The organism is Acinetobacter sp. P1(2023) (assembly GCF_028367635.1).
GTDB classification, from domain to species: domain Bacteria; phylum Pseudomonadota; class Gammaproteobacteria; order Pseudomonadales; family Moraxellaceae; genus Acinetobacter; species Acinetobacter pittii_E.
Genome location: NZ_JAQNDD010000006.1, coordinates 1 through 55,777, shown reverse-complemented (window position 1 = coordinate 55,777; position 55,777 = coordinate 1). Strand labels below are relative to the sequence as shown.

The 55,777-nt window shown below is 39.1% G+C and carries 61 protein-coding genes, 3 tRNA genes and 3 pseudogenes (1 of these 67 cut by a window edge); 38 read left to right on the top strand and 29 right to left on the bottom strand.

Features of this window, described 5'->3' with window-relative positions:
• On the bottom strand, positions 1-138 hold the 5' portion of the coding sequence (gene tenA, locus POD11_RS10740; RefSeq protein WP_057086125.1) for a thiaminase II. The gene continues 537 nt to the left of window position 1, outside the view; only the first 138 of its 675 coding nucleotides appear in the window; the start codon lies at positions 136-138; its stop codon lies beyond the left edge, outside the window.
• Positions 139-399: 261 nt separating this feature from the next.
• Between tenA and POD11_RS10735 the strand changes: the two genes are divergently transcribed.
• The 3 genes from POD11_RS10735 (at position 400) to ssb (ending at position 3,636) form a co-directional block, all read left to right on the top strand.
• On the top strand, positions 400-1,482 hold the full coding sequence (locus POD11_RS10735) for a DUF475 domain-containing protein (RefSeq protein WP_016142798.1): 1,083 nt from the start codon (positions 400-402) through the stop codon (positions 1,480-1,482).
• Between the two features lie 147 nt (positions 1,483-1,629).
• Positions 1,630-2,994, top strand: a complete 1,365-nt coding sequence (locus tag POD11_RS10730; RefSeq protein WP_262457166.1) for an MFS transporter — start codon at positions 1,630-1,632, stop codon at positions 2,992-2,994.
• Positions 2,995-3,045: 51 nt separating this feature from the next.
• Positions 3,046-3,636: a single-stranded DNA-binding protein gene (gene ssb / locus POD11_RS10725; RefSeq protein WP_239967000.1), complete on the top strand. Its 591-nt coding sequence runs from the start codon at positions 3,046-3,048 to the stop codon at positions 3,634-3,636.
• A 40-nt stretch (positions 3,637-3,676) separates the two neighbouring features.
• Here ssb and POD11_RS10720 read toward each other — a convergent pair whose 3' ends face one another.
• Both POD11_RS10720 and POD11_RS10715 read right to left on the bottom strand, forming a co-directional pair.
• Positions 3,677-4,000, bottom strand: coding sequence for an AzlD domain-containing protein (locus POD11_RS10720; protein ID WP_262457165.1), 324 nt, complete (start codon positions 3,998-4,000; stop codon positions 3,677-3,679).
• Positions 3,997-4,692 (bottom strand): AzlC family ABC transporter permease, encoded by a 696-nt coding sequence (locus POD11_RS10715; protein ID WP_239967002.1) that lies wholly within the window; start codon positions 4,690-4,692, stop codon positions 3,997-3,999. Before POD11_RS10715 ends, POD11_RS10720 begins: the two co-directional genes overlap by 4 nt.
• A gap of 68 nt (positions 4,693-4,760) precedes the next feature.
• On the opposite strand from POD11_RS10715, the gene POD11_RS10710 reads away from it, so the two are divergent.
• Both POD11_RS10710 and POD11_RS10705 read left to right on the top strand, forming a co-directional pair.
• Positions 4,761-5,309 (top strand): helix-turn-helix domain-containing protein, encoded by a 549-nt coding sequence (locus tag POD11_RS10710; protein ID WP_016142803.1) that lies wholly within the window; start codon positions 4,761-4,763, stop codon positions 5,307-5,309.
• A 305-nt stretch (positions 5,310-5,614) separates the two neighbouring features.
• Complete coding sequence (locus POD11_RS10705) at positions 5,615-7,057, top strand: amino acid permease (protein WP_016142804.1); 1,443 nt, start codon at positions 5,615-5,617, stop codon at positions 7,055-7,057.
• Between the two features lie 66 nt (positions 7,058-7,123).
• Here the strand turns inward: POD11_RS10705 and pdxR are convergent, their stop codons facing one another.
• Positions 7,124-8,623 (bottom strand): MocR-like pyridoxine biosynthesis transcription factor PdxR, encoded by a 1,500-nt coding sequence (pdxR, locus tag POD11_RS10700; protein ID WP_062850269.1) that lies wholly within the window; start codon positions 8,621-8,623, stop codon positions 7,124-7,126.
• Positions 8,624-8,779: 156 nt separating this feature from the next.
• On the opposite strand from pdxR, the gene gabT reads away from it, so the two are divergent.
• Entirely contained in the window at positions 8,780-10,072 is a 1,293-nt protein-coding gene (gabT, locus tag POD11_RS10695) for a 4-aminobutyrate--2-oxoglutarate transaminase (protein ID WP_004789969.1), read from the top strand.
• Entirely contained in the window at positions 10,069-11,517 is a 1,449-nt protein-coding gene (locus tag POD11_RS10690; RefSeq protein ID WP_016142807.1) for an NAD-dependent succinate-semialdehyde dehydrogenase, read from the top strand. Before gabT ends, POD11_RS10690 begins: the two co-directional genes overlap by 4 nt.
• A 103-nt stretch (positions 11,518-11,620) precedes the next feature.
• Here POD11_RS10690 and POD11_RS10685 read toward each other — a convergent pair whose 3' ends face one another.
• Both POD11_RS10685 and ycaC read right to left on the bottom strand, forming a co-directional pair.
• Entirely contained in the window at positions 11,621-12,595 is a 975-nt protein-coding gene (locus tag POD11_RS10685; protein ID WP_262457164.1) for a LysR substrate-binding domain-containing protein, read from the bottom strand.
• Positions 12,596-12,615: 20 nt separating this feature from the next.
• A complete protein-coding gene (gene ycaC / locus POD11_RS10680; RefSeq protein ID WP_002052204.1) occupies positions 12,616-13,242 on the bottom strand; it encodes an isochorismate family cysteine hydrolase YcaC in 627 nt (208 codons plus the stop codon).
• A gap of 278 nt (positions 13,243-13,520) precedes the next feature.
• On the opposite strand from ycaC, the gene POD11_RS10675 reads away from it, so the two are divergent.
• The 4 genes from POD11_RS10675 to POD11_RS10660 all read left to right on the top strand — a co-directional run bounded on the left by POD11_RS10675 (position 13,521) and on the right by POD11_RS10660 (position 17,398).
• Entirely contained in the window at positions 13,521-14,393 is an 873-nt protein-coding gene (locus POD11_RS10675; RefSeq protein WP_262457163.1) for a pirin family protein, read from the top strand.
• 440 nt (positions 14,394-14,833) lie between these two features.
• A complete protein-coding gene (locus tag POD11_RS10670; RefSeq protein ID WP_050501297.1) occupies positions 14,834-16,132 on the top strand; it encodes an FAD-dependent oxidoreductase in 1,299 nt (432 codons plus the stop codon).
• A 4-nt stretch (positions 16,133-16,136) separates the two neighbouring features.
• Positions 16,137-16,964, top strand: a complete 828-nt coding sequence (locus POD11_RS10665; protein ID WP_262457162.1) for an SAM-dependent methyltransferase — start codon at positions 16,137-16,139, stop codon at positions 16,962-16,964.
• Positions 16,965-16,972: 8 nt separating this feature from the next.
• Positions 16,973-17,398, top strand: coding sequence for a GFA family protein (locus tag POD11_RS10660; protein ID WP_262457161.1), 426 nt, complete (start codon positions 16,973-16,975; stop codon positions 17,396-17,398).
• A gap of 228 nt (positions 17,399-17,626) precedes the next feature.
• On the opposite strand, the gene POD11_RS10655 is transcribed toward POD11_RS10660, so the two are convergent.
• Complete coding sequence (locus POD11_RS10655; RefSeq protein ID WP_016143733.1) at positions 17,627-18,004, bottom strand: hypothetical protein; 378 nt, start codon at positions 18,002-18,004, stop codon at positions 17,627-17,629.
• A gap of 239 nt (positions 18,005-18,243) precedes the next feature.
• Positions 18,244-18,891: a hypothetical protein gene (locus POD11_RS10650; protein ID WP_262457160.1), complete on the bottom strand. Its 648-nt coding sequence runs from the start codon at positions 18,889-18,891 to the stop codon at positions 18,244-18,246.
• Between the two features lie 72 nt (positions 18,892-18,963).
• On the opposite strand from POD11_RS10650, the gene POD11_RS10645 reads away from it, so the two are divergent.
• The 3 genes from POD11_RS10645 to POD11_RS10635 all read left to right on the top strand — a co-directional run bounded on the left by POD11_RS10645 (position 18,964) and on the right by POD11_RS10635 (position 21,419).
• Entirely contained in the window at positions 18,964-19,317 is a 354-nt protein-coding gene (locus tag POD11_RS10645; RefSeq protein ID WP_104075871.1) for a hypothetical protein, read from the top strand.
• A 37-nt stretch (positions 19,318-19,354) separates the two neighbouring features.
• Positions 19,355-20,560, top strand: a complete 1,206-nt coding sequence (locus tag POD11_RS10640; protein WP_262457159.1) for a DUF2515 family protein — start codon at positions 19,355-19,357, stop codon at positions 20,558-20,560.
• Positions 20,561-20,627: 67 nt separating this feature from the next.
• Positions 20,628-21,419: a hypothetical protein gene (locus POD11_RS10635; RefSeq protein WP_262457158.1), complete on the top strand. Its 792-nt coding sequence runs from the start codon at positions 20,628-20,630 to the stop codon at positions 21,417-21,419.
• Between the two features lie 168 nt (positions 21,420-21,587).
• On the opposite strand, the gene POD11_RS10630 is transcribed toward POD11_RS10635, so the two are convergent.
• Together POD11_RS10630 and POD11_RS10625 are read right to left on the bottom strand one after the other, a co-directional pair.
• Positions 21,588-21,663 (bottom strand) — tRNA-Thr (locus POD11_RS10630).
• A 92-nt stretch (positions 21,664-21,755) separates the two neighbouring features.
• Positions 21,756-22,670 (bottom strand): LysR family transcriptional regulator, encoded by a 915-nt coding sequence (locus tag POD11_RS10625; RefSeq protein ID WP_262457157.1) that lies wholly within the window; start codon positions 22,668-22,670, stop codon positions 21,756-21,758.
• Positions 22,671-22,771: 101 nt separating this feature from the next.
• On the opposite strand from POD11_RS10625, the gene POD11_RS10620 reads away from it, so the two are divergent.
• Together POD11_RS10620 and POD11_RS10615 are read left to right on the top strand one after the other, a co-directional pair.
• Positions 22,772-23,104 carry a nuclear transport factor 2 family protein gene (locus POD11_RS10620; RefSeq protein WP_262457156.1) on the top strand — a complete coding sequence of 111 codons (333 nt, stop codon included), beginning with the start codon at positions 22,772-22,774 and terminating at the stop codon, positions 23,102-23,104.
• Positions 23,101-23,883, top strand: a complete 783-nt coding sequence (locus POD11_RS10615) for an SDR family oxidoreductase (protein WP_262457155.1) — start codon at positions 23,101-23,103, stop codon at positions 23,881-23,883. Before POD11_RS10620 ends, POD11_RS10615 begins: the two co-directional genes overlap by 4 nt.
• Positions 23,884-23,934: 51 nt before the next feature.
• Here the strand turns inward: POD11_RS10615 and POD11_RS10610 are convergent, their stop codons facing one another.
• Positions 23,935-24,264 carry a gamma-glutamylcyclotransferase family protein gene (locus tag POD11_RS10610; protein ID WP_262457154.1) on the bottom strand — a complete coding sequence of 110 codons (330 nt, stop codon included), beginning with the start codon at positions 24,262-24,264 and terminating at the stop codon, positions 23,935-23,937.
• Between the two features lie 23 nt (positions 24,265-24,287).
• Positions 24,288-25,532 (bottom strand): multidrug efflux MFS transporter SxtP, encoded by a 1,245-nt coding sequence (sxtP, locus tag POD11_RS10605; RefSeq protein WP_200043516.1) that lies wholly within the window; start codon positions 25,530-25,532, stop codon positions 24,288-24,290.
• A gap of 140 nt (positions 25,533-25,672) precedes the next feature.
• On the opposite strand from sxtP, the pseudogene sxtR reads away from it, so the two are divergent.
• Positions 25,673-26,594 (top strand): annotated as a pseudogene (gene sxtR, locus POD11_RS10600) (multidrug efflux pump transcriptional activator SxtR).
• On the opposite strand, the gene POD11_RS10595 reads toward sxtR, so the two are convergent.
• Complete coding sequence (locus POD11_RS10595; protein ID WP_262457152.1) at positions 26,591-27,478, bottom strand: DMT family transporter; 888 nt, start codon at positions 27,476-27,478, stop codon at positions 26,591-26,593. The pseudogene sxtR and the gene POD11_RS10595 sit on opposite strands and share 4 nt — an antisense overlap.
• A 228-nt stretch (positions 27,479-27,706) precedes the next feature.
• Here POD11_RS10595 and POD11_RS10590 point away from each other — a divergent pair, with 228 nt between their 5' ends.
• The 3 genes from POD11_RS10590 (at position 27,707) to POD11_RS10580 (ending at position 29,166) form a co-directional block, all read left to right on the top strand.
• Positions 27,707-28,450, top strand: a complete 744-nt coding sequence (locus tag POD11_RS10590) for a hypothetical protein (protein ID WP_262457151.1) — start codon at positions 27,707-27,709, stop codon at positions 28,448-28,450.
• A 45-nt stretch (positions 28,451-28,495) separates the two neighbouring features.
• Entirely contained in the window at positions 28,496-28,693 is a 198-nt protein-coding gene (locus POD11_RS10585; RefSeq protein WP_262457150.1) for a hypothetical protein, read from the top strand.
• Positions 28,694-28,770: 77 nt separating this feature from the next.
• Complete coding sequence (locus tag POD11_RS10580; protein ID WP_262457149.1) at positions 28,771-29,166, top strand: hypothetical protein; 396 nt, start codon at positions 28,771-28,773, stop codon at positions 29,164-29,166.
• Between the two features lie 46 nt (positions 29,167-29,212).
• Here the strand turns inward: POD11_RS10580 and POD11_RS10575 are convergent, their stop codons facing one another.
• Positions 29,213-30,214, bottom strand: coding sequence for an aldo/keto reductase (locus POD11_RS10575; RefSeq protein WP_262457148.1), 1,002 nt, complete (start codon positions 30,212-30,214; stop codon positions 29,213-29,215).
• A gap of 111 nt (positions 30,215-30,325) precedes the next feature.
• Positions 30,326-31,228, bottom strand: coding sequence for a helix-turn-helix domain-containing protein (locus tag POD11_RS10570; protein ID WP_262457147.1), 903 nt, complete (start codon positions 31,226-31,228; stop codon positions 30,326-30,328).
• 1,035 nt (positions 31,229-32,263) lie between these two features.
• Here POD11_RS10570 and POD11_RS10565 point away from each other — a divergent pair.
• The 4 genes from POD11_RS10565 (at position 32,264) to POD11_RS10550 (ending at position 34,855) form a co-directional block, all read left to right on the top strand.
• Positions 32,264-32,812 carry a TetR/AcrR family transcriptional regulator gene (locus tag POD11_RS10565; protein WP_262457146.1) on the top strand — a complete coding sequence of 183 codons (549 nt, stop codon included), beginning with the start codon at positions 32,264-32,266 and terminating at the stop codon, positions 32,810-32,812.
• A 162-nt stretch (positions 32,813-32,974) separates the two neighbouring features.
• Positions 32,975-33,664 carry a hypothetical protein gene (locus tag POD11_RS10560; protein WP_262457145.1) on the top strand — a complete coding sequence of 230 codons (690 nt, stop codon included), beginning with the start codon at positions 32,975-32,977 and terminating at the stop codon, positions 33,662-33,664.
• A complete protein-coding gene (locus POD11_RS10555) occupies positions 33,657-34,322 on the top strand; it encodes a hypothetical protein (protein WP_262457144.1) in 666 nt (221 codons plus the stop codon). Before POD11_RS10560 ends, POD11_RS10555 begins: the two co-directional genes overlap by 8 nt.
• Positions 34,319-34,855 carry a hypothetical protein gene (locus POD11_RS10550; protein ID WP_262457143.1) on the top strand — a complete coding sequence of 179 codons (537 nt, stop codon included), beginning with the start codon at positions 34,319-34,321 and terminating at the stop codon, positions 34,853-34,855. Before POD11_RS10555 ends, POD11_RS10550 begins: the two co-directional genes overlap by 4 nt.
• Positions 34,856-34,965: 110 nt before the next feature.
• Here the strand turns inward: POD11_RS10550 and POD11_RS10545 are convergent.
• From POD11_RS10545 to POD11_RS10535, 3 genes and pseudogenes are all read right to left on the bottom strand, one after another.
• Positions 34,966-35,306 (bottom strand): annotated as a pseudogene (locus POD11_RS10545) (hypothetical protein).
• Between the two features lie 77 nt (positions 35,307-35,383).
• A complete protein-coding gene (locus POD11_RS10540) occupies positions 35,384-35,602 on the bottom strand; it encodes a DUF6500 family protein (RefSeq protein WP_262457142.1) in 219 nt (72 codons plus the stop codon).
• Between the two features lie 27 nt (positions 35,603-35,629).
• Positions 35,630-35,965: a winged helix-turn-helix transcriptional regulator gene (locus POD11_RS10535; RefSeq protein ID WP_174754052.1), complete on the bottom strand. Its 336-nt coding sequence runs from the start codon at positions 35,963-35,965 to the stop codon at positions 35,630-35,632.
• A 115-nt stretch (positions 35,966-36,080) separates the two neighbouring features.
• On the opposite strand from POD11_RS10535, the gene POD11_RS10530 reads away from it, so the two are divergent.
• Together POD11_RS10530 and POD11_RS10525 are read left to right on the top strand one after the other, a co-directional pair.
• Complete coding sequence (locus POD11_RS10530) at positions 36,081-36,638, top strand: NAD(P)H-dependent oxidoreductase (protein ID WP_262457141.1); 558 nt, start codon at positions 36,081-36,083, stop codon at positions 36,636-36,638.
• Between the two features lie 163 nt (positions 36,639-36,801).
• Positions 36,802-37,260 (top strand): hypothetical protein, encoded by a 459-nt coding sequence (locus POD11_RS10525; RefSeq protein WP_262457140.1) that lies wholly within the window; start codon positions 36,802-36,804, stop codon positions 37,258-37,260.
• 73 nt (positions 37,261-37,333) lie between these two features.
• Here POD11_RS10525 and POD11_RS10520 read toward each other — a convergent pair.
• Positions 37,334-37,423: transfer RNA gene (locus POD11_RS10520), tRNA-Ser, on the bottom strand.
• 118 nt (positions 37,424-37,541) lie between these two features.
• On the opposite strand from POD11_RS10520, the gene POD11_RS10515 reads away from it, so the two are divergent.
• A complete protein-coding gene (locus POD11_RS10515; protein ID WP_016142833.1) occupies positions 37,542-39,419 on the top strand; it encodes a potassium transporter Kup in 1,878 nt (625 codons plus the stop codon).
• Between the two features lie 55 nt (positions 39,420-39,474).
• On the opposite strand, the gene POD11_RS10510 is transcribed toward POD11_RS10515, so the two are convergent.
• Entirely contained in the window at positions 39,475-39,918 is a 444-nt protein-coding gene (locus tag POD11_RS10510) for a hypothetical protein (RefSeq protein WP_262457139.1), read from the bottom strand.
• A gap of 255 nt (positions 39,919-40,173) precedes the next feature.
• Between POD11_RS10510 and POD11_RS10505 the strand changes: the two genes are divergently transcribed.
• The 3 genes from POD11_RS10505 to POD11_RS10495 all read left to right on the top strand — a co-directional run bounded on the left by POD11_RS10505 (position 40,174) and on the right by POD11_RS10495 (position 42,238).
• Positions 40,174-41,253 carry a DNA/RNA non-specific endonuclease gene (locus POD11_RS10505; protein WP_239975259.1) on the top strand — a complete coding sequence of 360 codons (1,080 nt, stop codon included), beginning with the start codon at positions 40,174-40,176 and terminating at the stop codon, positions 41,251-41,253.
• Between the two features lie 97 nt (positions 41,254-41,350).
• Entirely contained in the window at positions 41,351-41,950 is a 600-nt protein-coding gene (locus POD11_RS10500; protein ID WP_239967026.1) for a LysE family translocator, read from the top strand.
• 45 nt (positions 41,951-41,995) lie between these two features.
• Positions 41,996-42,238: a hypothetical protein gene (locus tag POD11_RS10495; RefSeq protein WP_000476055.1), complete on the top strand. Its 243-nt coding sequence runs from the start codon at positions 41,996-41,998 to the stop codon at positions 42,236-42,238.
• A gap of 217 nt (positions 42,239-42,455) precedes the next feature.
• Here the strand turns inward: POD11_RS10495 and aqpZ are convergent, their stop codons facing one another.
• Both aqpZ and POD11_RS10485 read right to left on the bottom strand, forming a co-directional pair.
• Complete coding sequence (gene aqpZ, locus POD11_RS10490; RefSeq protein WP_005300839.1) at positions 42,456-43,145, bottom strand: aquaporin Z; 690 nt, start codon at positions 43,143-43,145, stop codon at positions 42,456-42,458.
• A 132-nt stretch (positions 43,146-43,277) separates the two neighbouring features.
• Positions 43,278-44,282 carry an AraC family transcriptional regulator gene (locus tag POD11_RS10485; protein ID WP_192454598.1) on the bottom strand — a complete coding sequence of 335 codons (1,005 nt, stop codon included), beginning with the start codon at positions 44,280-44,282 and terminating at the stop codon, positions 43,278-43,280.
• 107 nt (positions 44,283-44,389) lie between these two features.
• Here POD11_RS10485 and POD11_RS10480 point away from each other — a divergent pair, with 107 nt between their 5' ends.
• Positions 44,390-45,028 carry a hypothetical protein gene (locus POD11_RS10480; RefSeq protein WP_262457138.1) on the top strand — a complete coding sequence of 213 codons (639 nt, stop codon included), beginning with the start codon at positions 44,390-44,392 and terminating at the stop codon, positions 45,026-45,028.
• 40 nt (positions 45,029-45,068) lie between these two features.
• Here POD11_RS10480 and hisF read toward each other — a convergent pair whose 3' ends face one another.
• Positions 45,069-45,827: an imidazole glycerol phosphate synthase subunit HisF gene (hisF, locus tag POD11_RS10475; RefSeq protein ID WP_000880078.1), complete on the bottom strand. Its 759-nt coding sequence runs from the start codon at positions 45,825-45,827 to the stop codon at positions 45,069-45,071.
• 112 nt (positions 45,828-45,939) lie between these two features.
• Here hisF and POD11_RS10470 point away from each other — a divergent pair, with 112 nt between their 5' ends.
• From POD11_RS10470 to POD11_RS10460, 3 genes are read left to right on the top strand one after another with little or no spacing between them, the layout of a single operon-like run.
• Entirely contained in the window at positions 45,940-46,890 is a 951-nt protein-coding gene (locus tag POD11_RS10470) for a homoserine kinase (protein ID WP_224992085.1), read from the top strand.
• Between the two features lie 10 nt (positions 46,891-46,900).
• On the top strand, positions 46,901-47,530 hold the full coding sequence (locus POD11_RS10465; protein WP_125508013.1) for a DUF1294 domain-containing protein: 630 nt from the start codon (positions 46,901-46,903) through the stop codon (positions 47,528-47,530).
• Between the two features lie 36 nt (positions 47,531-47,566).
• Positions 47,567-47,962, top strand: a complete 396-nt coding sequence (locus tag POD11_RS10460) for a DUF4870 family protein (protein ID WP_016142843.1) — start codon at positions 47,567-47,569, stop codon at positions 47,960-47,962.
• A 33-nt stretch (positions 47,963-47,995) separates the two neighbouring features.
• Here the strand turns inward: POD11_RS10460 and POD11_RS10455 are convergent, their stop codons facing one another.
• Positions 47,996-48,898, bottom strand: coding sequence for a DMT family transporter (locus POD11_RS10455; RefSeq protein WP_262457137.1), 903 nt, complete (start codon positions 48,896-48,898; stop codon positions 47,996-47,998).
• A 99-nt stretch (positions 48,899-48,997) separates the two neighbouring features.
• On the opposite strand from POD11_RS10455, the gene POD11_RS10450 reads away from it, so the two are divergent.
• Both POD11_RS10450 and POD11_RS10445 read left to right on the top strand, forming a co-directional pair.
• Complete coding sequence (locus POD11_RS10450) at positions 48,998-49,549, top strand: helix-turn-helix domain-containing protein (RefSeq protein WP_016142845.1); 552 nt, start codon at positions 48,998-49,000, stop codon at positions 49,547-49,549.
• A 154-nt stretch (positions 49,550-49,703) separates the two neighbouring features.
• Positions 49,704-51,394 (top strand): annotated as a pseudogene (locus POD11_RS10445) (ATP-binding cassette domain-containing protein).
• 53 nt (positions 51,395-51,447) lie between these two features.
• Here POD11_RS10445 and hisA read toward each other — a convergent pair.
• From hisA to hisB, 5 genes are all read right to left on the bottom strand, one after another.
• Positions 51,448-52,179, bottom strand: a complete 732-nt coding sequence (gene hisA, locus POD11_RS10440; protein ID WP_000905538.1) for a 1-(5-phosphoribosyl)-5-[(5-phosphoribosylamino)methylideneamino]imidazole-4-carboxamide isomerase — start codon at positions 52,177-52,179, stop codon at positions 51,448-51,450.
• A gap of 94 nt (positions 52,180-52,273) precedes the next feature.
• Positions 52,274-52,915, bottom strand: a complete 642-nt coding sequence (locus tag POD11_RS10435) for a 3'-5' exonuclease (protein ID WP_262457135.1) — start codon at positions 52,913-52,915, stop codon at positions 52,274-52,276.
• Between the two features lie 86 nt (positions 52,916-53,001).
• Positions 53,002-53,550: a DUF805 domain-containing protein gene (locus POD11_RS10430; protein WP_262457134.1), complete on the bottom strand. Its 549-nt coding sequence runs from the start codon at positions 53,548-53,550 to the stop codon at positions 53,002-53,004.
• 151 nt (positions 53,551-53,701) lie between these two features.
• Positions 53,702-54,319, bottom strand: coding sequence for an imidazole glycerol phosphate synthase subunit HisH (gene hisH, locus POD11_RS10425; protein ID WP_262457133.1), 618 nt, complete (start codon positions 54,317-54,319; stop codon positions 53,702-53,704).
• Positions 54,319-54,912, bottom strand: a complete 594-nt coding sequence (gene hisB / locus POD11_RS10420; RefSeq protein ID WP_002116767.1) for an imidazoleglycerol-phosphate dehydratase HisB — start codon at positions 54,910-54,912, stop codon at positions 54,319-54,321. The genes hisH and hisB overlap by 1 nt, the downstream gene beginning before the upstream one ends.
• A 102-nt stretch (positions 54,913-55,014) precedes the next feature.
• Here hisB and POD11_RS10415 point away from each other — a divergent pair, with 102 nt between their 5' ends.
• Together POD11_RS10415 and POD11_RS10410 are read left to right on the top strand one after the other, a co-directional pair.
• Positions 55,015-55,398, top strand: coding sequence for a GNAT family N-acetyltransferase (locus tag POD11_RS10415; RefSeq protein ID WP_016142849.1), 384 nt, complete (start codon positions 55,015-55,017; stop codon positions 55,396-55,398).
• Positions 55,399-55,504: 106 nt separating this feature from the next.
• A tRNA-Phe gene (locus POD11_RS10410) sits at positions 55,505-55,580 on the top strand.
• Positions 55,581-55,777: the final 197 nt, after the last annotated feature.

The window sequence follows — 55,777 nt, the reverse complement described above, 5'->3', positions numbered from 1 at the left end:
TTGGGCATCTTGAATGACATAATGACAAAAAGCTTCTTTATCTAAAGTACCGTTAGCAAGTTCTTGATTAAAAGGCAGGTCGAGAATTTTTTGGTATAAATTTAAATTACGTTGCCAGAGTTCTTGAGAAAAAAGCATAAAATATTCCATTTAAAATAAGACAGCTAAACCGGATTTTAAATCAATTTTAAAATACAAAAATAATAATGATAGATATATCGCAAGAAAATATTTAATACGATTAATGAGTTAATTAAATATTATAAATTTCTTTATTAAACAGTCAGATAAAGGAAATTGAATAACGGCACAAAACATCATCGTTTTGTGGTTAATTATCGATATAATAGCCGCGGTTTTTAAGAAAGATTAAATTTATTCTTGGTATAGGTCTGATCCATGAAGCATTTCCGATTTTCGATATTTTTTACGGTGGTGTGTTTAGCACTATCCGCGTATTGGGGTTTTACCCACGGACCTGAAGCCGGCGTGTCTACCATGCTTAAAGCTTTAACAATTACAGCCATTTTAGCTGTAATGGAGGTCTCTTTATCTTTTGACAACGCTGTCGTAAATGCATCGGTTCTACGTAATTGGGACCCGTTCTGGAAAATGATCTTTTTAACGGTAGGTATTTTAATCGCCGTTTTTGGTATGCGTTTAGTTTTCCCTGTTGTAATTGTTGCAGTGACTGCAGATATGGGTGTTATTGAAGTGGCTAAATTGGCACTCAATGATCCGAAAACTTACTCTGATCGTTTAATGGCACACCATGCTGAAATTTCAGCTTTTGGTGGAACATTCCTATTACTGGTGTTCTTAAACTTCTTTTTTGATGACGAAAAAGAAACCCATTGGTTTAGATGGCTTGAATCTAAACTTGCAAGCTTGGCAAGCGTACCGGCAATGTCTGTATTTCTGGCTTTGATTGCCTTAATCGTGATGGCTGCTTATGTGGATGAAGTTCACCGCTTAGCTGTGGTCATGGCAGGTATTTGGGGCATTGTGGTTTATATTGGCGTTGAAGTACTTAGTCATTTGTTAGGTGGTGAACCTGAAATTGATGAAAATGGTAATGCTGTATTACAAGATGGATCAGGTGCTGCTTCTGGTGTGGTGAAAGCAGGTTTAGGTGGTTTCTTATATCTTGAAGTATTAGATGCATCATTCAGTTTTGATGGCGTAATCGGTGCATTTGCGATTACCAGCGACGTTGTCGTGATTATGCTCGGTCTTGCAATCGGTGCTATTTTTGTCCGTTCAATGACAGTTTACCTTGTAGAAAAAGGCACACTAGATGCCTATGTGTTCTTGGAACATGGCGCGCATTATGCAATTGGTGCTTTAGCATTCATTATGATTGCAAGTGGTACTGGCGTACATGTACCTGAAGTTGTCACAGGTTTAATTGGTGTAGCGTTCATTGTTTGGGCTGTTATTGCTTCAATTCAATATTCAAAGCGCGAGCAACAGTCGCCTTAAGCTAATTTTCAGCAAACTTCGATAGAATAAAGAGGCTAAATGCCTCTTTATTCTTTTTAAGCCCAAATCGTTATTTTAAATAAGGTGTCCCGTATTTTTAGAAACGAATCGGCTTATAATTTACCTAGTTTGATAACGTGTATTGATATGATGAATGCTTTGGAACGTCGCTCAACTTTTGCCTTAAGTAGTATTTTCGCGCTACGCATGTTGGGCTTGTTCATGATTATTCCTGTCTTTTCTGTAGTTGGACAGTCATATCAATATGCGACTCCAGCACTCATTGGTTTGGCTGTAGGCGTTTACGGCTTAAGTCAGGCGATTTTACAAATTCCATTTAGCTTACTGGCAGACCGTTTTAGCCGTAAACCACTGGTGGTATTTGGGTTGTTACTCTTTGCGGTTGGTGGTGCAATTGCGGGGTTATCTGACACGATTTATGGCGTGATTATTGGCCGTGCTATCGCTGGCGCGGGTGCAGTTTCGGCAGTTGTCATGGCTCTTTTAGCCGATGTGACGCGTGAAGAACAGCGTACTAAAGCGATGGCTGCAATGGGCATGAGTATTGGCCTGTCTTTTGTAGTGGCGTTTAGTCTTGGGCCTTGGCTCACAAGCCTTGTCGGTATTTCTGGTTTGTTCTTTGTGACGACCATTATGGGCTTAATCGCGATTTCGATGTTATTGCTCGTACCTAAAGTAACTCGCCATCATCGTAATTATCAGCAAGGCTACATGGCGCAGCTTAAGCAAGTTATTCAAATGGGTGATTTAAACCGTTTACACGTTTCGGTTTTTGCATTGCATTTATTGCTGACTGCCATGTTTATTTATGTGCCTTCACAACTCATTGAGTTCGCCCATATTCCTCTGGCGAGCCATGGTCTGGTGTATTTGCCACTGTTAGTCATTAGCCTGTTCTTTGCATTTCCAAGTATTATCATTGCTGAAAAATATCGCAAAATGCGCGGGATTTTCTTAACAGCCATTACAGGCATTATTGTCGGTTTACTGCTCCTCATATTTGGTTATCAATCAAAATATGTATTACTTGCCGGTCTAGGTATTTTCTTTATTGCATTTAATGTGATGGAAGCTTTATTGCCTTCATGGCTGTCGAAGTCTGCTCCAATCCAGTCAAAAGCCACGGCTATGGGTGTAAATGCCAGTAGCCAATTTTTAGGCGCTTTTTTCGGTGGCACACTAGGTGGTCAATTATTGATGTTACATAATACTGCGATTGGATGGAGTGTCTTGGCAGGGATTGCTATAATATGGTTGCTAATTAGTTTTGGTTTAGCTCAGCCGCGGTATTTGTCATCGATTGTGTTGCCATTGCCGCAAGTGCAACAGGTGAATGAGTGGACCACACAGCTATTGGCAATTCGTGGTATCGAAGAAGTTGTGGTGATGCCTGACCAGCAAGTTGCTTATATTAAAGTCGATAAACAGTCTCTAGATGATGCTGCGCGACGTGATTTAACGCAGTTGTTCGGTAAAGAGGTAGCCATTTAAGCATAACTCTTATAAAGTAAAACATAGAAATGTATAGGATGAAGACAGCTAATGCGTGGTGTAAATAAGGTTATTTTGGTTGGTACTTTGGGTCGTGATCCTGAAACAAAAACTTTTCCAAATGGGGGCTCGTTGACCCAATTTTCAATCGCGACAAGTGAAGCTTGGACTGATAAAAATACCGGTGAGCGCAAAGAACAAACAGAATGGCACCGTATTGTTTTGCATAACCGTTTAGGGGAAATTGCTCAGCAGTTCTTACGTAAAGGTTCTAAGGTTTATATTGAAGGTTCATTACGTACGCGTCAGTGGACAGACCAAAATGGCCAAGAGCGTTATACAACAGAAATCCGTGGCGACCAGATGCAGATGTTAGATGCTCGTCAACAAGGTGAACAAGGTTTCGCTGGTGGTAATGATTTTAATCAACCACGTTTTAACGCACCTCAACAAGGTGGTAATGGTTATCAAAACAATAACAACCAAGGTGGCGGCTACGGCCAAAACAATGGCGGTGGTTATGGTGGCCAAGGTGGTTTTGGTAATGGTGGAAGTAACCCTCAAGCGGGTGGTTTTGCGCCTAAAGCTCCGCAACAACCAGCTTCTGCACCAGCTGATTTAGACGACGATTTACCGTTCTAATCAAAGTTTCAAAAAAGGCGAGTTTATCTCGCCTTTTTTATTACTCAATTCCAAGCAAACGTATAAGTGCCGTGCCCGCGGCTGCCAAGCAAATCACTAATAAAAGCGGTACTTTTTTCCAAACCGAGAACAGTGCTAAGCCAACACCAAATATACGTGCGAAACCCGCGAAATGTTGACCTTCAAAAAATGTCGTGGTCACAGCGATTGCACAGAGCAAGATCGTTGCGCCGTTTGAGAGTAAAACTTGGTATTTTTCAGAAAACGAAAACTTGGCACCCAAGTGAAAACCAGCAAAGCGAATGCCATAGGTTCCAAGTGCTAACAAGCCTATACCCAAAATTATGAGTAACTGTTGATTCATTTCTTTCTACCCCATATTAAGCCAAAAAGTGAAATCAGAATCGGAAGTCCTGAAGCTAAAAAGGGTGTGGTGATCAGTGCTAAAGTAGATCCGGTAAATGCAGCTTTTCGAGTGGTTTTATTCTTTAAAGCATTAAATGTAAGTGCAATTAAAATCGCTGGGAAAATCGCATCTAAGCCAAATGTTTTAGGGTCTGGAATAGCACTCCCAATAAAATAACCAGCAGTGACACCGAGTGGCCAACTGAGCATGATGCCTATACCACATAGCCAGTAAGCAGCCTTTTTGGTTTCGAAATCAGGCTGTGCCATACCAAACAAAACGCTTTCATCGTTCATGATGTGAGACCCAAAATATTGAGAATATTTGCCTCGAATCAGTTCATTGACCGCAATACCAAAAGGTAAGTGCCTTAAATTGACGAGTAGTCCTGCAATTGCAGCCGCAATTGGGCTACCTCCTACAGCCAAGAATCCAATAAAGATAAATTCAGCAGTTCCTGCGAGCACAAATACAGATAGGCAAAGCGGAATCCAGAGTGCTAAGCCATAACTTGCGGCGAGTGAACCTAAAGACATGCCAACGACACTCGTCGCTAGACACACAAAGAAAATCGAGCGAGTCGTGTCTTTACTGAGTTTTTTAATGAGAGCGTATGTAGTCATAGCATGATATAACGAACGATTTTCCATTATAATGAATAAGTCTGATTGTTTTGTCAAAACGAACGATCGTTTTTTTTATAGAACGGATAGAATGAATGTCTCAGCCCATTGAAATTATTGCCAAAGGTTTAACGCGTGAACGCCAAAGAGCAGGGCTTTCATTGGCAGAGGTTGCTCGCCGTGCAGGTGTTGCCAAATCGACTCTTTCACAATTAGAAGCAGGCCAAGGTAACCCAAGCATTGAAACCTTATGGGCACTTTGTGTTGCGCTGAATATTCCATTTGCGCGTTTGATGGAAGAACCGAGCAATCAGGTACAAGTCATTCGCTGTGGCGATGGTCCAACAGTGAGCTCAGAGATCGCCAACTACAAAGCAATTTTGCTGGCGACTTGTCCGCCTCATGCGCGCCGTGATGTTTATTTATTGATTGTGGAGCCGGGTGAAGACCGGCTTTCAGAGCCGCATCCAGTTGGTTCTGTAGAGCATATTATTGTGATTGAAGGGAAAGCTTTGGTGGGTTTAATTGATGAAGCGGTAGAGCTTGGTGTTGGAGACTATATTTGCTATCCAGCTGACCAGAAACATATATTTAGAGCGTTGCAAACAGGCACAAAAGCGTTGTTAATCTCTGAACAGAACTAAAGATTTTCAAGCTGATTAAAATAAAAACAAAAAGCCATTTAGCAGTATCCGCTATAAAAAGGGCCAATTTTGCGTATAAATTTTGCAATTGGCTCTCTCTTTTATTACAAAAATGGCTCTCGTTTCTTGAGTGCCGAAACGACAAATTAAAGCCATTGGAAGTATGCATACGGAAGCGCCGGATAAGCTCAGTGAATTTTCTGTTTTAGGAATTGGGCAGAACGGCTAAATTTTTAGGGGATATTTTTTGGCTTCGGAGGATTTCCGAGACTAGCCGATATCCTCCATATATTAAGGAAAATGATATGGCAGCTCATCAAAATGGTTCTGAAGCCAATCACTCCCAAAGTTTAAAACATGGACTTAAATCACGCCACCTCACCATGATCTCGATTGCTGGGGTTATTGGCGGTTCTCTGTTTGTTGGCTCAGGCAGTATTATCTATAACACCGGCCCTGTGGTATTTCTAACCTATGCATTAGGTGGTTTACTCGTTTGGTTCATCATGCGTATGTTAGGCGAGATGGCCGTTTTAAATCCTGATAGTGGCTCTTTTTCAACCTATGCGGACCGTGCAATTGGTCGTTGGGCAGGGTTTTCAATTGGCTGGTTGTACTGGTGTACTTTGGCAATGCTCATGGGGTGGGAAGCTTATGTTGCAGGTAAAATTCTAAACAACTGGTTCCCGTTTATACCGATCTGGGCCTATATGGTCGTGGTGATTGGTGCACTTGTTGTCGTTAATTTGCAAAACGTGAAAAACTATGGCGAGTTTGAGTTCTGGTTTGCGCTCATTAAAGTCATCGCGATTGTTATTTTCCTTGTGATTGGTAGTTTAGCCATCATGCATTTGTGGCCTTGGGGCAATCCGGCTGCTTCTGGTATTAGTAACCTAACTTCTCAAGGCTTTATGCCTAATGGTGGTTCATCCGTTATTACCGCCTTGCTTGGGGTCATGTTCGCCTATATTGGCGCTGAAATTGTCACTGTGGCGGCAGCAGAATCGGCAAATCCATCTAAAGAAATTCGTAAAGCATCGAACTCGGTGGTTTGGCGAATTATTTTATTCTATGTCGGCTCAATGTTCGTTGCGGTATGTTTGATTCCCCACAACAATGAACTTTTGAAAGATTCAACTTGGGGTACTTATAGTGTGACTCTGTCTGCTCTGGGCATTCCGGGTGCGCGCCATATCGTTAACTTTGTGGTTTTAACATCGGTATGTAGTTGCTTTAACTCAGCACTTTACACATGTTCACGTATGTTGTTCTCTTTAGCTAAACGTGGTGATGCACCAAAAAGTTTTGGTTCTGTAAACAGTAAAAGCAGCCCTTGGGTTGGGGTGATTGTGTCATGCTTCTTCTCAGTGATTGCAGTAATTTTAACTGCAACCGAGAGTATGAATGTTTATGACTTTTTCATGCTAACGACTGGTGCAGCAACACTGTATGTATACCTGACCATTGCATATTCTCAGCTTCGTATGCGTAAGAAACTTGAAGCGGAAGGCGTAAAAATTGACTTTAAAATGTGGATGTTCCCTTATCTAACATACGTGGTGATCTTTGCAATTATTGGTGCAATTCTTACCATGTTGATTGAAGGCACCTACTTTAAAGAAGTGATTTACACTACAGCATTGTTCGGCATTATTGTGTTCTTCGGGTTGTTGTCTGAAAAATTGGGGTGGGGTAAAGATCGTAGAGCGACTCATTTAACTCACAGCCATGAAGAAAAGTTAGTTTAGAATTTTTAAACAAAAAGAGCCTCATTATGAGGCTCTTTTTTTATTTGTCTTCATAAGAGACAACCGTTAATTCAGCGTAGGTACACCTGCTTCACGTAAGCATTGGAGCAAGACGCCAAAAGCCATCACCATGTCTTTTTCATTTACGCATGCAAAGCCCATGAGCAATCCACGTTCGGCATGTGCATGCGACTGCATGTAGTACTGAGACAGTGGACGAACTTTAACACCACGTTCAAGCGCAGTCGCCGCAATCGCGACATCATCGCAAGCGTTTGGCAGTTTTAAAACCAGATGTAACCCCGCGGCTTCATCATATTCATGAATAAATTCGGGCCCAAGATAACGCTGAATAAGGCTCACTAAGTAGTCACGGCGTTTGCCATAAAGTAGGCGCATACGGCGAATATGGGCTTCATAATGGCCTTCACGAATAAATTCAGCGAGGGCTTTTTGCTCAAGCAAATGGCCCCCACGATAAAGCTCGGCTGCCACAATACGTAGTGGTGAAAAAAGTGGTTTTGGTACGACTAAATAACCAATTCTTAAAGATGGATAAATGGTTTTACTAAACGTGCCCATGTACAGCACAGGCGCATCATTTTCTAAACCTTGTAAAGAGGGATAAGGCTGACCTGAGAAACGGAACTCACTGTCATAGTCATCTTCGACAATCCAGCTATTGTGCTGACGTGCGATTTGAATCAATTGTCTGCGACGATCAAGACTTAAATGTGAGCCAAGCGGATATTGATGTGAAGGTGTGACAAAAATAAGTTTAGGCGGTACCGCTGGATTTTCTTCAGGAATAATGCCTTCAGCATCGACAGGCATTGGCTGAATATCAAGACCATTAATACGTAACGTATTACGCATTCCCCAATAAGCGGGATCTTCAATCCAGATTTTATCTCCCATATCGCTAAGGGCACGTGAGACTAAGTCGATCGCTTGGTGAATGCCTTCGGTAATAATAATCTGGTCCGCATCGCACTGAACTGATCGTGCAACGCGTAAGTAATCTGCCAACGCACTTCTAAGTTCAATACATCCACCCGCATTGCTGTAAATAAGACGGTTAATATCTGGTTCACGGCTTAAGCGTGCTTGAATACGACTAAAAATATGATGCGGAAACTCCGTCACATCGGGTGCTCCCGGCACAAAAGCTCCCCATTGGTGTGGTGACGCTGCAGCATAGCCCAATAAGTTGGAACCACGCTGTGATAGGGCATAAGAGCTTTGAGCTTTCGGACTTGAAACCACTTTTTTCTTATTTTGTGTATTTAAAAAACTCTCTGGTAGTTTTTCGGCAACCCAAGTGCCATGACCCGTACGAGCTTCTAAGTAGCCTTCAGCCTGTAGTTGTTCATAGGCAGTAAGCACTGTATTTCTTGAAACATGAATTTCACTGGCTAAGTCGCGTGACGCAGGTAGACGGGTCTTGGGTTGGATGACTCCATCAATAATGGCACCACGCAGGCAACGGAAAAGGCGTTGATGTAGTTTCCCTTCAGTGTCCTGTTGGAGTCGTTGCAGCAAATGATCTCCAAGTAAACTACGCAATTGGCTCTCTCCTACAGTTAAAAAGTGGCTCTCGTCAGTTGGCACCAGACGAGCGAAATTACATGCATAGGCAGTCGTTGTAAAGCACCCTGAAAATTAAGCACAGGATGCAAAAAACCAAAGCTGCAACTGATGATGAAAATATGAGGGAATCAAATGGATAATCAACATTCTGCACTTAACGCACGTAAACAGCAAGCAACTCCACGTGGTGTAGGCGTGATGTGCCAGTGGTATGCGGAAAAAGCTGAAAATGCTACGCTTTGGGACAAGGAAGGCAACCAATTCATCGATTTTGCTGGTGGTATCGCGGTTTTAAATACCGGCCATCGCCACCCTAAAGTGATTGCAGCGGTGACTGAACAACTCACTAAATTTACGCATACTGCCTATCAAGTAACACCATATGAAAGCTATGTAGCTTTAGCTGAGCGTATTAATGAGCGTGCGCCAATTGCTGGTCCTGCCAAGTCAGCTTTTTTCACAACTGGTGCAGAAGCAGTTGAAAATGCGGTGAAGATTGCTCGTTGTTATACAGGTCGTCACGGCATTATCACTTTCGGTAATGGTTTCCACGGTCGTTCATTCATGACTATGGCAATGACGGGTAAAACAGCGCCTTACAAACGTGATTTCGGTGTAATGCCAGCGGGGGTATTCCACGCACGTTACCCTGTACCTGCTAAAGGTATTTCAGTAGACGCGGCAATTGAAAGCGTTGAAGATATTTTCAGTGAAGATATTGCACCACATGATGTTGCAGCAATTGTACTTGAGCCAGTACAAGGTGAGGGCGGTTTCAATGTTGTGCCAGCTGAATTCTTAAAACGTTTACGCTCAATTTGCGACAAGCACGGTATTTTACTTGTCGCTGATGAAGTGCAATCAGGTTTTGCCCGTACTGGTAAATTGTTTGCAATGAACTATTACGAGACGAAAGCAGACCTCATCACGATGGCGAAAAGCTTGGGCGGCGGTTTCCCAATTTCAGGTGTTGTTGGCCGTGCAGAAGTAATGGATGCACCAAACCCAGGTGGACTAGGTGGTACTTACGCAGGTAGCCCGATTGCGGTTGCAGCTGCACACGCGGTAATTGATGCAATTGAAGAAGAAAACCTATGCGACCGTGCAAATGAATTAGGTGCTGAGTTGGTTGTTGCACTTAAAGATATTCAACAAGCAACAGGTGACGTCGTAACTGATATTCGTGCATTGGGTTCAATGGTAGCGGTAGAGCTTGAAACAGCTGAACAAGCAAAAGTTGTACAAAACTATGCAATGGAAAATGGGTTGTTACTTCTTACTTGTGGTAAATACGGTAATGTAATTCGTTTCTTATATCCATTAACCATTCCTGCTGAGCAATTCCGTCAAGGTCTTGATATCTTGAAACAAGGTTTTGCGACACTAAAAGCAGGTAGTGCAAAAGCAATGGAGCAATCTGCATGATTCAAAATAATTTGCAGTATTTATTAAAACATCCTGATATCTCATTAGAAGCACCTGCATCAAATGACTATGTCGAGGTAAATGATGCTGCTACGGGTGAAACTTTGGCATGGGTAAAAACCTATGACCGTGCAGGGGTTGAAGCCGCAATTAATCGCTCAGCAAAAGCGCAAGCTGCTTGGAAAAAGCAAACCGCCTTGGCGCGTGCTGATGTGCTATTGGCATGGTACAACCTCATGCTTGAGCACAAAGAAAATCTGGCTCAAATTTTAACAGCTGAGCAAGGTAAACCATTGGCAGAAGCACGTGGTGAAATTGGTTATGCAGCATCATTCATACGCTGGTTTGCCGAGCAAGCGCGCCGTATTGATGGTGAAGTCTTAACACCTACGTTGCCAAATCAACGTCTGCTTGTGATTAAACAAGCGATTGGTGTTACTGCGGCAATTACGCCGTGGAACTTCCCGGCTGCCATGATTACGCGTAAAGCAGGTCCAGCGATTGCTGCGGGTTGTTCAATGTTGGTGAAACCAGCAGAGCAAACTCCGTTAACCGCTTATGCGCTTGAAGTATTGGCTTTACAAGCGGGTTTACCAGCGGATGTTTTAATTAACATTAGTGGTGATGCGGTTGAAGTCGGCAAAACCCTATGCGAAAGCGATATTGTTCGTAAGTTAAGCTTCACAGGTTCAACTCAAGTTGGCCGTATCTTGATGCAACAATGTGCGCCAACCATTAAAAAGCTTTCACTTGAACTTGGTGGTAATGCACCAGTTGTGGTGTTCGACGACGCCAACCTTGAACAAGCTGTTCAGGGCATTATGGCAAGTAAATATCGTAACAGCGGTCAAACCTGTGTTTGTGCTAACCGTATTTATGTTCAAGACGGTATTTACGATGCATTGGCAGAGCGTCTGGTTGAAGCTGTATCTAAGCTTAAAGTTGGTGATGGCCGTCAAGAAGGTTCAACTCAAGGACCTTTAATTGATGAAGATGCGATTGCAAAAGTTCAGTCTCATATTGCAGATGCAACCGAGAAAGGCGCAACAGTTCGTATTGGTGGTCAACGCTCGGCACTTGGTGGCACATTCTTTGAGCCAACAGTTTTAACTGGCGTAACTCAAGACATGAAAGTGTCTAAAGAAGAAACTTTTGGTCCGCTTGCACCGCTATTCCGCTTTAAAACTGAAGATGAAGCAGTGGCAATGGCGAACGATACCGAGTTTGGTTTAGCTGCTTATTTATTTACTCAAAGCACAGCGCGTCAATGGCGAGTGGGTGAGGCACTTGAGTACGGAATGGTCGGCATTAACACAGGCGCAATTTCAAATGAAGTTGCTCCGTTTGGTGGCGTAAAACAGTCAGGTCTAGGTCGTGAAGGTTCAAAATTCGGCATCGAAGAATATGTTGAAATGAAATACCTCTGCGTAGACTTATCTGAGTAAGGAACCAAACGAGTTCGTTTTGTTCTGAACGAAAACATGCAGTTATGCTGTATGTGATGTGTCACAAAAAACCGGTCATGCCCATTCATGACCGGTTTTTTATTTAAGTCGGTAGGTATCCTTCATGGCTTTCTGGTAAACGTCTGAGTTCTTCTATCAGTGTTTCAATGAGCTTCTCGACCACAAGACGTTGGCCTTTTCTGGATACATAAACCAGTTGTAGCATGCCAATATTCGACTTCCAGTCAGGAAGAATATGCACAAGTGTGCCTTTACGAATTTCAGATTCGACAGTTAAAAAGGGAAGATCGGCAATGCCTAAACCATCCATAACCGCATAGTAAACGCCTGCCAAATCATTACTTTTTATTCGTGGTTGATAAGGGATATCAACTGATTCACCGTTACGAATATTGCATAAATGCCAAATGTAATTTTGCTTTTGAGTTCCTAAGCTAATACTTGGAAATTCCTGTAATTCGGAATAATGCTCGATGGTGCGACCTTGCAGTAGTTCAGGGGAAGCCACTAGGCAGTGGTCGGTTTTAATCACATCACGAACAATTAAATTTGAATCTTCATTCGGTTCGAAATTGGTACGAATGGCGAGGTCGATATCATCATGCAGAATGTCTACTCGACGGCTCGTCAGCTCAAGCGATATTTCAACTTTAGGGTAGGTTTTTAAAAACTGATTTAAAATTTTTCTAATTTGAAAATGCATCATTAAAGGTGGGCAGCTTACTTTTATTACCCCTTGCGGTTCACTTTTTTGTTTTAACAAAACGTTTTCTGCACATTCAACTTGAGCAATAACTTTGCAGCATTCCTCATAAAATTCTTGACCTAAATCGGTCACTTTAAAATGGCGGGTTGTTCTTTGAATAAGGCTCACATTAAATTTATTTTCAAGATCAATAATACGTCGGCTGAGCTTAGATTTACTAATATTTTCGGCTTCACTGGCCGCACTAAAGCCGCCGTGTTTTACGACCAAATAAAAATAATAAAAATCATCAAAAGAGCTTATCAATGTCAGATCAATCCATTTAAATTTAAGATTAGAGTGCTTAGGCACTCTAATCTTAACAATTCAGCTTATTTTTGCGATGTATTAAAACTATAGCTGGTCATTAGGTTGCGATAATCAGGAATATGATTTGAGAAGAGTGCACCTAGACCTTCCACATCATTACGCCAGTCACGGTGTAACTCACATGCCATACCAAACCAAGTCATCAGCTGAGCACCTGCTTTTGACATGCGGTCCCAAGCAGCATCACGGGTTAATTCATTGAAAGTACCAGAAGCATCAGTAATCACAAACACTTCAAAACCTTCTGCGAGAGCAGATAAAGCGGGGAATGCCACACAAACCTCAGTGACCACACCAGCAATAATCAGTTGTTTCTTACCTGTCGCTTTGACCGCTTTTACAAAGTCTTCATTGTCCCAAGCGTTGATTTGACCAGGACGTGGAATAAATGGTGCATCTGGAAAAAGCTCTTTTAATTCTGGAACTAAAGGGCCATTTGGACCGTTTTCAAAACTCGTGGTAAGAATAGTCGGTAAATTAAAATATTTCGCAGCATCTGCAAGCGCTAATACGTTATTTTTAAATTTATCTGGGTCGATATCTCGAACTAAAGAAAGTAAACCTGCTTGGTGGTCAACTAAAAGAACCGCAGCATTATCCTTGTCTAAGCGCACGTAATCTTGAGCCATTTTTTATTTCCTCGTGTTATCAAAATGAATAATCAAAAATTATTTGAGTAGGTCGTCATTGCCTAAAATTATGCTAGTTGAGTTTTATGTTGTGTTTAAGTCTAAAAAATAGGATTAAGAATTTTAAAAATAGGACGATCACTAAGAGACTTTCTGAAAAATTGAGATTGTCTCATATATGAAATAATGTGTTGCTAATCCTGATCTATAACCTGCAATTATTGAGGCGTAAAATCAATCTCAGTTCAAGAAAATCCTACATATATAGGAGAGATCAGATGAAGAAATTTCTTGGTGCATATCAAAATAACCACATGCATTGGGTGGGTGATGGTTTCCCTGTATATAACCTGTTCTCTTATGACCGTTTAGGCCAAACCCTAAGCCCATTTTTGTTACTCGATTATGCAGCGCCTTATAACTTCTCACCAACGACCGAACAGCAAGGTGTAGGTTCGCATCCTCACCGTGGCTTTGAAACAGTGACAATCGCCTATCAAGGTGAAGTGACTCATAAAGACTCAAGCGGTGGCGGTGGAACCATTAAAACTGGTGATGTGCAATGGATGACTGCGGGTGCAGGCGTGTTGCATGAAGAGTTCCATTCTCCTGAATTTGCAGAGCATGGTGGTCTTTTTGAAATGGTGCAATTGTGGGTCAATTTACCTGCTCATTCAAAAATGACGCCTGGAAAATACCAAGCAATAGAAGCGAAAGATATTCCAGACATTGCACTAGACGAGCACGGTAGTCATTTGCGTGTGATTGCTGGTGAATATGCAGATGCAAAAGGTGCAGCAACGACATTTAGTCCGTTAAATGTATGGGATGGTAAATTGGCTAAAGGCCAAAAACATACCCTTTATGTACCTGAAGGTCACACTACGCTTGTTGTGATATTAGATGGCACAGTTGTGGTCAATGATGCAAATCGCCTTGAAGGTAAAACCGTTGCGATTTTGTCTCGTGAGGGTGTTGAGTTTAGTTTGAATGCAGAAGAAGACACTAAATTCTTAGTGTTAACTGGCCAACCACTCAATGAACCAATCGAAGGTTATGGTCCATTCGTAATGAATACCAAAGCCGAGATTATGGAAGCGATTAATGATTTTAATCGTGGAAAATTCGGTTCAATTATGCAAGAAGCTTAAATTGCTAAATGGCATTTAATTAAGCTCTAAAAGCAAAGTAATAAAAAGCCCGCTATCAAGTATGAATAGCGGGCTTTTTCGCTGTAAAGTTTCTATTTTTATGATGGTTTGCATTGTTGTTTCGGCATTGTTTTGTGTGATTTGCTTCTCATTATTATGAGTTAATAATATATTAAAAAAAGATGCTTGTAAAACAAATGATATAAATATAGTTAAATTATCTTATTTTATTTAAAAGATTTTTTTTAAATTTTTAAAAAATATAAGGTCTTATAGAGTTCTCTGGTTTTGTAAAAAAATATAAAAAATGAGACGAGTGAGCAGTTAAATATTTTCTATATAAATTGATGCAAAAAATAAAAATCTGGTAGTTTTTAATACGGTGTTTTTTTAGGGTATGAGTGATAATCAAAAAAATTCTCGAAAAATGGGACATCATTTTGAATATCGCAATTATTGGCAGTGGAATGGCAGGGCTTGCGGCAGCAAGAATTCTGAAAGATGCAGGGCATACGATCACGATATTTGAAGCACTTCCTGGCCGGGGAATGGATAGCCATAGCATTGAGTTCGATGGTGGAATTATTGATGCACCGCTACGTGTGATGAATCCTCACTTATGGAAAAATACACTTAGCCTTGCTGCTCATTTAGGCATTAAAACCTTCCCTGTTCGTACTTATATGTCTTGTAGCTGGTTATTCGAAGATCGTACGGAAACATGGTTAACGACTTCTCGTAGCCGTATTGGTAATTTCCCGATTATTAATAACCGTAAAGGCATCCAGCAATATGGCTGGCGTCTTGTGAAAGGGATGTTGCAATTAAAAACTGCGATTCACCAGTTTTTCAAATCTAAAAATCAAGATATTACCCTCGCTGAATTTATTAATCAGAATGATATTGAAGAAGTATTCTGGCATGGTGTGGTTATGCCAGTGCTTTATACAATTTGTACGTGTAATCCAAAAACAATTGGCGATTGGCCTGCAAAAAACTTACTTGAGTTTTTACGTCACTTAACTGATGGCGACATGTTGTTGCGCATGAAAGGTGGCACACCAGCATTTGTAGATAGCTTGATTAAAGGCATCGATATCCATAGCGGATCGGCAATTAAGAAAGTTGAACTACAAGGCGAAAAAGTACTGGTTGAAAACAGCCAAGGTGAACAGAACTTATTTGATCGAGTGATTGTTGCAACCCCAACATCTAAAATCGATGAGTTTTTAAATCCTGAACAGTTTGCAGAAGATATGAACTTGCTTAAGCAATTCCGCTTTGAACAAGGCGATCTTGTGATTCATACCGATGCGACAGTCATGCCGCCACGCCGTAAAGACTGGTCAGTGTTGAGCTACATGATGGACCGTAAGTTTACACGTCAGCAATTCACGGTATGGATGAATGCGGTTGAGCCAACACTTGTGGGTAAAAATCCTGTATTCCAAACTTGGCGTCCAGTGGTTGATATTGACCCTAAAAAAGTGATTTCAAAAGTGACTTTAACGCGTGCAGTTGTAGACTCGCAAACGGTTGCTTTAAACAAAGAATTGCAACAACGTCATTTAGACCCAAGCCGTAAAGTATTTTACTGTGGTTCATGGTCGTGCGATGGCTTGCCAATTTTAGAGTCAGCAGTCACTTCTGCAATGCATATTGCTGAAATTTTAGGTGCACCTTTACCATTTGTAGGTTTAAAACCTAAGGTCGAAGTTGCCCCAGAACTCGGCTACTAAAATTGTGAAAATAAAAGTTCGAGCAGCTCTTTCTCGACTCATTCCCCATAAATATGCGATTGATGCATCAAACTTGGGAGATGATGGGGAGCTTGCTTGGACAAATTTGGGTTTTTGGAAAAATACCCAAAGCTACCGTGAAGCTTGTCGCCAATTGGCTGACCATTTGGCACAAGCTGTCAATTTAAATTCAAAAGATCATCTCTTAGATTTAGGCTGCGGACAGGGTGCAAGTTTGTTGCACTGGTTAAAGCATTATCAGCCTAAAAGCCTCAGCGCAGTTGACTTACAAGCCCAATGCGTTCATAAAATTCAAAATCTTATTCCCGAAATAAGTCAGATTTTCTGCGGTTCATTTTTAAATTTAAAACAATTTGAATTTAAACAAGGCTTCGATGTAGTGCTCTGTATCGATGCGGCTTATCACAGCAATTTAAATTCATTTCTAGATTCGGTCACATCAGTTTTAAATTCAAAAGGTCGATTAGGTTTTCATTACTTAATGCGTGCCGACTCATGTCAAAACATGACTGCCCTACAAGAACAAAAGCATCGGTATTTACTCAAAGCAGCAGACGTTGTTTGGGAGGCTGTACCAAATGAGAAAATGCTAAGAAAGACTTTGGAACAACAAGGTTTCGTCGATATTCAAATTGAAGATTTATCTGAGCAAGTATTACTCGGTTTTTCACAGTATATTCAAAATCAGCAACGACAAAATCAAAGCCGAGGGTTGGCAAATTTTAAAATTCAAATGACTGCAAAGTTATGCCAACAACTCTACCAAAATGGATATGTACGTTATATTCAAATTACAGCAATAAAAAAATAGGATGAGCCATGTCAGCCAAATACCAAGGATCGTGTTTATGTGGAGCGGTGAGCTATCAAAGCGAAGCGGAGCCGCGTTATAGCTTTAATTGCCACTGTCGGGATTGTCAGAAGGCCACAGGTTCAGCCTATGCACCCATCGCTTTTTTTCACCAATCTGAATTGAAAGTAATTGGCGAGCTTAAATATTTTGAGTCTTTAGGATCTTCTGGCCGACCTATTAAACGAGCTTTTTGCCCGACTTGTGGTTCCCAGCTTTTTGGCTTACCTGAAATTGCCCCTGAAATGATTTCAATACGTGCAGGTACTTTGGATGACCCAAGTCTCTATCAGCCTAGAGCAGAGGTGTTTGTGAGCCAAGCCTATGCTTGGGATACACTAAATCCACAGCTTAAACACTTTGAAAAAATGATAGAGAAGAGAAAAGAAGGATAGAGGTAGTCTGACAAGCTCGTAAGCCTTTTCTTACAGACATTCGGGAAAATGACTTCTTTCTATGACCCTACAAATTACCTATGATGAACTCATCAGGAACAGGAAGTTCCGAAACGTAAAACAACAATAATAAGTTTAAGCATCAGGACGTGAGGTATTACAGGAAGTGTACCTAGTAACGAAATACGAAAAAAGCCCAACAGGATGTTGGGCTTTTTTCATTTTGTATTAATAAACTTGTTTTCCACCCAATGCTGCACAATCAACAGGTGTATTCCATTTCACCGCAGTACCTGTAAGTACAGGACGTACAATACGCCATGGCCAGAAGCCAAATCTTTGGCTTTGGTGATAATTAATCACTACATCTGCACCGTATTTACGAGCAACATTGGCTAATTTAGGTTTTACTTCTTCAAAACCCCCATAAGTTCCTTTTGCGGCTTTAATACGTTTAATAGATTTATAGTGCTCTGCTGAAGGAGTACCCTCAATTAAGCAAATAGGTGGGTTTGCAATAGTTTGTATTTGAGAAGCTGTATCTTGAGCAAATGCAGTTAAAGGTAAAGCTAGAAATAAAGTAGGTAAAATAAAACGGAGTCTCATATTTTTCCTTGTTAGTATCTTAATGAATTAAAGTTTATAAATAGGTCTTATGAACAGGTCCCTATTTGGTGGCGCATTATAATCTTATATTTTTAATATTTATTATTTTAATATTATATTTTTTAATAAACTAGCAGTGTCCTATTTCATTTGTTAAAAGAATAAAATTATTTTTAAGCTTAGGTTCATAATAAATATTTATTAAAAAAATATCTTTGATTAGATGCTATTTGATAACTTTATATATTCGACACATGATTAAGAAGAAATTCACTTCTTGATTGTAAGAAGATATCAAAACTTTGACTCATTAAGGGATCAATTTGGCTTTGTATCTTAAAAATAGGTGAAAGTTGTTTAATGTAGTAATTCATGCATTCAATTTTATTTGGAAAAACTGAATAATCTTTAAGTTCTGCATATAAAGATTGTAGATTACTTATGATCACATCAATGTTGGGGTGAGCAAGCAAAATATTAATTTCATTGCGTTCTAATGGGATAAGAAAATAATCTTGTTGAGGCGAAAATTTTTCAATTTTATAGAGTTGTGCTCCATTGTCATTATAGCTTGAACATAGCAGTTTACTATTCTCTACTTGAAAGAGATCATTTCCAATTTCTGATTCTCTAATAATTCTAGAAATAAGTAAGCAATGTGGCAGATCTTCGATTGCAGGAGTGGACAGATTTTTAAAAAGATTAACGGCTCGACTTATAACTTGATATTCACCAGACCCTGTAATTATACCATTTTGCCATGAATGCATTTTCAAGATTTTTTCAGGTGAAAATTTAATTATTCCATCTTTTTCTTGGCTAACTTTTTTGTTATCTGATGCAACAATAATGCTATCGTTTAATTGAATAGCAACAATAAAAGTCATGTGTAAATAAGTTAAAAAGTTTAGAATATTAGATTAATTATATATTAGTTTTCATAAAATAATAGGTAAATCATGGCTGGTGGTTCACAAATCATTATTAATAAGAGTGGTATTACGGTTATTACACCCGCAAAGTTTGAAGTAAAAGCTGGGCAGCATATCTTTAAAGGTGGTGCAGAAGTTGGAGTAAATCTACAAGGTTTACCTGCCTATGAAAAATATGATGAAAAGTTTAATTTATTCCTCCCTTCTGGTAAGCCTTTAACTAATGTGAGCTATAACATTCAGTCTAATAATCAAAGTTTTATGGCAGAAACTGATGTGAAAGGGAAAACTAAAAGGATAAATACTAAAGAAGCTGAACAACTTGATGTTGATTTAAATTGGTTGAATTTTGAACCTGATGAAAATGACCCAGTTAAATAATTGTTGCTTATTAATTAGTTAGAAGGATAAATTGTAAATGGCTGGTTCTCTTGATTGGGTTGGAACTACAAATAAGATTGAAAATAGTTGTAAATCGGTAAATTGCGACTGTACTACGATATGGGAATATTACCAACAGATGGCAATGACCCTATTATCTAATAAAAAAGATAATCAAAATTATCGTATAGAACCAGGTTATGAAGCCCGTGCTAGACGAATTGCATCGATCTACGCTCGTATTTATTTGGAAATGTTTCCTTTTACATCGAATCAATCTGTTACTGCAGCAACCTATAGTGGGCGTTTCTATTGGATGGGCTTAGGTGCTTTTGCATCAAAAACAGTTGCTGCAGTATTTGATCATATTGTTTCTAAGACTGGGTCAAATGCAGATGCTTTAATTAAATCGATCAGTTCTGATCATTATAATTTAGATAGTTTTGGAGTGTCAGGTATTCATACTTTTGCAAAAGGCAATCTATGGCTCTATATGGATATTAGTGTCTGGCATTTTGTTTGGGCTAAATCATCTGCAGATTTCAAAATTTGCGTAGGTAGCAGAAATACAACAACTTATAAAAAAGTTAAAAGCTCTTTGTATAATTTTCCATGGTCTGGTTGTTTAACAAAGATTAATAATCTTAAAGCAACCACAGAGATTCATAATGCATTTGAACAAACTTTACCTCTTATAGAAGGAGTATTTGCAGCTAATAGCTTGCGAAAAAACAAGTTTAAGTATGCGGCTAACCACTTGATGTATCATTTATTACAAATTGCAAATCAAGAACAGATCAATATTTTACAGAAAATTGTTTGGGATGATTCTATTGTACAAAATGGTGCAGATGTTCAACGTAAGGCTGGAATTCCAAAGGCTGAACTGATTCTTTCAAGTGAATATGATGGAACAATAAAAAAAATACATGCTGTCCGTGGCAATGTTTATTCTTATGAAACTGAATTTGGAAAAAAGATTAAGTCGTTACCCGAATCCCCAATCAGCACACCGCCAAATGGCACCAAAGTTGAGAATCAAGATAGTCGTATGCGTTGGATTAATTTGGCTGCTCAAAAATATCATCGTTTGATGTTGAGTGATGTTGGACGACCTTATTTAGAAAAAGAGTTACGCACAATTGCAGGTTGGAATACCAGTAAATGGGATGACGGTCTAAGTCGATTCGATAAATTATTTATTAAAATAGGAAAAGATTCAAATGATGGAAAGGGTGGTTAGTTATATATTCCTAATCTTTATTTTTTTAAATTTACAGGCCTGTCATGCCCAGCAAAAGGAACAAAAAATGTCTTCTCAACCTGAACTTTACATATTGAATTTTGGTATAGAAGGTGAAAAAAAGTTTAAATCTTATATGCAAACAGATGTAGACCAGCAACCAGCGGGAATGTCTTTTTTCGACCTCACTTGGGAACCTCCGCATTTAGCAAATATAAAAATAGACTTAGGTGAAAATAGTTTTATTATCAAGAATGTATTTTCAGCAATGGGAACACGGATTGACTACGCACAGCAAAACGAAGGTATCCAAATTATTGATATAACAGCAGGGTTAAATAAAGAAGAGTTTGTTAGTGAAGAGCAGGCTTATATGGCCTATAAGGAGCTATTTAGTCAATTACAAAAAGCAGGATGGAAGCAGTATTTTTTTCCAGGGTTAGCTCGGATTTCAACAAAAGATAACATGAAAGCTATGATTGAAGATGGCCTTATTATTGATTCTTATAATACTTTAACACTTAAAGAGTGGAGTGATTTTTTTAATAAAAAACCAACAGTTGCTACTCGGTTGTATGCTAATGGTATATTACTAGAGTTAAGTATAGATAAAACAAAATCAGAAAATAATAAAAAACAATATATGCTAAGATTTGCAGTGCAAACAATTAGATACGTAACAAAAAACTCAATTGAAAATGGGTATAAATTAACAGGGCCTGAGTTAAAAAGTGCTTTCGATGAAATGGTATTAGTAGATCAAAAAGAAAGAAGGAAAGCTGAAATTAAAGCTAAAAAAGAAGGTTTCCATATTGATGAGTCATATCGGGACCCAGATGTTTGGCAGTATGTAAAATAAAGGTTAAGCAAAATACTTGATCATTTTTAAATTTAAGTTTTATTCATTTTCGAACTGCTATAGAGATAATATCGCTATAGCAGTTTTTATTTTTAGATAAAATTTTGCTATTTAAAATATTCAGACAACAAAAAACCCCATAAATCAAATATTCATGAGGTTTAATGATGGTGCCGGCACACGGATTCGAACTGTGGACCTACTGATTACAAGTCAGTTGCTCTACCAACTGAGCTATGCCGGCGATGTGGTGAGAATTTTACAGTTTCTTAAAAAAATTACAAGCCAAAAAATGAGCAGTTAGATGTTTTCTCATTTCTGATCATGGCAAACAGTTTAAAGAATGGGATAGGAAGGAAGAAGTCGTTGTTCACGCGCTAAGTCAATGAAAGCACGTAGCGCAGCACTCGGATGTTTTCCTTGTGGGTAATATAAACATAGACCCGCATAGTGAGGTGTCCACTCCTCCAAAACACGTATGAGTCGACCTTGTTCGATGAGAGGAGCTACAAACCAATGGCCTGTATAAGCTAAGCCAATACCAGATAAAGCACTATCAATGGCTAACATATAGGTATCAATTGTAAGATGTCCTGAAACATCGACCGTTAAAGATTCATTGTTTTGAGTAAATTCCCACTTATAAATTTTACCGCTAGGTAATCGTAGGCGAATACATTCATGCTTTAACAAATCAGAAGGTATGTGGGGCATACCATGTGTATTCAGATAAGCTGCTGTTGCAACTACTGCCATGCTTTGCTTAGGGCCTATTTCAATGGCAACCATATCTTGTGGGACGGTACTGGCAAAACGTATACCAGCATCAAAACCTTCTTTCACAATATCAATAAATTCTCCGTCAGAAACGAGATCAACTCGTACATCCGGATAGCGACGGATATATTCAATGATTACAGGATGCAGAATTTGCCGAGACATACCTTCTTCTGCATTGATTCTTAATGTTCCTGAAGGAGTGGCGCGACGGTCTAATGTCTCTTGAACAGCAAGATCAATTTGTTCCAAGGCTGGGGTAATACGATTTAAAAACTGCAGTCCTGCTTCGGTCAGTGAAACACTACGAGTTGTACGATTAAATAAGCGTATCCCTAAATGATGTTCTAGCTGAGCAATATTTCGGCTGAGTGCTGAAGATGACATATCGAGTTCAACTGCTGCTGACCGAAAATTACGGTGGTTGGCAAGCGCAATTACCGCTTTTAGATCCGTTAGGCTAGTGTTATTCATTGTCCCGATTTCTGCATTAATTCATCCCATATTATCCCTCTTATAACAAGAATCTTGTAGGGCTACAATCGAAAGCATCAATTTACATAAGGCTTAGATATATGGCTCACCAAATTTTATTGCCATCAATCATTCAACACTATTTTGAATCAGATCGGCAGACGGCAGAAGCAGTAGTTGCTTGTTTTACAGAGCATGGTGTCGTGCGCGATGAAGGACACGAATATATGGACCATAAGGCTATCTTAGGCTGGAAACAGCAAGCTTCGACTCAATACGAATATTATGCTGAACCACTGAGTATAGAGATGCAGAACGGAAAGTATGTGGTTTTAGCACGTGTAGAAGGTAACTTTCCCGGTAGTCCGATCAATTTACATTATACCTTCCAGTTAACCGATGAAAAAATTGAAGTATTGGAGATTACCGTATGAATTTTCCTTTACAACTCTTAGGAAAAAAGGCGTTAGTAACAGGTGGCAGTAAGGGAACAGGAGCTGCTGTTGTAAGAGCATTACATGAGGTAGGTGCGGAGGTCATGACCGCTGCTCGCCATCCTGTACGGGATTTACCACAAAATGTGCATTTTATTGAAGCTGATTTAACTACAGCTAAAGGATGCAGTGAGCTAGTGCAGGCTGTGCAGAAGCACTGGGGGAAAATTGATATTGTTGTACACGTTTTAGGTGGTTCATCTGCTCCGGCAGGCGGGTTTGCTGTATTGGGTGATGAAGAATGGGAGAGAGAAATTAATTTAAATTTAATGCCTGCCATTCGTCTGGATCGGGCTTTGGTACCTCTGATGTTAGAGCAAGGTTCCGGTGTCATTATTCATGTAACTTCCATTCAGAGAGAACTGCCTTTACCAGAATCAACGACTGCATATGCAGCAGCAAAAGCGGCGTTATCTACATATAGTAAAAGTTTATCTAAAGAGATTTCTCCAAAGGGAATACGTGTTGTTCGCGTTGCGCCGGGATGGATTGAAACCGAAGCTGCTGTGGCTCTGGCAGAGCGTCTTGCACTCGAAGCAGAAACAAATTATGAAGGTGGGAAGCAAATCATTATGAATGCTTTGGGTGGAATTCCGTTAGGGCGCCCAAATAAACCGGAAGAGGTGGCAGATTTGATTACTTATTTGGTCTCTGAACGGGCTTCGGCGATTACGGGTACTGAGTTTGTGATTGATGGTGGTACAGTGCCGACTGTGTGAAATATAAAGATGCGTGCTATCTGCTTTTAGGAAGACAGCACGCTGTTTGATTTATTGAGTTTTCAACACATAGATAAACGAATCAACACGTTCACCATTATTTAAAGTGACTTGCACAGGTACTCTTTCATAGCCTTCACCTTCAAAGTCATCGAGTAATTTCCAGTTTGCGTCTAGCTGTTCTGAGCTAAAAACAAAACCTTGCACTTGATTGCTACTATCATCAAGTACAATTCCCGGATAGCCTAAATCTGCTCCCCAGCCTTCATTGCGCAAATTTCCGTTTACCCAACCTTCTGACCATTGTCCGCCAATATTTTCAAGTATATGTGCATTAGGACGGCCTGGGCCTAAAGTGCCATAAACAAATAAACTCGACATGTGATTTTCCTTTACCTTAAAAATTAATGTGCTTTTGCGTGTGTGGTATAAACCGCTAAAAAAATTCCAAATAATGAAAGTACGACGGTTAAAGCTACAATTGCATTCCATCCGCCGTGTAGCCAAAACCAACCGCCCGCCGAGCCGACAATACTTGAACCCATATAGTAAAACAGTAAGTAGAGCGAACTGGCGTGGGCTTTAGCTTGTTTACTTTCAGCACCCACAGAACTACTCGTAAGTGAGTGGGTAATAAAGAAACCCGTAGTAATAAATGCAATGCCAATAATAATGCCGAAAAGAGAGGTGAGTAGGGTCATGAGGCTACCCACAATCATGAGTGCAAAGCCACTCATCATCATGGTTTTTTTACCGAAACGCTCGGCTAGCGTTCCTGCCAATGATGAAGACACCATACCGAAGCTATACGACAAGAAAATAAGGCTAATTTGCGTCTGACTGAGTGAATAAGGCGCCCCACTTAAACGGAAAGTGGCATAGTTAAACAAGGTCACAAACACACTCGTAAGCAAGAACCCAATGGCAAACAGACGTAATAGTTTTGTATTGGTTAAATGGGTACGCCACATTTGCATGTGAAACCCTAAATTTAGTCCTTTTTTCTGTACAAAATTACGTGAGGCTGGCAGTAGATTGACGAAGGCGATTGAACAAATAAAACAGATTGCGCCCAGTAAACCTAAAGCTGTGCGCCATGAAAAATACTCAATTAAAATACCCATGCCGACACGACCCATCATGCCACCAAAAGCCGTACCTGCAATATATAAACCCATGGTTTTACCCAAGTGTTCAGGTGCAATTTCTTCGGCAATCCACGCCATTGTCACTGCGGGTACACCACCAAGCAGCAAACCTTCTAAAGCACGGGCCATCAGTAAGCTGTGCCAGTTCGGTGTAAACATTGAGACAATATTTAAAATTGCGGCACATAACATTGATGTAAAGATCACGCCACGGCGGCCAATCGCTTGTGAAAAGGCACTGGATAGCACAATTGAAATTGCTAAAAAGGCCGTCGTTAATGACAGGGCTAAAGAGCTACTTGCAGGGCTAATGTGGAAACTTTGGCTAAATGCGGGCAACAGCGGCTGTACACAATAAATCAGTGAGAAGCTAGCAAAGCCAACCAAGAATAAAGCAAATCCTGCATGCTTATAGGCTTTAGTGCCTTTGTGAATCCACTCGCGGGACAGAACAGAAGTTGTCTCAGTACTTAAGGTACTGGGTGTAGATGAAGAACTCATATCATGACCATGACAGAAAGAAAGTACAGCGCTTTGGGAGCACGCTGCATCGAGAAAATTCGATGAATTAAAATTAGCAATTTAGAAGGTATTTTTCTAATATATTTAACAATAGGTCATGATACGTTTTATATATAGCGATGGAACTCAGACATATACGCTACTTTTTAGCGGTAGCAGAAGAAAAAAACTTTACCAAAGCTGCGCAGCGCTTAAACATGAGCCAGCCGCCTTTAAGCATGCAAATACGAGACTTAGAAGAAGAACTGGGTGCAGATTTATTTATTCGATCTCCGCATGGGGTGGAGCTAACTGAAGCAGGGTTTGCCTTTTTAAATGCCATTCAGCCTGTACAGCAGCGTGTGGAAGATGCAGCGACCCTTGTTAAACAAGTGGCAAATGGCGAAGTCGGCCAATTAAGATTAGGTTTTACAGGGACTTCAATGTTGAACCCTTTAATCCCTAAATGCGTTCGCTATTTTCAGCAGCAATATCCGAAAGTGAATTTAAAACTTGAAGAAGCTAACACTTTACTGCTCATCGATTTATTGCTTGAGGACCGTTTAGACGTTGCGATTATTCGCTCACCTCGCAACATTCCAGACAGTTTAATTATTCAAGAATTATTGGCAGAACCACTCATTGCTGCTTTGCCTTCCGAGTCTTTTCAACTCGACGATGCATCACCAGAAATTGATTTAACGGCACTACGAGAGCTTAATTTTATTGTCTCGCCGCCTTCCATTAGCGCAGGGCTTTTTGATGCGATTAAACAAGCCTGCCATGAGTGTGGCTTTGAACCGAAAATTGGACAAAACGCTCCACAAATTGTGTCTATTTTATCGTTAGTCTCTGCAAACTTAGGAGTGTCTTTGGTTCCCGAGTCGACCAAACAATTGCAAATACAAGGCGTGGCTTATCGCTCTTTGAAAGCACCTGTACCTACGGTGGGTTTAGGGCTTGCTTATAAAAAACACGCCCCTTCACAAATGGCGATTAACTTTGCCAGTGTGGTGCAAGTGGCTTGTCACCACGCAGACGAATATCAATGAAATCGGCTAGCTTGTTTTTGGCGCTTTGTTCATTAAAAAAATGCCTGCAATAATAAAAATCGCGCCATATAGAAATGACAAAGTCGGCTGTTCATGAATGAAAACCCATGCCATAAGCGCTGCGAAAATAGGTTCAGAAAGCTCGGTCACCTGTACTTTTGCGGCACTCATATAAGACAACGCTTTGGTGGTACAGAAAAAGCCCAGAATGGTCGGCAGCACAGCTAAACCAATCAAACCTAAAACAATGTCACTATTAAAGTTTATGGTGTGTAAATTTATTAAAAAAGGAACGGCAAGATAAACACTGCCAAACAGCAATAAATACTTGGTTAGAAACAGGCCGCCGTTTAATTTGAACTTTTTAACTAAAACCGAAAATAGGCCATAACCTGTGCCAGCAATAGAAGCATTGACCAGCATTAAAAGGCTATTTTCACCTTTCCACGAAATAATACTAATACCCGCGACAGCCAATAATGTTCCAATAAGAGAATGAATATAGATACTTTCTTTTAAAATAAACCGACCAAAAAATAGGGCAGAGATGGCAGCCGAAGCCATGAGTACCACCACAACATTAGCTGCTGCACCGTGGTTGTAGGCAATGGTTTCGAAAAAGAATAGCGAGAAAATTCCTAAAAAAGCACATATGGCAATTTGAGTAAAAATGCTGAGTTTACTTGGCGTGCTGCTAATGTATGCAATCTTTTGGCTAACAGGAACTTTAAATAAAAACACACTTAAAAAGAAAAAGGCGATGATGGTTTTTAAAAAAGCAATGTCTTGTGGGCTTAAACCGCTGTGCATGAGTAATTTACTAATTACGCCAATAGAGGCATTAAGTGCAGCCGCACAAAGTGCAAATAGGGTTCCAATAATTAAATTATTCACTCTTATAATTCTTCCTAAGTTTTACGCATGCAGTCTACAATATTTTTTGGATGAATATTCAACTAAAATAACTAGTTAATGCTTCATATTTATAAAGATTTATTCTGAATTAATTTAATAAACTTTATAAAAACCTAAATGCTTGTAATAGACTTTTGTTTCAGAGAATTGTGATTTATAGAGCTTACTCATATTATATAATTAGTTAATTATTAAAGAATTTTAAAAATGATTAAATCGATTATTTCAGGTTGCGCGGTTCTCACACTTTCGGCATTGTCGGTGACTCATGCAGAGTTTTCTTTTGAACAAGAACTACAACAAAGCTGTAGTAAAGTGAAGCAATATGCGAGCTTAGGTAAGAAATTCTACGACCAAAAACAATATAAAAAAGCGCTCGAAAATTTCCAAAACCAAGCCTCTTGGACTGCATTTTGTAAAGCTAATGCAGATGAAACCACAGTTAAATTTACCGACCGTGATATTGAAGTTGCCAACAATAACGTGGGCTTAGCCTATGCCAAATTGGGTCAGCCACTTTGGGCAAGATCGTGGTTTATGCTTGATGAAAAATCAAAGTCGAGTCAGTTTAATCTTAAGCAGTTGCCTCAACCTAAAGCATCAAATGATTTGTCAGGTGAATATGTGCGTTACTCAGGTTTTGGTGAGTGGGATCACATCACGGTAAGCCGTAAGCAGGGCCAATATGCAATCAGTTATGCCGGTTTATATATGGGACTTAGAAGCTTGATCTACGGCCCAAATATGGGTGAGTTTGACACCAAAATGCCGACTAATAAAAAGCAAACGGTTTATAAAAATGAAGACTGCCGTATTCAGTTCGATTTTAAATCTAATGCGAAATTAGGAAATTATATTCAGGTTAAACAAAACGAAGGTGAGTCGGGTTGTGGCTTTGGACATAACGTATATGCAGATGGAACGTATTTAAAAGTTGAGTCTGGAAAATAGTAAATTCCTTACTGTTCTTTTCTAAGATTTAAAAAGGAAACTTGAATGTTAAGTTCGGCAAATATTGGCCATGGCATTATGATGGGCTTTGTAATGCTCGCTAGTATCTTAGTAATTATAATTGCAGTAATTGTTGGGCTATACGGTAAAAAGCGTAAAAATAAGTCTGAGACAGAGAATATGGCCTTTATTATTCTTTTATGTATTGGTATAGCTGGTTTGCTCTATTCATATATGGGATAGCTGTATGTCCATACTGGAATAAATTAAAAAATATGATTAGTGAAAAATCATAAGATTAATTTTTTAGGAACTAAATAATGAAAAACATATTTGCATCTTTGCTGCTTGTTTCGACGGCTATTTTCTCTGCGCAGATTTATGCAGATGTAGCCAATACATCATGTAAAGAAGTGAAATTTCAGCAAGCTGACCAAGCTTGGAGTGGACACTATTATTTAAATGGCGTGATGGAAGTCGGTTCGGAGCTTTTACTTCAACCCGACGGTAAGTTTCAATGGATGTTGGTTGTGGGTGCTTTAGACCAATATGCCGAAGGCACATGGTGGAAAAACGGAGACTGTATTGGTTTAAAACCAGAGGCTAAATTTAAAAAGGATTTAAGTATTTTCCCTGAAAGCCTAAATATTTCTGACAAATCCTTAGACGCGATCTGGGAAGGTGGACGCCAGCAAGGCACATATAGCAAAAATTAAATTAAAAAGTCCGACACAGAGTCGGACTTTTTTTATGGCTTATATTTTAATGATTGACCGCTGCAAGTTGCTGAGCGTTATAGCGTGCGCCCATGTTTGGATATCTCGCAATAATTGCGTCGATTTCTGCCAAATCTGCCGCTGTTAAATCAAGATTTACAGCACCTGCATTTTCTACAAGCCGCTCGATTTTACGCGTACCCGGAATTGGAATGATGTCATCACCTTGCGCCAAAATCCAAGCCAAAGCCAATTGAGCCGCTGTCGCATTTTTGCTTTGAGCAAACTCGCTAAATGCTTGCGCCAAGCTTTGGTTATTTTTCCAGTTATCGCCCTGATAGCGTGGTAACTGGCGACGGAAATCGTTTTCGTCTAGGCTACCCACATCAAGCGTATTGGTAATTAAACCACGCGATAACGGTGAATACGGCACAAGGCTAATGCCTAACTCACGAATGGTTTGTAAATGGGTCTGTTCAAACTCACGGGTGAGTAGCGAGTATTCATGTTGAACCGCTGCAATCGGGTGAATCGCATGCGCTTTACGAATGGTTTCTGCCGACGCTTCACTAAGTCCTAAATAACGAACTTTACCTTGTTTCACCAAGTCAGCCATTGCGCCAATAGTGTCTTCAACTGGAATATTTGGGTCAATGCGGTGTGCATAATACAAATCGATCACGTCTGTATTTAAGCGTTTTAAACTGTTTTCGACCGCAACTTTAATCCACTCTGGAGAACCGTCGATATAAGACTCTAAAGAGTTTTTCGGGTTAAGGTTATCTTCTTTATAGCGAAAGCCAAATTTGGTCGCCAAGAACACTTTGTCGCGATGTTTTTCTAAAACTTTTGAGAGCAAAACTTCGTTTGCGCCGTTGCCGTACATGTCGGCAGTGTCCCAAAAGTTAATGCCGAGGTCTAATGCCTTTTCTAGAGTGGCAATGCTTTGTGTGTCATCTGAGGCACCATAGGCAAAGCTCATTCCCATGCAACCTAAACCAAGTGCTGATACTTTTTCGCCTGTTTGTCCTAAAGTTCTATATTTCATTTTTCACACTCTTTTTGCAAAATCACTTGAGTAGAAAAACTATAAAATGCTTTGGCTCAAACTGACGTATAACATTCAAACCAATAATTATAAAATTCAAACAATCTGTTTTTAGGCGATACAATCTTCACGGAATTTTTTAGGCGAAAAACCCGTATTTTTCTTAAAGAAGTTGGTGAAATATGCTGAATATTCAAAGCCTAAGCTATAGGCAATTTCGGAAATATTCCAACTGGTGTGTTGTAGCAGCGCTTTGGCTTCTTGCGTAATGCGCGAACTAATATGCTCAGAGGTGGTTTTGCCTGTGGCTTCTTTTACAGCTCGGTTTAAATGGTTCACATGCACCGACAAGCCATAGGCATAGTCATTTGCAGTTTTGAGTTTAAGCTGAAAATGGGGCGAGTCGATCGGGAACTGGCGTTCTAATAGCTCAAAGAATAAATGGCAAATGCGCACCGCAGCATTGCTATGTTTTTCAAACTGTTGAGTCGGTTGCATTTTCATGGCTTCATGCACAATCAGGTGCAAATAGTTTCTTAAAACGTTGTATTTATGAATATAGTCTGAATTTATTTCATTCATCATCTTTTTGAAAATAAATGAAATTTCCTCAACTTGTTGGTCGTTTAAAAAATATAGCGGGTCGCCGTCGACTTTAAATAGCGGTGAGTCTTTTAAAAAGCTTTGTCGCGATTCTTGGTTTACAAACTCTTCGGTAAATAGACAAAACCAGCCTGCCTGTTCGGGCGAATTAATTTCCCAAGCGTAGGGAACCATTGGGTTTGAAAACAGTAAAGCAGGGCGGTCGACTCGTATCCAGCGGTTGGCGTAGTGAAGTTCGCCTGTGCCTAAAACCAGTGAAATTTTATAATAATCGCGGCGGCTATAAGGTGTGAGGAACGAGCAGGCATCGCGTTGGAATACGTTAAAATGTCCAAACGAAGTTGATGGAACCGAGTAATCGCTATCTCTGGTTAAAGAAAAGCGGCGATAAAAATCATGTATGGTTTCCATGTTTCTGCCTGCATGCGTTATAAATTTATTTAAAGTTATAAAATTCAAACTTTATTTACTGTAGCTTTTATTTATAGCGCGATCAATCGGGTCATTTAAGCGGTTTGAAAATGAATGATAAATTAACAATGAGAAAAATGAGCCAATAGAAATAAAAATATTTTATAAATTAATAATATATGAATATTGACACTTAAAAACTTGATAATTATTCTTTGTCTGCAACTGATTCTGCGGTAGAACGAAAAGGGGACACTTTCGGGTGTGCTGGTACTGTACCCAGCCTGCTAACCCCTTTTCGTTCTGTCACCATTCTACGGTAGAGTGATAAGAGGACACTTTCGAGTGTGCTGGTTCTGTGTGTCCAGTCTGCTAACCTCTTTTCTTTCTGCCACCAATTTTACTATTATGATATCGTTAAATTTAAGTTGAATGACTGTTTAGCTTAAATATCTAATTGAATGAAAACAAAAATTATTTAACTAATTTCTATTCAACCTTACATTGACACTCAAAAACGCGCGGATTATCCTTTGCCTGCTGGCCTACATTGCCAGTCGATTTTGACAGATCGATATAACACACAAGACATCAAAAAGTTCTCTTTTTGGTGGCGAACTCGTTCGTCCCCCTTCGTAGCGGTAGGGCGAGGGAGGGACGCCTTGTGCGTGCTGATTCTTGTGTGTCAGTCTGTCAACCTTCTCTCGTTCTGCCACCATCATTTGACAGTGATCGGGTAGAACTCCTTTACACACAAGGAGTCCGCACATGCGTACTATTTCATCTCTCTCATTGGCAACCTTCGCCAAAATTTTTACGTCTATATCGCACTGGTCTTTAAAACGGTTTAACCGACTCTAGGTTTTAAACGATAGGTCATTACGACTAAAAAATCATAGCAACAATAAAACCCGAGATAGGCGAGCACACCTTTTTGTGTGACTTACCCATGCTTGTTTTTAGCGCTCAATTTAAGAGTGACGGCATGTCTATCTCATTTACTTACAACAAAAAATTATTTTAAACGGTATAAAAATGCCAAATTTAGAAGCATCATTTAGAGCACTACGCGTGCTCCACGCAGCAAAAGATTTATTTAATCAACATGGGTTTTACATCGGGGTCGATCGAATCGTTGAGGAAGCCAAAATTCCCAAAGCCACTTTTTATAACTACTTTCACTCCAAGGAAAGGCTCATTCAGATGAGCTTAACTTTTCAAACAGATGCATTAAAACATGAGGTGTTTTCAATTATTCACTCTTACAGTGAACTTATGGCCTTCGATAAACTCAAGAAAATTTACTTTTTACATGCAAACTTAGAGGGATTTTATCGGTTGCCATTTAAAGCAATTTTTGAAATTGAAAAGCTTTATCCAACGGCCTATAAAATCGTGACTGACTACCGAAACTGGTTTATTAAAGAAATTCATAAACTGCTTTTAACCGTAAAACCTGCCGCTACAGTTGAAGATGCGCACATGTTTTTATTTGTGATTGATGGCGCGATGGTGCAGCTTTTAGGGACCAATAACACCGATGAAAGGGATGCATTACTCGACTATTTTTTAAGTCGGATTTGATGGGCGAAGGCCCGACGGGAGTTGGGCTTTTTGAAAATTTTTTAATGAGAGTCCCGTTAAGTCGGGATAGTGAGTTGGTTGTGTAAAAAAAACGATTAACATTAAGCTTATTTCATAATAATATATTAAACTAAGTTATTAATTTAATTTTTATTTAATATAATGAAAAATATCCACGAGACACATCAATTGTTCTTTTTTTCCAAGAACATTGAGTTATCTACTGTTCCTGCTGACATAAGTAAAGTTTTAAGCGTTTTAACGCCATTTGGGTTAATTCCTACAATTAATAATGAGTTTGATATATTTAAAACAGTAAAAAAACAATTCCTTTCAATGATTCATATAGATGAGTCCATGCGGGTAGAATTTCCATCATCTGGGATAGTAATTTCTAAAGATGGAGGAACTCTTAAAGATTTCGTAAATTTGGCTCTTTCTATTTTAAAGGCTCTTAATACATTATTTCCTCTAGCTCGCTCCAATAGATTATCTTTAGTAAATAATAAGTTCTTTGCGGGAAGTGAAGAGCAGTTCCAAGAAGTATATGAACGTATTTTTACATATAAATCTGTTTCTCCCATTGAATGGGAAAATAGAATTGTACTTAGAGAAGATCTATCTTTAATTAATGAAAAAATTAATAAAGTAAGTACTATAAGAAGAGGTGAGGTGAGATCTCAATTCATTAATCAATCTGAACCTACTGATGTAATTATGTTTGAGATAGATACTAATACTTTACCTACTTATACAGATACTCGATTTGATCTAAGTAATGCTGAAGAAATCTATAAAGATTTTAGCCGTATACATAGTGAGCTTTTTGAGGAATTGAAAAGATATGAGTGAGATAAATAATAATTCTTTGATAAAAAACATGAAAGATTTATTTTTGAATTTATCTAATTCCTCTTACTATGATCATGAGTTTTTGGAAAGAGAAAATACTAGATTTTATAAGCAATTAGATCTATTGGTTGATGATAGTAATTATGACAGGCCTATTTCTTTTAATATTTTAAAAGATCAAGATAATAGGACTTCGCCTTATCAAAAAGATTCAACCATAGATATCGAAATTATTGCTAATAAAAAGGCAAAAAGTATTAAAGAGACATTGCGGTTTGATAATTATATACCAGGAGAAGTATCTAAAACTCAGTTACTTTTTGAAGGTCTCTATAAGGAAAATAATCTAGTATTTAAAGAAGCCTATCAAAAATGTTGGTTAGATTTATATAGAATGAATGATACTGAGAACTTCATTAAGTTTATAAGTATCTCTTCAGATATAGATTATTCATTGTTACAAGAACGTGCAGAAAGTTTAATTATTGCTGGGTATGCTCATGTGGACCCATTTGTAATGGAAGCTGCAATTCGTGCAATAGAGAAATGGCAAGAGCCCAAACTTGTAGCTTACTTGAATCAGATGAGACCATCTGAAATAGATTGGATTGAGCAGTACAAATCTGAAGTTATAGAAGACTTATCAGTGATTTTATGAGTTATTTATTACGAGCATTCTTAAAAAATGAATGGCAGAAGAATAGTGGAAAAAGTCTAGATGATTTTTATGCAGATCCTATTACGAAATGTATAAAAACGTCGGGAAACACTCTCTCGGTATGGACCTCTTCAACTAATGACTTTGATTCAACTGAGTTAAAAGATTTAATTTTGGCATTTGCGTCTTCTACTAATCAGCCCGCGACATTAGACTTTATATTATTAGACGAGAAAGAATTAAGTGCAAAAGATATAGAAATTATTGAAACTGAAGGTATTACAAAATTTTCAGCTCAAAAGGATAAGCATCGTGATTTAGCTAATTTAACTTACCAAAAGTTGGGTGTAGTTAGTATTCATATTATGAATCAGGCTAATATTGCTACTAATGTATATCGTATAACTGTATCTAAACTCTTAAATTTAATGGCTGAAGCAGTTCAAGGGGAAAAGCCGAAAATTAAACTTGATGATTTAAGCGAAAGTTGGCAAAAGCATATCCAGAAAGTTTTAAATAGAAACAAAACATAATATCTAAGTTATTTCCCTATTAAAAAGTTAATTACTTTTATATTTTGTATGTATTTAAATTCTATTGAAATACAGTATTTTGAAAGCTATAAAGTGTGCTGAGGATAAGTTTATATTTTTATTCGATAACTTTGAGCTAAATTTAGAATATATTTTTCAGGATTCTTTGTAATAATTTCATCAAAAAAATAGGACTATTTTTTAGAATTTCGGGTGCTTGTGCTGTGTCAGACTGACGTTGTAGAGCTAATAAAATGGTGAGCAATTCATATGTATAGGCTGGTTGAGCCTCATCTTTAAGAAGCTCTATAACATGTGAAGACAACTCAAAAGCTTCTGTTGCTGATAGCGAATAAACCTTCTCATCAATGAAGCTAGACAAGTACCATTCATCTAAATCTTCTTCTGAGGCTAATTTTTCAAGAAAATTAGATAAAGTATTTATAAACATTTTTATCTTTTCTCACTTTATCTCTAGTATAGAAATTAAAGACTATCCTCTTTTCGAATAGTCTTTTCCTCTAACCTTTACTGCTCACTCAAAACCAATTCTTTAATCTTAACCGCTTTCTCAAAGTGATCTAGCTTATGCTCCATAATCCACCAATGCGCTGCTTCCATCAGTAACTCAGGGTTATCATTCTTATTTTTAAAAAAAGCGTAAAAAGACAGACCGACATTGTCTCCCTTCTTTTCAATTTTTTCGTCGCATCCCTTAACAAAAATTTCTCTTAATTCATTTCTCATATTTAGTATCACTTCAAGTCTATAAAACTAAGACGGCTTATTGCGCTCGCCCCATTCGCACATCATATCTAATAAAGGAATTAAAGACTGTCCTCTTTCAGAAAGGCGATACTCAACCTTTGGCGGAATTTGAGGATATTCTTTACGAATAATCAGTCCATCTTTTTCCAACTCTTTAAGTGTATTGCTGAGCGTCCTAAACGAAATATTGCCAATGCAGCGTTGCATCTCATTAAACCGCATGACGGTTTTTCCATACAGCCAATACATGATGATCATCTTATATTTGCCATTAATCAAAGAAAGGGTGTACCCAAAACCCGTATCTTCTAATGGTGTATATGACGGAAGGCAGTCGTCCATTTTTAAAATCCATACTATCTTTTAGTATAGTATATAACATAAATTACCGTACTTATATTTAGGAAAGCACACTTCTATAATCGATTTATCTACTTTTCGATAGAGTGTTTTCATAATGAAAAAGACATTAGTCATCGTTACCCATCCTCACATAGACCAGTCTGTTGTAAATAAAAGATGGATTGAGGAGTTAGAAAAACACCCAGACCAATTTACGGTTCACCAAATTTATGAAGCCTACCCATACGGGGTGATTGATGTTGCCAAAGAGCAAGCGCTTGTAGAAGAACACGAAAATTTAGTGTTTCAATTTCCCGTGTATTGGTTTAACTGTCCACCGCTTTTGAAACAATGGCTTGATGAAGTTTTAACGTATGGTTGGGCTTATGGTTCAACTGGCGATAAACTCAAAAATAAGAAGTTTATGCTAGCGGTGTCTGCGGGTGCTCAAGAAAAGGTTTATTCAGAAAGTGGCGAATATCAAATTTCTTTAGAGAAGGTTTTTATTCCATTTGAACTAACAGCTTTATATGTTGGAGCGGTCTATCAACCACTTCATGCATTTTATGGTTTAGATACTAATCCATCAGAAGATGACGATGTTCCGACTCAGCAAGACATAGAAAATAATGCGATTGAGTATGTTAAGAAGTTGTTGGCATTGTCTGAGTAGGTTTGTAAGCAAGAAGGCCTAAGCAAGTAAGTTTGGGTCTTTAATAATTTCACTTCTAACAGAGAGGATTGATATTTTAGGTAAGAATAGTAGAGTAGATTTTTAATATATTATTTTAGTTATTTATTTAACATGGCATTTTAAAAATTAGAAAGGAAGCCAAATGCTAAAGTATAGAATTTTTATAACTATCGGACTATTTATTGTTGGACTGTGTTTATTTGCAGCTTTTAAATCATACGAGAAAAAGGCTAACGTTGAAAAAGAACAGGCAAGTCGAGTTGCTATTTCCTTTTTTGATTCACTTTCTAATGGAAACGCAGCTACAGCATATAAATATGTTTGGTCAAGCGAGAACTTAAATATTCGAAATACTGAAATACCCCAAATTTATAAAGATTCAAAAGTTCTAGAAGTACTAAAAGTTCGTTACGACTCAGCAAAAAATAGACCTGCTTACTATCAACAATTTTATAAAATGATTTCACTCGCCATAAAGATAAAAACAGTTCATGCGGATCTTGCTGGTAACCCTGCGGGAACCTATATTGTGTTTGTAACTGTTGTAAAAAAGGATCCGAAATCTAATTGGCTCGTTACTGAGCTGGGCAGTGGAGCTTAATTGGGATAATAAAATATTTAGCCAATAAAAAAGCCTAAACCCTTTAAGTTTAAGCTTCTTTAAATTTCAATTCTGGCGGTGAGAGAGGGATTCGAACCCTCGATACGCGCAAACGTATACACACTTTCCAGGCGTGCTCCTTAAGCCACTCGGACACCTCACCAAGGCGTGCGATAGTAACCAAAAAAACGAGTTCTGCCAAGATTTAAGACGAGCATTACAGAAAAAAAATAATAGAGGTGATAAGATTGCGCTAAAAATCATATTGGTTTAATTACACAATGCAAAATACGGCCAAAAAAGCGACCTTGCCTGCCACGGCTTTGGCAGCTCTTGGAGTGGTCTTTGGAGACATCGGAACAAGTCCGCTCTATGCCTTGAAAGAATCCTTCCATGCAGCGCATGGGTTGGGTATTCAGCCTGAAAACGTATTAGGAATTTTATCCATTATTTTTTGGTGCTTAATGCTGATCATCAGCATCAAGTATGTCGCCATTGTCATGCGTGCAGACAACAATGGCGAAGGCGGGATCATGGCCTTACTCGCATTGAATTTACGTAAAGCCAAAATTGCCGACAACAAAAAAATCTACATGATTGCCATTGGTTTTATCGGTGCATCGCTGTTTTTTGGTGACGGTATTATTACCCCAGCCATTTCGGTATTGTCAGCCGTTGAAGGCTTGTCTATTGCCACCGATGTGTTTGACCCGTTCATCATGCCGATTGCGATTACCATTATCATCTCTTTGTTTTTGGTGCAAAAACACGGTACGGCCTTTGTCGGTAAGTTTTTTGGCCCAATCACGATGGTATGGTTCTTATCTTTAGGATTATTAGGTCTTCACAGCGTCATTCAGACCCCTGTTGTGTTGGGCATGTTTAGTCCACATTGGGCAATTCAGTTTATCTATCACCATCCAATCATGACTTTCTTTGTGATGGGTGCTGTGGTGTTAACAGTAACTGGTGGTGAAGCACTTTATGCCGATATGGGACATTTCGGACCAGTTCCGATTCGTCTGGCTTGGTTCTTTGTGGTGTTGCCGTGTTTGGTTTTAAACTACGCGGGACAGGGTGCTTTATTGCTTAGAGACCCAGCGGCAATTGAAAACCCGTTCTATTTATTGGTTCCGCAGTGGGCACTTTACCCAATGATTATTATGGCAACCATGGCAACTGTAATTGCCTCTCAAGCCGTAATTTCTGGGGTGTTTTCACTTGCACGTCAAGCGATTCAATTGGGTTATTTGCCACGTTTAAGTATTAAACATACCTCTGAGTCTGAAGAAGGTCAGATCTATGTTCCTTTCTTAAACTGGTTGCTTTTAATCGCAATTATTATCTTAATTTTAATCTTCAAAACCAGCTCAAACTTGGCAAGTGCATACGGTCTCGCGGTAACCTTGACCATGCTGTGTGACACGATTTTAGTTGCTGTATTTATCTACTCGGCTTGGAAATGGAGCTTACCAAAAGTACTACTTTTGATTATTCCATTCTTTGTTTTAGAGTCGGTATTAGTCGGTGCAACTTCACTTAAAATCTTGTCTGGCGGTTGGGTGCCATTATTGATTGGTGCCATTGCAGTTACTATTTTAATGACATGGAAACGTGGTCGTGAGCTTACTTTTGCTAAGCTTGAACACGATACTTTGTCGCTCGATTTATTTGTAAAAAGTATTGGTAATAGCGTGCACTGGGTGCCGGGCGATGCAGTGTTTATGACGGGTACGCCAAACGTTGTACCGCATGCCATGCTGCATAACATCAAGCACAACAAAGTATTGCATCAACGCAATATCTTGGTGACGGTTGTTATTGAAGATGTACCGTTCGTTGCGCCAGAAGAGCGTATTACGACTGAAACGTTAGCTGAACATTTCTTCCGTATTAAAATTTTCTACGGTTTTAAAGATGAAATGAATGTGCCAAAAGCACTTATGCAAGCCTATGAACAGTTAGGTCTTGAATATGACTTGATGCATATCAGCTTCTTTATTTCGCGCGACCGTATTGTTCATTCGGTGGGGGATGGCATGTCTCCATGGAGAGAAAAATTATTTATCTCTATGCAACGTAATACCAGTCCGGTGAGCGACTTCTATCAAATTCCAACCAACCGTGTGGTTGAGTTAGGTAGTCAAATCGAAATATAAAAATTGATGTAATAAAAAAACCAAGACATAAGTCTTGGTTTTTTTATGGCTCTGATTATTGAGCTTGTTGCATAGGTGCATCTGCTGGTAAAGCACCATCTTTTGCCATCGGGTCTGCCGACTGACTTGGATCTGCCGGAGGCGGTGGCGTGTTCGGATCTTGTGGCGCTGAAGGCGCTTGGTTCGGTGCAGGTGGCACTGCATCAGTTGGTGCTGCTGGAGGAGCCATTTCACCGCCTGTTGGAGGTGCTGGTGGAACGTCTGCCGGAATAGGAGCACCTGTAGGCGCTGCATTTGTTGGTGCAGCAGAAACTTGCTGTACTTGTCCGCTATTGACTAAATCGCTAATAGAGCCTGGTTGGCCATTTACGGTTGTGGTTACTTTTACTTTAGACAAACTTTCTAAAGTATCTCCTGGCTGGACTGCTGGCTCAGCCAAAGCGGCCATACTACATAATCCCGTGATTACGCCAATACCAATAATCTTTGAATGGATCATTAAGTGGACTCCGATTATATTTTTATCCAAATTTGTGGAGCTAACCATGTCATAAGCCATAAGTGCATTTCAACGAAAGATACGCAATTGGCGCAATTCAATAGCCAAAGGCTCTCATAATTCCAACAGATTGTTACGTAATGGGTAATGGAGTTACAAAAAAGATGACCATGTTTTAACCGTTTGAAAGATAAGAGATATACTTAAAAAAGCAGGATTGTTAAGCTGCGTGTGGACAGTGGTATTGATAGAAACATGGCAAGTAAAAAACGTAGTAAAGGTACAAATTCGTTCTCTATAAGTCAGCATTTTGGCAAGATTATTCTTGCTTGTATTGCGGCTGGAAGTTTTGCGATTGCTTTTGGTAGTGAAAAGATTTCGCAGTGGTTTTCACCTTTAACGACTAACTCGACTTGTCTTAATCAGTTCTATCGTGAAGTTCCACCCGCTTTAAATAAAGAAAGCCTAAAAAAAGACAGCTATCCACTGTGTTTTAATGGTTTTAATGTTTTGTATTCAGGCATTTCTAAAACGCCGTTGTGGTCGGCTGAGCATTTAAATGCAGAACGTTTAAGTGTCAAAATTAAGCGTGAAGATAACTTCCATGAAGAAACCCGTGTTGCTCAAAGGCATCGGGCACTGTTAAGTGATTATCGTGGTTCAGGCTATGACCGTGGGCATATGGCACCAAATGGTGATATGCCAAATAAAGAATCACAATCTGATAGTTTCTCGCTCAGCAACATGGTTCCGCAAGCCCCTAAAAATAACCAAGAAGTATGGCGTAAGCTCGAAGAAGCGACCCGTGCTATTGCGACTAAGCAAAAACAAGATGTGTATGTAGTGACAGGTCCTGTTTTTGAAGGCAAACGACTTAAGACCATTGGGCAGGGTGTCATTGTTCCTACCGCAGTTTATAAAGCGGTGTATATGCCAAAAACTGGCGCGATCGGGGCTTATTACGCGCCTAACAATAATTCTCTGCAAGTGAAAGTGGTGAGTGTTTGCTACCTTGAGGAACGCTTAGGCGTTAACCTGTTCCCGCAGTTAACTGAGCAACAAAAACGTAATGTCTATCGCTTACCTTTAACAGCGAGCCAAGTTAAGCCAAATCAAAAGCTCGACTATTTACACTGGGACGGTGAAAGCCAGTGTGAGCAGGACTTAAACGCTGACCAAATTAAAGCGCTACAAGACCAATTTAAAAAGCAAAAAACTGGATCTTCGGAGCCAATGGAAGCAAAAGTTCCAACAATTGATGAAGAAACGAGAAAAGCTATTGTGAAACAGCTGGTAGAAGCGTTGGTAAACTACTTCTTGCAAATAATGAAATAAGTAGCTTGGTTTATTGTTATTGCAACATCGTAATTAATTAAAATAGAATCCATAGACAGATCTGTCTATGGATTCTATTTTAATAAGGACAATAACAATGTTTGCCTCGATGTTTCTCTTTTCATTTGCAATGTCTATTACACCCGGTCCAGTAAATACCGTCATTTTATCAACCAGTTTAAATCATGGTTTAAAAAGATCACTTCCCTATATCTCAGGTGCCACGATTGGCTTTACTTTACTTTTAATTTTTATGGCATTTGGTCTTCAGAGTTTATTAACTCAGTTTCCTATTGTCTTAAAAATCCTTGCAGTTTGTGGAACGTTATTTGTTTGTTATATCGGCATAAAAATTATTCTTTCTGCCGCCAATATTTCAATTTCAAATGCTCCTGTAGAACAGATGATCATTCCTAATTTTAAAGATGGTTTCTTATTACAGTGGCTCAATCCCAAAGCTTGGTTGGCTTGTGTATCGGGCATTACCATGTTTACAAGCATTGAAAACCCGCAGTCATTGCCGATCTTCATTATTATTTATTTTTTCACTTGCTATGCATGTTTGTTCTTTTGGGGATTATGTGGTGATAAATTTTCAGTGGTACTCAATCAGGGTAACCGTTTGAAATATTTTAATATCTTGATGGGAGCATTCTTAATTTTATCGGCTCTTTTAATTTTGATTGATTTTTTTTAAATTGGTCGTATTACACTGTGAAGATATAACAACGAGACAAGACCTATGTTTAAGCCATTTGAAAAGGGTACAGAGTCTTCATCAATTGAAGATTTAACATTAGAAAATGATGTCGATTGCGTCAGCATTTATGGCAATTTGCAAATTACTAAAGATAAAGTCGGGTTAGAGCAGGCAAAGGCATTACAGAGCTTTTTAAATGATGTTGTTGCGGCTTTGGAAAAAGAAGAATTGCCTGAGAAAATTGAACGTCCGGCTGAACAAGAAATTAATAATCCGTTTTTATAATTTATGCATTCTATGTGTGATGCTTAATATAGTCGTACTGCCATACAGTCTTTAGTACCACGTTAGGTCTTATTGAGTTTGTATAGACATTTCTTACTTTTGAAAGACCAAAAGTAAGCAAAAGTCTTTTGTTGATCAGAGGGTACTTCCGTGTACCCCTGCTCAACAGGTGACATCCATGTCACCCACCGCGATAGCATATTGAGTCTAAGAAAAGTTAATCCTTCTCCCCAGCAACTACCTTATAAATAATCGCCCCAATCACAGCCCCTAAAATCGGCGCTACCCAGAACAACCACAACTGGCTTAAAGCAGCAGTTTCAGCAAAGAACGCAACACCTGTACTACGTGCAGGGTTCACCGAAGTGTTGGTTACTGGAATACTGATTAAGTGAATCAGTGTTAAGCCTAAACCAATCGCAATAGGAGCGAAGCCAGCAGGTGCGCGGCGGTCAGTTGCACCTAAAATAATGATTAAGAAGAAAGCTGTAAGAACGACTTCAATAATGAAAGCTGAACCTAAGCCAAACTTGTTTGGTGATAAATCACCGAAACCATTCGAAGCAAAACCACCAACACCGCTAAAGCCCGCTTGGCCTTGAGCAATAATGTAGAGAACAAATGCAGCAGCAGTCGCACCGACCACTTGAGCAACAATATAGGGAATTAAATCTTTAACATCGAAGCGGCCGCCGACCCAAAGGCCAACACTTACCGCGGGATTAAAATGTCCACCTGAGATATGCCCTAGAGCATAGGCGCCTGTCAGTACGGTTAAACCAAAGGCAAGGGCTACACCTGCAAAGCCAATACCAAGTTCAGGGAAAGCTGCGGCTAATACTGCGCTACCACAACCACCAAAGACTAGCCAAAACGTACCTAGAAATTCAGCAAAATATTTATTCATTCTGATTACTCATTTATTTAATCTATTTTAATTAATGTGAATTACGTCACATAAATTTAAAGCATGTGACTATATGAAATTTTTGTTTTCAGTGTTGTTTTAATCAAGAAAAGATTTGTAAGTTTTGGTTGGTTATTCTTTGTCTAAAAAATGATCCCTCCATTGCTGTGGTGTTTGATTGGTCCAATGCTTAAAAGCTCTTTGAAAAGCACTTTGTTCCGAGTAACAAAGCAGAAGAGCAATCTCTTGTAAACTTAAATGCGGGTCTTTTAGATACTCGGTTGCGAGCATAAAGCGCACTTGCTGAACACGTTCCTGAAAGGTGGTGTTTTGTTGTTGTAAGTGTCTTTGGAGCTGCCGCACGGACAGGCCTAATTGAGCAGCAATATATTCAATTTGATATTGATTTTTTTGTAGTCCAGTCAAAATTGAATGCTGTAAGCGCTGATCAAGTTGGGTCGAATTTGGTAATTGTTCTAACAGCGCTTGTGCTTGCTGAACCAATAACTGCTGTAGGGTGTGGTCGGCGCTGCTAAGCGGCTTATGAATTTCCGTAATTGGAATAAGCAACTCTGTACGCGGCTGGCTAAAACGAACGGGACATTGGAAGTATTGTTCATAAACCCTGATATTTTTTGGGGCAGCATTTAAGAAATGTACTTCATGTAAATGCACATCTTCATGAGACATAAAAAGACGTAAGAACTGAATCACCAGTGCAATTGCGATTTCATCGGTAAGCTGGGTAGGGTGTAGCTCAGTCGCTTCCCAGCGAATAGAACCATATCTTCCTTGTAGCTCAACGACTAAAGGGCTGCCGTCATAAATCAGACGATGAAAATCATGATAGCGAATTAGCGCTTCACCTAGGTTATCGCAAGAGAGTGCGAGGTAGGCAATAATCCCTAAGTGTTTGGGTTGCACGTATTTTGCAATTTCTAGACCTAATCCCGGCTTTGGGTCCAATTTATAAATGACTTCTAATAGGTCACGCCAAACGACGTAGTCAAAGCGTTCCAGATTTTGAATTTGTTCTAATTGTTCAGGAATAGCTAACTGATTGGCTTCACAGTAAGCCTTTAAAAGATGTCCCAGCCCTCCATATACTGAGCCTGTATAGTTTTTTAATTGTGGCATCTCAACCATCTCTTTCTTGTCGTGATTTGTCAATGAAACCATAAATTCTGGTCAATACCTAGCATAACGAATTTTATATTCTGAATAAAAGAAAAAGGAGTTAGGTGATGTTAAAAGGGTTTATTGCAGGAATTGCGGTTGCGAATGCTTTTGAATGGGTGGCGCATAAATACATTTTGCATGGTGTGCACCGTGCTGGAAAGCCACGCTATAGCCCAGTACCAAAAAGTATGGAATCTCATTGGGTACACCATCGTGAAGTCCGTAAACAACGATTTCACGATGATTGCTATGTGGAAGGCGTTGGCAACTGGCGAACTAAAAATGAGTTAATTTCACTGGCGGTCGTAGCAACCGTTTCAAGTGCAATTTTTTACCCGTTTTCAAAAGGTATGGCACTTGCAGCTTGGTACAGTGCTGGTAATTATTACTATATTCATCGCCGTGCACATTTAGAGCCTGACTGGGCAAAGCGTAAAATTCCGTGGCATTACGACCATCACATGAACTCTAATCAAGACGCCAATTGGTGTGTGACCAAGCCTTGGTTTGATTATGTAATGGGAACACGGGTGGTGTCTTCAGCAGATTTAAAAGAACAAAATCCTTTGGGAGTAAGGTTGCCTACAATACTTGCTAGACCATTGTCTCAAGCTGTAGAAAAAATCTTTCCTGCAAAATGGGTCGAGAAAAAAGAAAAACTAAAACCTCTTAGCGAAGTGAAAGAAATAGATGGTGCTGCATAAAAAATAAAGGGGCATATTGCCCCTTTAAATATAAATAAGCTTACAAGCGCATTTCGATGCCTTGTTCAGCCAAATATTGCTTAGCTTCTGGAATGGTATATTGACCAAAGTGGAAAATACTTGCTGCCAACACTGCATCGGCACCACCTTGTAAAATGCCGTCTGCAAGGTGTTGTAAGTTACCTACACCGCCTGAAGCAATCGTTGGAATGGTCACACGATCATTAATGGCACGCATTAAAGCAATATCGTAACCTGCTTTCGTACCATCGGCGTCCATACTGGTAATCAGTAATTCACCCGCACCGTAATCAGCCATTTTTACAGCCCATTCAATGGCATCAATACCTGTTGGTTTACGGCCACCATGAGTAAAGATTTCCCATTTGTTGTCGCCAGTTTTTTTGGCATCAATCGCAACTACAATACATTGTGCGCCAAAGTGTTGAGAAGCTTCTTGAACAAATTCAGGGTTAAATACGGCAGCTGAGTTAATACTCACTTTATCTGCGCCTGCATTTAATAGCGCACGAATATCTTCAACCTTACGTACGCCACCACCCACAGTTAATGGCACAAATACAGTCTCGGCCATACGTTCAACAGTACGGTAAGTGGTATCGCGTCCATGATGTGTAGCGGTAATGTCTAAGAAAGTAATTTCGTCTGCACCTTGTTCGTTATAGCGACGTGCCACTTCAACTGGGTCGCCCGCATCACGAATATCGAGGAATTGAACGCCTTTAACTACGCGTCCGTTATCAACGTCTAGGCAAGGAATAATACGTTTAGCAAGCATAGCTTTTTCCAAAAATAATCGCCGTTGGTGAAAGTTCCTACACAGGCGCTACACCTTCATGGAGGGAAGAGGTATTCTATCAAACTTCACAGATGTTTTTTGCAGGTTTTCCATGTCGGTTTATACCCCGTTGAGTTTAGATGAAGTTCGCGCCTTTGCTGCACCTTATGGATTAGAGGTGTTGGAGCTGAACCCAATTCAGGGAGGTATTCAAAACACCAATTATTTTTTGGTTGATGTAAACCGTAAACAATATGTACTCACCGTGTTTGAAGAGTTAGATGCACAAGGGGCAGGCGAACTCATTCCTGTTCTTGAGCAATTAGGTACTCATGATGTCCCTGTTGCTGTGCCGTTAAAACATAGCGGACAAGCAGTTCACGTGATTGCAGAAAAGCCTGCACAGATTGCTCCACGTCTCATGGGTCACCATCCCATGCAAACCACAGTAGCTCAGGTCGCAGCAATTGCTGATGCACAAGCGAAACTGCATGTGGCTTTGCAAGATTTCCCGCTTGAGCGTGAATATCGTCGTGATCATCAATATTGGACAGGTGTTGCAGAGCAGCTTAAACCAAATATGACTCAAGATGACCAAGCGTTACTTGAGCAGGTTTATCAAGCTTTTAATGCTAAAACAGCACAATACTCAAACCGACCAACAGGTTTTATTCACTCAGATTTGTTCCGTGACAATACTTTGTTTGAAGGCGAGCAACTACAAGGTATTTTAGATTTTTACGAGCTAAATCAAGACGAATTACTGTTTGATATTGCAATTACCATCAACGATTTTTGTACCGAATATCCAGCAGCGCATTTAAACTCTGACAAAGTGGCCGCTTACTTAGAGGCATACCAAAAAGTTCGTGCGCTGACTACCGATGAACTTGAGTGTTTAGATGTATTCTTGGCAATGGCGGCTTGCCGTTTTTGGTCAATGCGTTTGCAAGTTGCTCAAAAAAATAAAGAAGAAGGACGTACAGGCGATGACATCTTGCAAAAAGATCCGCAAGAAATGCGAGCAATGATGCAAGACCGTTTAAGTCATGTAAAAGGATAAAGGAAGAAAGATGCGAGATCAGGGGCGATTAGTCGAATGGTTCGACGAAAAAGGTTATGGCTTTATTCAGCCAGATGATGCTGAAAAAGAACGAGTCTTTTTGCATATTAAAGATTTTGCACGCCCCGGACCTCGGCCAATTATTGGCTGTGCACTGGAATATTTGGTTATTCTCGATGAACGAGGTCGCTTTCGTGCCCAGCAAGTCACTTATTTAAAAGCATCTCAAACTCGTAAAGCATCAAAGCCTGTAAAAACACAATCTTCTTTTCAAGCCAGTCCATGGTCTGCAATGCAAATGGGGATCGTGTTTTATTTCGTTTTAATGGGAATTATGAGCTTTATCCATATTTTACCCGCCTATACCTTATTGTTTGTTTTAATGATGAATGTGCTGAGTTATTGGCTATATTCACAAGACAAAGAAGCTGCACAATTGGGTAATCGCCGTGTGCCTGAGCAAACATTACACATTGTTAGCTTCTTAGGAGGTTGGCCTGCTGCATGGTGGGCACAACAAAAACTGAGACATAAAACACAAAAACAACCCTTTCGTAAGATTTATTTTTGTACCATATTCTTTCATTTACTTTTGATTTTGTGGCTAATTTCTCCCTTAAATGTGTTGCGGGGCTCATAAAAGTAAATTGTTTTATTAAACTTGAGAGGTATAAAAATGAATAGTTCTATCGACCAAGATCCAAATCGTACTTTAACACTTATTTTATATGTACTTTATATTGTCGCTATTTTTACAGGCGGCCTACTTGCGGTTATCGCTTTAATTATTAACTATGTAAAACGTTCCGATGTGCAAGGTTCAATTTTTGCGAGCCACTTTACATGGCAAATCAGAACATTCTGGTGGTATCTGGCTTGGAATATTATTGCCTTTCTGCCGTTTATTTTCCTGTTCTTTACAGGTGAAAATACTGATCTATTTGCAGGCGTTGCCGTTTCATCGACCGTGTTCTGTGTCGGCGTAATTGGTGCTGCGTGGATCTGGATTGTATATCGTGCAATTCGCGGCTTGATTGCTTTAAATGATAATCGCCCGATGTATCAACCTTAATAAATAAAAAAAGAGAGCTTAGCGCTCTCTTTTTTATTCTCGAATTCTTTTAGTTTTTTTAATGGGCAACTTAAGTTTTAACTCACTGACTAAAACACCTAAAACGACTAATGCTCCACCCAGAAGAGCAATAAGTGGTAAGCGCTCACCCGCAATTCGACCAATAATGCCTGCCCAAACAGGTTCTCCTGCATAGATAATTGCAGCACGTGAAGGATCAACCACACGTTGAGCCCAGTTCATCACAAATTGAATGAGTGCACTCGCTAAACCTAATGCAACCGCAATGAGTACAAGCGGCCATGAAAATGTAGGAATTGTATGTTCACCCACCACAGGCATAATTGCGAAAGAAAGTAGAGATGCCACACCAAGTTGAATGATCGTAACGCGACGTAAATTTACTTTTCCAGCAAAGTAGCTAATGAAAATAATTTCTAAAGCAATCGCAAACGACCCGAGCACTGTTAAAAGTTGCCCAAAACTTAATGTAATTTTCTCAAAACCATTGCCTGTCAATAACACAAGGCCGACAAAAGCAAGAGCAGCCCCTACCCAAGTCATAATGTGGGGAACTTTTCTAAAGATGAGCCACATTAAAATAGGAACAAGTGGAACATATAGCGCCGTTAAAAAAGCCGACTCACTACTTGGAATTGTTTGCAGACCAATCGTTTGTGTACCATAGCCTGCTGCAATAACAAGACCAATCGCACAACCTGCGCCTAAATCTTTTAAAGTGACACCTTTCATATTTTTTAATGAAATAAGAAGTAAAGTAAGAGCTGCTACCGCAAAGCGACAGCCCACAAAAAACATAGGCGACGAAAAATGCAGTGCATATTGCACCGTAAGAAATGTTCCACCCCAAATGATCGTAATCAAAATGAGTGCTAACTGGGGGGCTTTGCTTGAACTCAGGGAAATTGGTGACATACTTAAAATTATTAGAAATTGTGCAATATACTGCACATATTGCGCTATTCTTCTATTTTGTGCAATATATTGCTCATATTTTATTTACTACTTTATTCTATGAGCCAGTCGAGTACCGTTTTACAGCATGTCGGCACAAATATCCGTTCATTACGAGATGAGCGAGATTTAAGCCAACAGGACTTGGCCGATCAGGCAGGGGTAAGTAGACGAACCATTGCAGCTTTGGAAACAGGACAAGTTAATATTAGCTTGGCTAAACTCGATGCGATTGCAGTCGTGTTGGGTGTAGATTTTAGAACGATTGTGAGTGCTCCTGAGCATAAAGAACAAGTCTTAGTAAATGCACTCGCTTGGCAGGGGAGTAAAGATGAGAGTAATGCTACTCTATTAGCCTCAGTTCCATCTCATACTCAAGTTGAGCTTTGGACATGGTCATTGGCAGTAGGAGAGTCTTATGTTGCTGAAGCAGACCCGGAAGGATGGCAAGAGCTTATTTATGTATTAGAAGGCGAGTTGACCATACAATTTGCAGATAGTTCAAAAACTATTGCTGCTGGTTCTTCATTTATATATGCCAGTTCAGTAACTTATACTTATATTAATAGTGGTAACCAAGTCCTTAAGTTTATTCGTAATGTGGTGTATTGATTGATTAGACTTTAAGGTTTTATAAAAAAAAATTAAAAGTTTATCGGTGTAATTTTAAACAAAAAACACGGATAAGACTAAATAAGAGAAGTTATGATATTTCTTATGTAATGAAATTATTTTTAATTCGTTTTAATAGAAAAAAGATACTGAAATGAAGTTTTTATTAAGTTCACAAGATATTCAAAACTATAAATTTTTATGGCGGATTTCTAAAGAAAAATATAAGAAGCAGAAGGGGAGTATGTTTCTTATGTTTTTATTAGTAATGTTTACAGCATTCTTTACAACATTATTGCCATACTTATTAAAACTTATTATCGATTATTCTGCACAGGAATATGACTTTCCACTTGATGTTCGACTTCCATTTAATTTTTTATATCTGATCGCACTTGCTTATGCCGCAGCATGGTTAGTGAATGAGTTATGTAATTGGACAAAAAATATTTTTAGTGCTTATTTGATGGTAGATTTCAAAGGGGCACTAATTTTTGTAGGATTAAAAAATTACTTAAATCTCAAAAAAGATGAACAAGATCAAATTGAAACTGGAACCGTGATTAGTGATCTTGCAAGAGGAAGCTCTGCTTTTGGTGAGATTAATCTAACGTTACTTCTTCATTTAGGACCAATAGTTTTTCAATTGGTTATGATTTTTACAGTTTTGTTCACGACCATTAATTTACTTTTTAGTGTCAGTTTTTTATTGGTCGCTATAGTTATTTTTGTAGTTTCTTTTCATATAAATAAAACAAGTAGTTCACTATTCGATGCTATGTATCAACAGGATAATCAAGTAAATAGCCATTTGATACATCAGATCTCAAATTCTTATGAAATTAAAGTAAAAAATGCGGTACCTTTTCAATTATCAAAGTTTAATGACACACTAAATTCATATATCACAACCGCTAAAGATAGGAATAAGAAAATAGGGCTACTCATGATTTCCCAATTGTTCTTGATCTTTCTATTTTTACTCATTTTTATGTTATTTACAGTATTTCTTTCAACTGAAAAGCGTCTTACACCAGGTGCTTTTGTATTGATAAGTACTTATATTATTCAACTCACCAATCCCTTTCTGGCTGTTTCCCAAAGCCTTATGCGTTTAAATGGAAATTTTGTCGCCCTAGCAAAATATCGACAATATTTTAATCGTAATAAAGAGCAATATACGTATTCTGCTATTAAAGACTCCGAAATTCTCTTCCAATTTATAAATGCTCAATTCTTATTAGGAAAAAGAGCCGTAGATCATTTTAATTTAACAATATCAGCCAATAAAACATATGTCGTAATTGGTCAAACAGGGTTAGGTAAAACTTCCCTGATGAATTATTTAATGGGTGTGTATCAGATTCAATCAGGACAGCTTTTGTATAAAGGTGTTGATATTAGTCATCACTTTTCTAAGCATATTTTTGATGAAGTAGTCTATGTTGCACAGCAACCTGTTATTTTTCCTTATTCTTTAAGAGAGAATTTGGTCTATAACTCACAGTATATATATGAAGATTCTTACTTACTTCAAATGCTTGAGCAGTTTAATTTATTACATATTCTGAAAAAGCATCAACTCACACTCGATGATGATCTAACTGAAATTATAAAAATTTTTCAGGAGGAGAAAAGCAAAGAATTTGTATTCTTCGTGGTCTTTTGGCTCGTCCTCAACTCATGATTTTAGATGAACCGACAGCGGCTTTAGACGTAGACACTGCCAAAAATATACTTAAATATATTCAGCAAGTCGTTCCCTCCGTAATCATGATTACACATTCCCCTTATGCAATGGAACTTGCGGATGAGGTTATTGATTTAGAAAAGTTATTAAGTTAAAGATTATCAAAATAAAAAAGAGCCTAAACCGGCTCTTTTTTACATCTTAAAAATTAAAGACGGTTTTCATCTAGCAACAGCTGAGCTTCACGAAGGTTTAAAGTACCTTCATAAATTGCACGACCTGTGATTGCACCTAAAATGCCCGGTTGGCCTTTTAAGTTGCGAACGTCATCAAGGTTAGTTACACCACCTGAAGCAATCACGGGTAAGCCTGAGTATTGAGCCAAGTTTACAGTTTGCTCAACATTTACGCCTTGCATCATGCCGTCACGAGCAATGTCTGTATAAACAATGCTAGACACGCCTGCATCTGCAAAGCGTTTTGCTAAGTCAGTTGCTTTCACATCAGTAACGTTTGCCCAGCCGTCAGTTGCAACCATACCATTCATGGCATCAATACCAACGATGATATGACCAGCAAAACGCTTACAAGCTTCTTCTACAAATTCAGGCTCTTGAACTGCTTTTGTCCCGATAATGACAAAAGTCACGCCAGCTTCTAAATAGTGTTCGATAGTTTCTAATGAACGAATACCACCACCAATTTGAATTGGTAATTCTGGTTGAGCTTTAGCAATTGCTTCAACAACAGGCTTATGAATTGGGGTACCTGCGAAAGCGCCATTCAAATCAACCAAATGCAAACGACGTGCGCCTTCATTTACCCAATGCTGGGCAGTTGCAACCGGATCGTCAGAGAAAACGGTATCGTCTTCCATACGCCCTTGTTTTAAACGCACACATTTACCATCTTTCAGGTCAATTGCTGGAATGATTAGCATGCTTCCGCTCCTTGCTTCATCATGATTATGAAATTGTGCACATCTTAGCAAAGTATTGATCAATCGCTAAGCCTTAGAAAAGACTTTTATAACTTTACGTTTGAAGTGCGGTTTGAATGGTTTGTGAAATATGAACGGGCAATAGATTTTGTTTTCTGAGTGCTTCAAATACCAATAATGCAGCATACGCATCCGCGGCGGCGTAATTGATTTGCTGTGATGTGAGTGGTTTTCGTGCCCAATTTGAAGTTCCGACTTTCTTCGACTTTGCAAGGTACTGCCCAAATAACAAGGCTACTGCTTTTTGTAAGCCCATTTGCTGTTTAAAACCAAAGTGATTAAAGCCTTTAGCAAGGTCGACACAACTTTCTAGCTCTATACCTTTTTTATGAAAAATGTGCTTATCATTTTTAAGGCCAAAGCCGACTTTAATTTGTTTTTGGCTCGACAAGATGGGCTGCAAGAATTTTAAAGTTGATGAATTAACATGAAATAAATAGGCCTTTTGTGTTGTAGCAAGTTGAATCAAATGTGGACCAGTTGAGATTTCGCCCACTTGAAATGTAGGCTTGGACTCGGAATCAAATCCTAAAAAAGTAGCTGCTTTTAATTCTTCTTTAATACTTTTGCATTGTTCGCTATTTTCAATCACCACAATATTCTGGTGGTTAAGATTTTCAAAAGGAGGGAGCTGCTGAATAGAGGCTTTATCAAGGAGGGCAAAGGCTTCGGACATATTTAACAGCGTACAAATGAATTGGGCTATTCACTTTATATATGAATAAAGCCTAGAGGACTAGGCTTTATGACTGTCTTTAAAAATTATTCAGACTGAGATGGGCTACCGATCACAATACTTTCGCTTTTCTCGACATAACCTTCATAGGTAGGAGCCATGATTGTGGCAACAATAGCAAAAATTACTGCAAGTGGAATAAGCGCAATATAAATCCAGCCTAAAACACGTTCCCAGCTTGGTGTTGGACGCTTGGGTCCATAATCATTAGGGCCTTCAGTTCCTTTGGCACAGAATAAATAAACCGCAAAGCCAATATTCACAACGGGTACGAGCATGAGTAAAGATAACCAACCTGTATTATTACGGTCATGCAAACGGCGAATAATCAGGATAAAAGAAAAATAGAAGTACGCGATATAAAGAACGACCAATAAGATCATACCGATAACAATCGCTGAATTACTACTACCTCCAACCACCATACCAGATGTCATGCCAACCACGAACAAAGCAATCATTAGTATAAGAGTGTAAAGCAGTGACCAAGCAGCGTAAGAGAGTCGCCCAAAACGTCCATTTGCGTTAAAGGGCGAATCTTGTTGAAGGGGTTGATTTTCAAAAGGTGAATTCATTTTGTTTTTCCTGATCATTTGGTTTTATTTAAAAGTATAAATATTCAATATCTTGTTGGATAAAATATCATTCTATAAATGATTAGTTGTTATTATAAATAAAAAAAAATCAGGCCATCTCAACCTGATCTTTTTTAGTTTTTAAATCAGATTAAATATTCCATTCCACAAAGTTTTTCAGTAACTGCAAACCAGCAGTGTGACTTTTCTCTGGGTGGAATTGAGTCGCGAATAAATTATCTTTGTGAATGGCTGTGCAGAAATTCAAGCCGTAGTCACATGTTGCAGCTACTACGCTTTCATCTTTAGGTTCGACATAGTAGCTATGTACAAAGTAAAAACGAGCATCTTGTTCAATGTTGTTCCACATTGGATGGCTCGGGTCCAGTTGGTGAACCTGATTCCAGCCCATATGCGGCACTTTTAAACCTTCCATTTGAGGAAAGTGTTTTACCACACCATCAAAAATACCAAGCGCGTCTACACCGCCATTTTCTTCTGAGCTTTGTAGTAGTGCTTGCATGCCTACACAAATCGCCAGAACTGGCTTATTAAAAGCAGCTTGACGTACGACTTCATCAATACCTGCTTCACGCATGCCTTGCATACAGTCACGCATTGCACCAACACCCGGAAAAACAATTTTGTCGGCTTGTGCAATTAGTTTTGGATCATTGGTCACATCGACTGTAGCGCCCACATGCTCAAGTGCTTTAGCTGCTGAGTGTAGATTGCCCATGCCATAATCAAGTAACGCGATACGTGTCATTAGAGGCTACCTTTTGTCGATGCAATCGTGTTCTCTGCACGTGGATCAACTTCACATGCCATACGTAAAGCACGAGCAAGTGCTTTAAAAACACTTTCGATTTGGTGGTGGCTATTTTTACCTTTTAAGTTGTCGATGTGTAAGGTCATAAGCGCATGGTTTACGAAACCTTGGAAAAACTCAGAAAATAAATCCACATCAAATGTACCGATGCGTGCACGGGTAAATGGAATATCCATAAATAATCCCGGACGGCCAGATAAATCGACAACTACGCGAGATAAAGCTTCGTCTAATGGTGCATAAAAATGACCATAGCGTTTTAAACCTTTTTTATCACCTAAAGCTTGCGCAAAAGCTTGTCCAAGCGTGATACCACAGTCTTCTACAGTGTGGTGATCATCAATCTCGAGGTCTCCATCACAATGAATATCGATATCAAATAAGCCATGTCGCTTGATTTGATCAATCATATGGTCTAAAAATGGAACTCCGGTGTTTAGTGTGCCTTGACCAGTACCGTCGAGATTTAAACGAACTCGAATTTTGGTTTCATTGGTATTTCTAACCACTTCACTGATACGTTGCGTCATGGACACGTTCCTCAAAAAACGTCAAAAATGATTGGATGTTAACGACAATTTCGCTGTGACGAATTCGTGACAGCATCATAGTTTGCTCAGGAGGGTTAATCAATGCCTATTACCGTACATGCTTATAGTTCTCTAGATAATTCAGAGATCCGCGATCAGCTTGAGCGTTTGTATGATACAAGTCCGGAGTTTGGTGACGGGCACGATGCGATTGAACAACTTGAACAAGATTTACAACAGTATACCACGCTATACACTGCCGAATTTAACACCAAAATTATAGGTGCAATTTGGTCTTCAGGACAAGGTGAAAGCAAGGTTCTTGAATACATTGTTGTGCATCCTGCTAACCGTGGTCGTGGGGTAGCTGAGCGCTTAGTTGAAGAAGCTTGTCGTATGGAAGAGTCAAAAGGTGTTAAAACTTTTGAACCAGGATGCGGCGCGATTCATCGTTGCTTGGCGCATATTGGTAAATTACATCACTAAGAGCCTCTATTTCTATGTGGCTGTGATTTAAAAATAATCACTTGTTACAAAAAACACGGAAGTTGCTTGACGTCTTCTTATAAACATTGTTTAATACGCCCACTTCGGCGTGATAGCTCAGTAGGTAGAGCAACGGATTGAAAATCCGTGTGTCCCCAGTTCGATCCTGGGTCTCGCCACCATTATTTGTGTTTTCAATCCCTGATCCCATCAGGGATTTTTTTTAAGTATAAAAAATACTCATTTAAATCAGAAACTCAGGATAATAGTTGACTATTGTTCTGAGATACGGCTTAATACAGGCCATCGGCGTGATAGCTCAGTAGGTAGAGCAACGGATTGAAAATCCGTGTGTCCCCAGTTCGATCCTGGGTCTCGC

Bases quoted from the DNA above. Each gene is read 5' to 3' on its own strand.
- POD11_RS10735 (WP_016142798.1), top strand. From the start codon at position 400: ATGAAGCATTTCCGATTTTCGATATTTTTTACGGTGGTGTGTTTAGCA.
- POD11_RS10730 (WP_262457166.1), top strand. From the start codon at position 1,630: ATGATGAATGCTTTGGAACGTCGCTCAACTTTTGCCTTAAGTAGTATT.
- ssb (WP_239967000.1), top strand. From the start codon at position 3,046: ATGCGTGGTGTAAATAAGGTTATTTTGGTTGGTACTTTGGGTCGTGAT.
- POD11_RS10720 (WP_262457165.1), bottom strand. From the start codon at position 4,000: ATGAATCAACAGTTACTCATAATTTTGGGTATAGGCTTGTTAGCACTT.
- POD11_RS10715 (WP_239967002.1), bottom strand. From the start codon at position 4,692: ATGGAAAATCGTTCGTTATATCATGCTATGACTACATACGCTCTCATT.
- POD11_RS10710 (WP_016142803.1), top strand. From the start codon at position 4,761: ATGTCTCAGCCCATTGAAATTATTGCCAAAGGTTTAACGCGTGAACGC.
- POD11_RS10705 (WP_016142804.1), top strand. From the start codon at position 5,615: ATGGCAGCTCATCAAAATGGTTCTGAAGCCAATCACTCCCAAAGTTTA.
- gabT (WP_004789969.1), top strand. From the start codon at position 8,780: ATGGATAATCAACATTCTGCACTTAACGCACGTAAACAGCAAGCAACT.
- POD11_RS10690 (WP_016142807.1), top strand. From the start codon at position 10,069: ATGATTCAAAATAATTTGCAGTATTTATTAAAACATCCTGATATCTCA.
- ycaC (WP_002052204.1), bottom strand. From the start codon at position 13,242: ATGGCTCAAGATTACGTGCGCTTAGACAAGGATAATGCTGCGGTTCTT.
- POD11_RS10675 (WP_262457163.1), top strand. From the start codon at position 13,521: ATGAAGAAATTTCTTGGTGCATATCAAAATAACCACATGCATTGGGTG.
- POD11_RS10660 (WP_262457161.1), top strand. From the start codon at position 16,973: ATGTCAGCCAAATACCAAGGATCGTGTTTATGTGGAGCGGTGAGCTAT.
- POD11_RS10655 (WP_016143733.1), bottom strand. From the start codon at position 18,004: ATGAGACTCCGTTTTATTTTACCTACTTTATTTCTAGCTTTACCTTTA.
- POD11_RS10650 (WP_262457160.1), bottom strand. From the start codon at position 18,891: ATGACTTTTATTGTTGCTATTCAATTAAACGATAGCATTATTGTTGCA.
- POD11_RS10645 (WP_104075871.1), top strand. From the start codon at position 18,964: ATGGCTGGTGGTTCACAAATCATTATTAATAAGAGTGGTATTACGGTT.
- POD11_RS10640 (WP_262457159.1), top strand. From the start codon at position 19,355: ATGGCTGGTTCTCTTGATTGGGTTGGAACTACAAATAAGATTGAAAAT.
- POD11_RS10635 (WP_262457158.1), top strand. From the start codon at position 20,628: ATGTCTTCTCAACCTGAACTTTACATATTGAATTTTGGTATAGAAGGT.
- POD11_RS10625 (WP_262457157.1), bottom strand. From the start codon at position 22,670: ATGAATAACACTAGCCTAACGGATCTAAAAGCGGTAATTGCGCTTGCC.
- POD11_RS10620 (WP_262457156.1), top strand. From the start codon at position 22,772: ATGGCTCACCAAATTTTATTGCCATCAATCATTCAACACTATTTTGAA.
- POD11_RS10615 (WP_262457155.1), top strand. From the start codon at position 23,101: ATGAATTTTCCTTTACAACTCTTAGGAAAAAAGGCGTTAGTAACAGGT.
- POD11_RS10610 (WP_262457154.1), bottom strand. From the start codon at position 24,264: ATGTCGAGTTTATTTGTTTATGGCACTTTAGGCCCAGGCCGTCCTAAT.
- sxtP (WP_200043516.1), bottom strand. From the start codon at position 25,532: ATGAGTTCTTCATCTACACCCAGTACCTTAAGTACTGAGACAACTTCT.
- POD11_RS10590 (WP_262457151.1), top strand. From the start codon at position 27,707: ATGATTAAATCGATTATTTCAGGTTGCGCGGTTCTCACACTTTCGGCA.
- POD11_RS10585 (WP_262457150.1), top strand. From the start codon at position 28,496: ATGTTAAGTTCGGCAAATATTGGCCATGGCATTATGATGGGCTTTGTA.
- POD11_RS10580 (WP_262457149.1), top strand. From the start codon at position 28,771: ATGAAAAACATATTTGCATCTTTGCTGCTTGTTTCGACGGCTATTTTC.
- POD11_RS10575 (WP_262457148.1), bottom strand. From the start codon at position 30,214: ATGAAATATAGAACTTTAGGACAAACAGGCGAAAAAGTATCAGCACTT.
- POD11_RS10570 (WP_262457147.1), bottom strand. From the start codon at position 31,228: ATGGAAACCATACATGATTTTTATCGCCGCTTTTCTTTAACCAGAGAT.
- POD11_RS10565 (WP_262457146.1), top strand. From the start codon at position 32,264: ATGCCAAATTTAGAAGCATCATTTAGAGCACTACGCGTGCTCCACGCA.
- POD11_RS10560 (WP_262457145.1), top strand. From the start codon at position 32,975: ATGAAAAATATCCACGAGACACATCAATTGTTCTTTTTTTCCAAGAAC.
- POD11_RS10555 (WP_262457144.1), top strand. From the start codon at position 33,657: ATGAGTGAGATAAATAATAATTCTTTGATAAAAAACATGAAAGATTTA.
- POD11_RS10550 (WP_262457143.1), top strand. From the start codon at position 34,319: ATGAGTTATTTATTACGAGCATTCTTAAAAAATGAATGGCAGAAGAAT.
- POD11_RS10540 (WP_262457142.1), bottom strand. From the start codon at position 35,602: ATGAGAAATGAATTAAGAGAAATTTTTGTTAAGGGATGCGACGAAAAA.
- POD11_RS10535 (WP_174754052.1), bottom strand. From the start codon at position 35,965: ATGGACGACTGCCTTCCGTCATATACACCATTAGAAGATACGGGTTTT.
- POD11_RS10530 (WP_262457141.1), top strand. From the start codon at position 36,081: ATGAAAAAGACATTAGTCATCGTTACCCATCCTCACATAGACCAGTCT.
- POD11_RS10525 (WP_262457140.1), top strand. From the start codon at position 36,802: ATGCTAAAGTATAGAATTTTTATAACTATCGGACTATTTATTGTTGGA.
- POD11_RS10515 (WP_016142833.1), top strand. From the start codon at position 37,542: ATGCAAAATACGGCCAAAAAAGCGACCTTGCCTGCCACGGCTTTGGCA.
- POD11_RS10510 (WP_262457139.1), bottom strand. From the start codon at position 39,918: ATGATCCATTCAAAGATTATTGGTATTGGCGTAATCACGGGATTATGT.
- POD11_RS10505 (WP_239975259.1), top strand. From the start codon at position 40,174: ATGGCAAGTAAAAAACGTAGTAAAGGTACAAATTCGTTCTCTATAAGT.
- POD11_RS10500 (WP_239967026.1), top strand. From the start codon at position 41,351: ATGTTTGCCTCGATGTTTCTCTTTTCATTTGCAATGTCTATTACACCC.
- POD11_RS10495 (WP_000476055.1), top strand. From the start codon at position 41,996: ATGTTTAAGCCATTTGAAAAGGGTACAGAGTCTTCATCAATTGAAGAT.
- aqpZ (WP_005300839.1), bottom strand. From the start codon at position 43,145: ATGAATAAATATTTTGCTGAATTTCTAGGTACGTTTTGGCTAGTCTTT.
- POD11_RS10485 (WP_192454598.1), bottom strand. From the start codon at position 44,282: ATGCCACAATTAAAAAACTATACAGGCTCAGTATATGGAGGGCTGGGA.
- POD11_RS10480 (WP_262457138.1), top strand. From the start codon at position 44,390: ATGTTAAAAGGGTTTATTGCAGGAATTGCGGTTGCGAATGCTTTTGAA.
- hisF (WP_000880078.1), bottom strand. From the start codon at position 45,827: ATGCTTGCTAAACGTATTATTCCTTGCCTAGACGTTGATAACGGACGC.
- POD11_RS10470 (WP_224992085.1), top strand. From the start codon at position 45,940: ATGTCGGTTTATACCCCGTTGAGTTTAGATGAAGTTCGCGCCTTTGCT.
- POD11_RS10465 (WP_125508013.1), top strand. From the start codon at position 46,901: ATGCGAGATCAGGGGCGATTAGTCGAATGGTTCGACGAAAAAGGTTAT.
- POD11_RS10460 (WP_016142843.1), top strand. From the start codon at position 47,567: ATGAATAGTTCTATCGACCAAGATCCAAATCGTACTTTAACACTTATT.
- POD11_RS10455 (WP_262457137.1), bottom strand. From the start codon at position 48,898: ATGTCACCAATTTCCCTGAGTTCAAGCAAAGCCCCCCAGTTAGCACTC.
- POD11_RS10450 (WP_016142845.1), top strand. From the start codon at position 48,998: ATGAGCCAGTCGAGTACCGTTTTACAGCATGTCGGCACAAATATCCGT.
- hisA (WP_000905538.1), bottom strand. From the start codon at position 52,179: ATGCTAATCATTCCAGCAATTGACCTGAAAGATGGTAAATGTGTGCGT.
- POD11_RS10435 (WP_262457135.1), bottom strand. From the start codon at position 52,915: ATGTCCGAAGCCTTTGCCCTCCTTGATAAAGCCTCTATTCAGCAGCTC.
- POD11_RS10430 (WP_262457134.1), bottom strand. From the start codon at position 53,550: ATGAATTCACCTTTTGAAAATCAACCCCTTCAACAAGATTCGCCCTTT.
- hisH (WP_262457133.1), bottom strand. From the start codon at position 54,319: ATGACACGTATCGCGTTACTTGATTATGGCATGGGCAATCTACACTCA.
- hisB (WP_002116767.1), bottom strand. From the start codon at position 54,912: ATGACGCAACGTATCAGTGAAGTGGTTAGAAATACCAATGAAACCAAA.
- POD11_RS10415 (WP_016142849.1), top strand. From the start codon at position 55,015: ATGCCTATTACCGTACATGCTTATAGTTCTCTAGATAATTCAGAGATC.